At 53.5% G+C, this 56,294-nt stretch carries 55 protein-coding genes (2 of these 55 only partly in view); 27 read left to right on the top strand and 28 right to left on the bottom strand.

Annotated elements, in window-relative coordinates:
- Positions 1 to 262: the end of an alpha-xylosidase gene (yicI, locus tag FHC49_RS20280; RefSeq protein ID WP_220440723.1), read on the top strand. It extends 2,057 nt beyond the left edge of the window; only the last 262 of its 2,319 coding nucleotides appear in the window; its start codon lies off the left edge, out of view; its stop codon occupies positions 260 to 262.
- 213 nt (positions 263 to 475) lie between these two features.
- Here the strand turns inward: yicI and FHC49_RS20275 are convergent, their stop codons facing one another.
- Together FHC49_RS20275 and FHC49_RS20270 are read right to left on the bottom strand one after the other, a co-directional pair.
- Positions 476 to 2,152, bottom strand: a complete 1,677-nt coding sequence (locus FHC49_RS20275; protein ID WP_220440722.1) for an AsmA family protein — start codon at positions 2,150 to 2,152, stop codon at positions 476 to 478.
- Positions 2,153 to 2,271: 119 nt separating this feature from the next.
- Complete coding sequence (locus tag FHC49_RS20270) at positions 2,272 to 3,663, bottom strand: NCS2 family protein (protein WP_185667508.1); 1,392 nt, start codon at positions 3,661 to 3,663, stop codon at positions 2,272 to 2,274.
- 284 nt (positions 3,664 to 3,947) lie between these two features.
- Here FHC49_RS20270 and gltS point away from each other — a divergent pair, with 284 nt between their 5' ends.
- Positions 3,948 to 5,150: a sodium/glutamate symporter gene (gene gltS, locus FHC49_RS20265; protein WP_185667507.1), complete on the top strand. Its 1,203-nt coding sequence runs from the start codon at positions 3,948 to 3,950 to the stop codon at positions 5,148 to 5,150.
- Positions 5,151 to 5,225: 75 nt separating this feature from the next.
- On the opposite strand, the gene glpK is transcribed toward gltS, so the two are convergent.
- A complete protein-coding gene (gene glpK / locus FHC49_RS20260) occupies positions 5,226 to 6,734 on the bottom strand; it encodes a glycerol kinase GlpK (RefSeq protein ID WP_185667506.1) in 1,509 nt (502 codons plus the stop codon).
- Positions 6,735 to 6,755: 21 nt separating this feature from the next.
- The gene (locus FHC49_RS20255) at positions 6,756 to 7,604 is read right to left on the bottom strand and encodes an MIP/aquaporin family protein (protein ID WP_220440721.1); all 849 of its coding nucleotides are present in this window, start codon (positions 7,602 to 7,604) and stop codon (positions 6,756 to 6,758) included.
- A 421-nt stretch (positions 7,605 to 8,025) separates the two neighbouring features.
- Here FHC49_RS20255 and zapB point away from each other — a divergent pair, with 421 nt between their 5' ends.
- The 4 genes from zapB to FHC49_RS20235 all read left to right on the top strand — a co-directional run bounded on the left by zapB (position 8,026) and on the right by FHC49_RS20235 (position 11,696).
- Positions 8,026 to 8,271: a septal ring assembly protein ZapB gene (gene zapB / locus FHC49_RS20250; RefSeq protein ID WP_115073675.1), complete on the top strand. Its 246-nt coding sequence runs from the start codon at positions 8,026 to 8,028 to the stop codon at positions 8,269 to 8,271.
- A gap of 208 nt (positions 8,272 to 8,479) precedes the next feature.
- Positions 8,480 to 9,469, top strand: coding sequence for a sulfate/thiosulfate ABC transporter substrate-binding protein Sbp (gene sbp / locus FHC49_RS20245; RefSeq protein WP_220440720.1), 990 nt, complete (start codon positions 8,480 to 8,482; stop codon positions 9,467 to 9,469).
- Positions 9,470 to 9,562: 93 nt separating this feature from the next.
- On the top strand, positions 9,563 to 10,318 hold the full coding sequence (locus FHC49_RS20240; protein ID WP_185667503.1) for a CDP-diacylglycerol diphosphatase: 756 nt from the start codon (positions 9,563 to 9,565) through the stop codon (positions 10,316 to 10,318).
- Positions 10,319 to 10,391: 73 nt separating this feature from the next.
- On the top strand, positions 10,392 to 11,696 hold the full coding sequence (locus FHC49_RS20235) for an SLC13 family permease (RefSeq protein WP_220440719.1): 1,305 nt from the start codon (positions 10,392 to 10,394) through the stop codon (positions 11,694 to 11,696).
- A gap of 77 nt (positions 11,697 to 11,773) precedes the next feature.
- On the opposite strand, the gene tpiA is transcribed toward FHC49_RS20235, so the two are convergent.
- Together tpiA and FHC49_RS20225 are read right to left on the bottom strand one after the other, a co-directional pair.
- Positions 11,774 to 12,541: a triose-phosphate isomerase gene (tpiA, locus tag FHC49_RS20230; RefSeq protein ID WP_220440718.1), complete on the bottom strand. Its 768-nt coding sequence runs from the start codon at positions 12,539 to 12,541 to the stop codon at positions 11,774 to 11,776.
- A gap of 108 nt (positions 12,542 to 12,649) precedes the next feature.
- A complete protein-coding gene (locus FHC49_RS20225) occupies positions 12,650 to 13,246 on the bottom strand; it encodes a DUF1454 family protein (protein WP_220440717.1) in 597 nt (198 codons plus the stop codon).
- 111 nt (positions 13,247 to 13,357) lie between these two features.
- Between FHC49_RS20225 and FHC49_RS20220 the strand changes: the two genes are divergently transcribed.
- Positions 13,358 to 13,789, top strand: coding sequence for a DUF805 domain-containing protein (locus FHC49_RS20220; RefSeq protein ID WP_220440716.1), 432 nt, complete (start codon positions 13,358 to 13,360; stop codon positions 13,787 to 13,789).
- Here FHC49_RS20220 and fpr read toward each other — a convergent pair.
- From fpr to gmk, 7 genes are all read right to left on the bottom strand, one after another.
- The gene (gene fpr, locus FHC49_RS20215) at positions 13,780 to 14,526 is read right to left on the bottom strand and encodes a ferredoxin--NADP(+) reductase (RefSeq protein WP_220440715.1); all 747 of its coding nucleotides are present in this window, start codon (positions 14,524 to 14,526) and stop codon (positions 13,780 to 13,782) included. The two genes, FHC49_RS20220 and fpr, sit on opposite strands and share 10 nt — an antisense overlap.
- A 96-nt stretch (positions 14,527 to 14,622) precedes the next feature.
- A complete protein-coding gene (gene glpX / locus FHC49_RS20210; RefSeq protein WP_185667498.1) occupies positions 14,623 to 15,633 on the bottom strand; it encodes a class II fructose-bisphosphatase in 1,011 nt (336 codons plus the stop codon).
- Between the two features lie 68 nt (positions 15,634 to 15,701).
- The gene (gene recG, locus FHC49_RS20205; protein WP_220440714.1) at positions 15,702 to 17,783 is read right to left on the bottom strand and encodes an ATP-dependent DNA helicase RecG; all 2,082 of its coding nucleotides are present in this window, start codon (positions 17,781 to 17,783) and stop codon (positions 15,702 to 15,704) included.
- Positions 17,784 to 17,788: 5 nt separating this feature from the next.
- A complete protein-coding gene (gene trmH / locus FHC49_RS20200; protein ID WP_220440713.1) occupies positions 17,789 to 18,475 on the bottom strand; it encodes a tRNA (guanosine(18)-2'-O)-methyltransferase TrmH in 687 nt (228 codons plus the stop codon).
- 4 nt (positions 18,476 to 18,479) lie between these two features.
- Positions 18,480 to 20,594: a bifunctional GTP diphosphokinase/guanosine-3',5'-bis pyrophosphate 3'-pyrophosphohydrolase gene (spoT, locus tag FHC49_RS20195; protein WP_185667495.1), complete on the bottom strand. Its 2,115-nt coding sequence runs from the start codon at positions 20,592 to 20,594 to the stop codon at positions 18,480 to 18,482.
- An 18-nt stretch (positions 20,595 to 20,612) separates the two neighbouring features.
- Entirely contained in the window at positions 20,613 to 20,888 is a 276-nt protein-coding gene (gene rpoZ, locus FHC49_RS20190; protein ID WP_000135058.1) for a DNA-directed RNA polymerase subunit omega, read from the bottom strand.
- Between the two features lie 52 nt (positions 20,889 to 20,940).
- A complete protein-coding gene (gene gmk / locus FHC49_RS20185; protein WP_035895845.1) occupies positions 20,941 to 21,564 on the bottom strand; it encodes a guanylate kinase in 624 nt (207 codons plus the stop codon).
- A gap of 256 nt (positions 21,565 to 21,820) precedes the next feature.
- On the opposite strand from gmk, the gene ligB reads away from it, so the two are divergent.
- A complete protein-coding gene (gene ligB / locus FHC49_RS20180; RefSeq protein WP_255581423.1) occupies positions 21,821 to 23,497 on the top strand; it encodes an NAD-dependent DNA ligase LigB in 1,677 nt (558 codons plus the stop codon).
- On the opposite strand, the gene FHC49_RS20175 is transcribed toward ligB, so the two are convergent.
- The 3 genes from FHC49_RS20175 to FHC49_RS20165 all read right to left on the bottom strand — a co-directional run bounded on the left by FHC49_RS20175 (position 23,494) and on the right by FHC49_RS20165 (position 27,237).
- Entirely contained in the window at positions 23,494 to 24,111 is a 618-nt protein-coding gene (locus tag FHC49_RS20175; RefSeq protein WP_185667494.1) for a trimeric intracellular cation channel family protein, read from the bottom strand. The genes ligB and FHC49_RS20175 overlap by 4 nt on opposite strands.
- Before the next feature lie 246 nt (positions 24,112 to 24,357).
- Positions 24,358 to 26,091 (bottom strand): phosphoethanolamine transferase CptA, encoded by a 1,734-nt coding sequence (locus FHC49_RS20170; protein WP_220440712.1) that lies wholly within the window; start codon positions 26,089 to 26,091, stop codon positions 24,358 to 24,360.
- Positions 26,092 to 26,373: 282 nt separating this feature from the next.
- Complete coding sequence (locus tag FHC49_RS20165) at positions 26,374 to 27,237, bottom strand: YicC/YloC family endoribonuclease (protein WP_185667492.1); 864 nt, start codon at positions 27,235 to 27,237, stop codon at positions 26,374 to 26,376.
- A 214-nt stretch (positions 27,238 to 27,451) separates the two neighbouring features.
- Here FHC49_RS20165 and rph point away from each other — a divergent pair, with 214 nt between their 5' ends.
- Together rph and pyrE are read left to right on the top strand one after the other, a co-directional pair.
- Positions 27,452 to 28,168 carry a ribonuclease PH gene (gene rph, locus FHC49_RS20160; RefSeq protein WP_123651034.1) on the top strand — a complete coding sequence of 239 codons (717 nt, stop codon included), beginning with the start codon at positions 27,452 to 27,454 and terminating at the stop codon, positions 28,166 to 28,168.
- 63 nt (positions 28,169 to 28,231) lie between these two features.
- The gene (pyrE, locus tag FHC49_RS20155; RefSeq protein ID WP_185667491.1) at positions 28,232 to 28,873 is read left to right on the top strand and encodes an orotate phosphoribosyltransferase; all 642 of its coding nucleotides are present in this window, start codon (positions 28,232 to 28,234) and stop codon (positions 28,871 to 28,873) included.
- A 37-nt stretch (positions 28,874 to 28,910) separates the two neighbouring features.
- Here the strand turns inward: pyrE and slmA are convergent, their stop codons facing one another.
- From slmA to coaBC, 3 genes are all read right to left on the bottom strand, one after another.
- A complete protein-coding gene (slmA, locus tag FHC49_RS20150) occupies positions 28,911 to 29,507 on the bottom strand; it encodes a nucleoid occlusion factor SlmA (RefSeq protein WP_064540962.1) in 597 nt (198 codons plus the stop codon).
- 151 nt (positions 29,508 to 29,658) lie between these two features.
- A complete protein-coding gene (dut, locus tag FHC49_RS20145) occupies positions 29,659 to 30,117 on the bottom strand; it encodes a dUTP diphosphatase (protein ID WP_185667490.1) in 459 nt (152 codons plus the stop codon).
- Positions 30,095 to 31,315 carry a bifunctional phosphopantothenoylcysteine decarboxylase/phosphopantothenate--cysteine ligase CoaBC gene (gene coaBC / locus FHC49_RS20140; RefSeq protein WP_185667538.1) on the bottom strand — a complete coding sequence of 407 codons (1,221 nt, stop codon included), beginning with the start codon at positions 31,313 to 31,315 and terminating at the stop codon, positions 30,095 to 30,097. The genes dut and coaBC overlap by 23 nt, the downstream gene beginning before the upstream one ends.
- A 176-nt stretch (positions 31,316 to 31,491) precedes the next feature.
- Between coaBC and radC the strand changes: the two genes are divergently transcribed.
- The 4 genes from radC to mutM all read left to right on the top strand — a co-directional run bounded on the left by radC (position 31,492) and on the right by mutM (position 33,711).
- Positions 31,492 to 32,157 carry a DNA repair protein RadC gene (gene radC, locus FHC49_RS20135; protein WP_185667489.1) on the top strand — a complete coding sequence of 222 codons (666 nt, stop codon included), beginning with the start codon at positions 31,492 to 31,494 and terminating at the stop codon, positions 32,155 to 32,157.
- Between the two features lie 219 nt (positions 32,158 to 32,376).
- Positions 32,377 to 32,613: a 50S ribosomal protein L28 gene (gene rpmB / locus FHC49_RS20130; protein ID WP_002436699.1), complete on the top strand. Its 237-nt coding sequence runs from the start codon at positions 32,377 to 32,379 to the stop codon at positions 32,611 to 32,613.
- Positions 32,614 to 32,635: 22 nt separating this feature from the next.
- A complete protein-coding gene (rpmG, locus tag FHC49_RS20125; RefSeq protein ID WP_003024094.1) occupies positions 32,636 to 32,803 on the top strand; it encodes a 50S ribosomal protein L33 in 168 nt (55 codons plus the stop codon).
- Positions 32,804 to 32,901: 98 nt separating this feature from the next.
- Positions 32,902 to 33,711: a bifunctional DNA-formamidopyrimidine glycosylase/DNA-(apurinic or apyrimidinic site) lyase gene (gene mutM, locus FHC49_RS20120; RefSeq protein WP_220440711.1), complete on the top strand. Its 810-nt coding sequence runs from the start codon at positions 32,902 to 32,904 to the stop codon at positions 33,709 to 33,711.
- Between the two features lie 56 nt (positions 33,712 to 33,767).
- On the opposite strand, the gene coaD is transcribed toward mutM, so the two are convergent.
- The 3 genes from coaD to FHC49_RS20105 all read right to left on the bottom strand — a co-directional run bounded on the left by coaD (position 33,768) and on the right by FHC49_RS20105 (position 36,766).
- On the bottom strand, positions 33,768 to 34,247 hold the full coding sequence (gene coaD, locus FHC49_RS20115; RefSeq protein ID WP_185667487.1) for a pantetheine-phosphate adenylyltransferase: 480 nt from the start codon (positions 34,245 to 34,247) through the stop codon (positions 33,768 to 33,770).
- Positions 34,248 to 34,255: 8 nt separating this feature from the next.
- Positions 34,256 to 35,533, bottom strand: coding sequence for a lipid IV(A) 3-deoxy-D-manno-octulosonic acid transferase (waaA, locus tag FHC49_RS20110; RefSeq protein ID WP_185667486.1), 1,278 nt, complete (start codon positions 35,531 to 35,533; stop codon positions 34,256 to 34,258).
- A 243-nt stretch (positions 35,534 to 35,776) separates the two neighbouring features.
- Positions 35,777 to 36,766: a glycosyltransferase gene (locus tag FHC49_RS20105; protein WP_185667485.1), complete on the bottom strand. Its 990-nt coding sequence runs from the start codon at positions 36,764 to 36,766 to the stop codon at positions 35,777 to 35,779.
- 306 nt (positions 36,767 to 37,072) lie between these two features.
- Between FHC49_RS20105 and FHC49_RS20100 the strand changes: the two genes are divergently transcribed.
- From FHC49_RS20100 to FHC49_RS20080, 5 genes are all read left to right on the top strand, one after another.
- Positions 37,073 to 38,323, top strand: a complete 1,251-nt coding sequence (locus tag FHC49_RS20100) for an O-antigen ligase (protein ID WP_220440710.1) — start codon at positions 37,073 to 37,075, stop codon at positions 38,321 to 38,323.
- Between the two features lie 254 nt (positions 38,324 to 38,577).
- The gene (gene rfaQ / locus FHC49_RS20095) at positions 38,578 to 39,606 is read left to right on the top strand and encodes a lipopolysaccharide core heptosyltransferase RfaQ (protein ID WP_220440709.1); all 1,029 of its coding nucleotides are present in this window, start codon (positions 38,578 to 38,580) and stop codon (positions 39,604 to 39,606) included.
- Positions 39,607 to 39,627: 21 nt separating this feature from the next.
- Complete coding sequence (locus tag FHC49_RS20090; protein WP_220440708.1) at positions 39,628 to 40,752, top strand: glycosyltransferase family 4 protein; 1,125 nt, start codon at positions 39,628 to 39,630, stop codon at positions 40,750 to 40,752.
- The gene (rfaP, locus tag FHC49_RS20085; protein ID WP_185667481.1) at positions 40,745 to 41,542 is read left to right on the top strand and encodes a lipopolysaccharide core heptose(I) kinase RfaP; all 798 of its coding nucleotides are present in this window, start codon (positions 40,745 to 40,747) and stop codon (positions 41,540 to 41,542) included. Before FHC49_RS20090 ends, rfaP begins: the two co-directional genes overlap by 8 nt.
- 128 nt (positions 41,543 to 41,670) lie before the next feature.
- Positions 41,671 to 42,441 (top strand): glycosyltransferase family 25 protein, encoded by a 771-nt coding sequence (locus tag FHC49_RS20080; protein WP_220440707.1) that lies wholly within the window; start codon positions 41,671 to 41,673, stop codon positions 42,439 to 42,441.
- A 134-nt stretch (positions 42,442 to 42,575) separates the two neighbouring features.
- Here FHC49_RS20080 and rfaC read toward each other — a convergent pair whose 3' ends face one another.
- Genes rfaC through rfaD form a run of 3 tightly spaced genes read right to left on the bottom strand, consistent with a single transcriptional unit; the run spans position 42,576 to position 45,533 of the window.
- Positions 42,576 to 43,541, bottom strand: a complete 966-nt coding sequence (rfaC, locus tag FHC49_RS20075) for a lipopolysaccharide heptosyltransferase RfaC (RefSeq protein ID WP_220440706.1) — start codon at positions 43,539 to 43,541, stop codon at positions 42,576 to 42,578.
- A gap of 3 nt (positions 43,542 to 43,544) precedes the next feature.
- The gene (gene rfaF / locus FHC49_RS20070; RefSeq protein WP_220440705.1) at positions 43,545 to 44,591 is read right to left on the bottom strand and encodes an ADP-heptose--LPS heptosyltransferase RfaF; all 1,047 of its coding nucleotides are present in this window, start codon (positions 44,589 to 44,591) and stop codon (positions 43,545 to 43,547) included.
- 9 nt (positions 44,592 to 44,600) lie between these two features.
- On the bottom strand, positions 44,601 to 45,533 hold the full coding sequence (gene rfaD / locus FHC49_RS20065) for an ADP-glyceromanno-heptose 6-epimerase (protein ID WP_220440704.1): 933 nt from the start codon (positions 45,531 to 45,533) through the stop codon (positions 44,601 to 44,603).
- A 298-nt stretch (positions 45,534 to 45,831) separates the two neighbouring features.
- Here rfaD and FHC49_RS20060 point away from each other — a divergent pair, with 298 nt between their 5' ends.
- The 4 genes from FHC49_RS20060 to FHC49_RS20045 all read left to right on the top strand — a co-directional run bounded on the left by FHC49_RS20060 (position 45,832) and on the right by FHC49_RS20045 (position 50,564).
- Positions 45,832 to 46,983, top strand: a complete 1,152-nt coding sequence (locus FHC49_RS20060; RefSeq protein ID WP_220440703.1) for a glycosyltransferase — start codon at positions 45,832 to 45,834, stop codon at positions 46,981 to 46,983.
- Positions 46,984 to 47,137: 154 nt separating this feature from the next.
- Positions 47,138 to 48,334 carry a glycine C-acetyltransferase gene (kbl, locus tag FHC49_RS20055; RefSeq protein ID WP_220440702.1) on the top strand — a complete coding sequence of 399 codons (1,197 nt, stop codon included), beginning with the start codon at positions 47,138 to 47,140 and terminating at the stop codon, positions 48,332 to 48,334.
- 9 nt (positions 48,335 to 48,343) lie between these two features.
- Positions 48,344 to 49,369, top strand: a complete 1,026-nt coding sequence (gene tdh / locus FHC49_RS20050; RefSeq protein WP_185667475.1) for an L-threonine 3-dehydrogenase — start codon at positions 48,344 to 48,346, stop codon at positions 49,367 to 49,369.
- 157 nt (positions 49,370 to 49,526) lie between these two features.
- Entirely contained in the window at positions 49,527 to 50,564 is a 1,038-nt protein-coding gene (locus FHC49_RS20045) for a glycosyltransferase (protein ID WP_220440701.1), read from the top strand.
- Here FHC49_RS20045 and FHC49_RS20040 read toward each other — a convergent pair.
- The 3 genes from FHC49_RS20040 to gpmM are packed head-to-tail and all read right to left on the bottom strand — an operon-like array spanning position 50,561 to position 54,328.
- Positions 50,561 to 51,496, bottom strand: a complete 936-nt coding sequence (locus FHC49_RS20040; protein ID WP_220440700.1) for a divergent polysaccharide deacetylase family protein — start codon at positions 51,494 to 51,496, stop codon at positions 50,561 to 50,563. The genes FHC49_RS20045 and FHC49_RS20040 overlap by 4 nt on opposite strands.
- Before the next feature lie 3 nt (positions 51,497 to 51,499).
- Positions 51,500 to 52,771, bottom strand: a complete 1,272-nt coding sequence (gene envC / locus FHC49_RS20035) for a murein hydrolase activator EnvC (RefSeq protein ID WP_220440699.1) — start codon at positions 52,769 to 52,771, stop codon at positions 51,500 to 51,502.
- A 9-nt stretch (positions 52,772 to 52,780) separates the two neighbouring features.
- Positions 52,781 to 54,328 (bottom strand): 2,3-bisphosphoglycerate-independent phosphoglycerate mutase, encoded by a 1,548-nt coding sequence (gene gpmM / locus FHC49_RS20030; protein WP_220440698.1) that lies wholly within the window; start codon positions 54,326 to 54,328, stop codon positions 52,781 to 52,783.
- A gap of 248 nt (positions 54,329 to 54,576) precedes the next feature.
- Here gpmM and FHC49_RS20025 point away from each other — a divergent pair, with 248 nt between their 5' ends.
- The 4 genes from FHC49_RS20025 to gpsA form a co-directional block, all read left to right on the top strand.
- Positions 54,577 to 55,008, top strand: coding sequence for a rhodanese-like domain-containing protein (locus FHC49_RS20025; RefSeq protein ID WP_220440697.1), 432 nt, complete (start codon positions 54,577 to 54,579; stop codon positions 55,006 to 55,008).
- A gap of 38 nt (positions 55,009 to 55,046) precedes the next feature.
- Positions 55,047 to 55,298, top strand: coding sequence for a glutaredoxin 3 (gene grxC, locus FHC49_RS20020; protein WP_185667469.1), 252 nt, complete (start codon positions 55,047 to 55,049; stop codon positions 55,296 to 55,298).
- A gap of 84 nt (positions 55,299 to 55,382) precedes the next feature.
- Entirely contained in the window at positions 55,383 to 55,850 is a 468-nt protein-coding gene (gene secB / locus FHC49_RS20015) for a protein-export chaperone SecB (RefSeq protein ID WP_064541041.1), read from the top strand.
- Positions 55,850 to 56,294, top strand: partial view of an NAD(P)H-dependent glycerol-3-phosphate dehydrogenase gene (gpsA, locus tag FHC49_RS20010; RefSeq protein ID WP_185667468.1) — the 5' end (the start) only. 575 nt of this gene lie beyond the right edge of the window; the window shows 445 of its 1,020 coding nt (coding positions 1-445); its start codon is at positions 55,850 to 55,852; its stop codon lies off the right edge, out of view. Before secB ends, gpsA begins: the two co-directional genes overlap by 1 nt.

The raw sequence follows: 56,294 nt of genomic DNA, 5'->3' as shown, positions 1-56,294 counted from the left end.
CGCGTTCCAGCTGTTCCATCTGGAAGACGGCCGTCAGGCGGTCTGCGAAGTGCCAGCGCAGGACGGTTCGGTTATCTACACGCTGACCGTGAAGCGTCAGGGTAACGTGATTACCGTGACGGGCAACGGCAAGGCGAGCGGCTGGACGCTGTGTCTGCGCAACATCCAGCAGGTGGCTGGTGTGCAGGGCGGCGTTCAGGCGGGCAGCGAGCTCGGCGTGGTGGTGACGGCGCAGGGTAATGAGCTGGTGATTACGCTTTAGTCTTGAGGGTGCCCCCTCACCCTAACCCTCTCCCCACGGGGGAGAGGGGACCGATAGTGCGGCTAGCATGTTTGGTTTTCTCCCTCGCCCCTTTGGGGAGAGGGCCGGGGTGAGGGGAACACTCGCACAATCTCTCTTGTAGCCCGGCCAAGCGCAGCGCCGCCGGGGCGGCTCCGAGCCAACCCCGGGGTCGGCGTGAACGCCTCGCCCGGGCTACTTTATCATTCCACCCTGCATCTGCTGGGTGACTTCCTGTTTATCCATATTTACCGCATGCAGCTCCCCGTTTACCGTTGGCTTCAGCGGCGCATCGGCCTGTACATTCCCGCTCGCCGTCAGCTGAATGTTCCCGTCGCCGGAAATCGGCAGCGCAGGCCATCCCCATTGCTGGAGCACGTTCAGCGGCACGCCGCGGCCGTTCAGCGTTACGCGGGTCTGGCGTTGTGGCTGCTGGGCCACGGTGGCAGTGGCTTCCAGAATGCCTTTTTCGGTAAAGGCGCTCAGTTCGGTGATATTCACGTTTGAAGCATCGGCGTTCAGCGTCATGGATGGGCGGCGTACGTCAACTCGGTTAAAGGTTGCCGCCGCGCCGTTCAGCGTCGCGCTGCCGCCCCAGATGCCCCACTGGCGATTTTTCGCTAGCTGCAGGTTGGCCCCGTAGCCGTCCAGCGCGGTGACCTGCCACGGGAAGTCCGGGGTGATATCAATCACCAGGTTACGGCTGGCACCGAATTTCTTCAGGGTCACGCTTTGCAGCCACGGCGGCAACTGCGCCATCCACAGCGTTTTCCAGTTCTCCGGCAGCGTATATTCCAGCCCGGCGAAGACCGCGTCGTCCAGCACCAGCGCATTCCCGGCGCGCAGCCAGTTGCCGGAACTGCGCACCATGCCGCCTTCCCAGCGTGAGGTGAACTGGCGCAGCGCAATGCCCTGTGGCGAGAATTCGGCGTTGAGGATCGGATCGAGCAGATGCAGCGAGCCGTAGATAAACTCGCTGGCGTTCATCGAAATTTTGCCATCATCGCTCTGCCAGCCGCCCTGGCTGAGGGTCAGGTTGCGCAAGTTGAGGTCGAGGTCGGTGACCGCCCAGTCCGGCCCCTGCAGGTGCGCGTCGGTAATGTCCAGCCGACCAATCTGCAACGACGGTACGGTAGTCAGCGGGGCGAGGAAATCGAGCAGCGACTTGTCGCTTTGCATGCGAATATCGTTAAGACGCAGATTATCCACCACCCAGCTGCCGTCGCTGTTGCGCCGCGCATTGCCGGTGAGCGAACCGCGCGCCATATCCGCGCCAACGGTAGTTAAGGTGACCTCGCCGTTATTGAGCGATCCTTCAATCAATGCGTTGGTGGCCGGTACGCCGTTAAGCGACAGCGACCCTGCGCTCATCTGTATCTGAGCCTTGGTGCCGAGCACGTTGCCCGCCACCGGTGCCCACGGCATCACGCCGCCGGAGACGCGCTGTGCGCTCAGTTCCCAGCCGGTTTCCGGGCTGTTTAGCGCCATGTTGCTTAGCTGTAGACGGTCTGCGGCAAACGGCAGCGGCGCGGTGGAAGGGGACAGATTCAGCGTGCCATCCTGCAACAGAATAGTGTCGACGTGCAGCGGGTCGGTTATCTGGCGCGAACTCAGGCCGATATCCACCGCTTTGGCGACCAGCGTTGCGGGTTTGCCGTCGCGGCCAAAGGTGACATTTTTCAGCAGGATATGTGAAGGTGAAGAGAAGCGATGATCCATCGCGTCAAACGTAATGTGATAGGCGGTGTTATCGCTCAGCCACTGGCTAACGTGGCGGGCGCCCCAGCGCGTTTGCAGCAATAAATAGAAGGCTAATATCACCACGAACAGGGCGATCAGCAGCCAGATAATGAGCTTTCCAAGAAATTTCATGATCTTCCATCCTGTGAATGGCACATAAACCTGTTATGCATGATTTATATGCAATGCTCAAGCTGGGAATCGTATTATTCGATGTCAGCGGCAGTGGCGGAACCACTGCCGCAAAGGGATTACGCTTTTTCCGGTGGGAAGACCAGATTGAGGATAATCGCGGTGATACCCCCGGCAGCGATACCGGAAGAGAGCAGGTTTTTCAGCCAGTCCGGCGCAAACTGCAGGATTTGCGGCTGCTGGGAAACGCCCAGGCCGACGGCCAGCGACAGCGCGATAATCAGAATCGCACGGCGGTTCAGCGGTTCGCGGGAGACGATGCGCACGCCGGATGCGGCGATGGTACCGAACATCACCAGCGTTGCGCCGCCGAGCACGGGCTCAGGAATGTGCTGCACAAAGCCGCTTACCGCCGGGAACAGGCCAAGCACGATCAGCATCAGCGCCACCACAAAGCCCACGTAACGGCTGGCAACGCCGGTCAGCTGAATCACGCCGTTGTTCTGCCCGAAGCAGGAGTTCGGGAAGGTGTTGAAGATGGCCGATACGCAAGAGTTCAGGCCGTTCGCCAGCACGCCGCCTTTCAGGCGCTTCATATAGACCGGGCCGGAAACCGGCTGTTCGGACACGTCAGAGGTGGCGGTGATATCACCGATGGTCTCGAGCGAGGTAATCATAAACACCAGCATCAGCGGCAGCAGCAGGCTCCAGTCGATGCCCAGGCCGTAATACAGCGGCGTTGGAATGGTAATCAGGCTGCTGTTCGTTGGTGCGGTGTTTTCCGGCAGCATGCCGAGGAACCACGCCATCAGGTAGCCTGCCGCCATGGCAATCACCAGAGAGGCGATGCGCAGGTACGGGTTACGCTGGCGGTTAAGCAGAATAATGATCGCCAGCACGATCCCTGCCAACAGCAGGTTTTTCGGCGCACCGAAGGTGTGGTCTGCCATCGCCGCGTAGCCGCCGCCAATGGAGGTCAGGCCAACCTGAATCAGCGACAGGCCGATAATCATCACCACCACGCCGGAAACCAGCGGCGTAATCACGCGGCGCGCCAGGTGCAGCACGCGGGAGATAACCATCTCGGTGCAGCTCGCCAGCATCAGGGTGCCGAACAGCGCCGCCATCATCGTTGGCACGTCTGCACCACCGGTTTTCAGCGCCGTGCCGCCCATGATCAACGGCGCAACGAAGTTGAAGCTGGTGCCCTGAATCGACAGCAGGCCAGAACCCACCGGACCCCAGGCTTTAATCTGGATGATGGACGCCACGCCGGAGGCGAATAATGACATGCTGATAATGTGCTGAGTGTCTTCCGCCGGCAGGCCGAGCGCCTGACAGATGAGCAGCGCCGGTGTGATCACCGCGACAAACATCGCCAGCAGGTGCTGGAACGCCGCGAACAGGGTCTGCGGCAGCGGTGGGCGATCTTCCAGACGATAGATTAATTCGCTGTTCTGCGAATGCGCAATCGGTTGCGCATTGGCTTGATCGAGTGTGTTAGAAGACATCTCAGAGGTAATCCCGTGGTGGAAAAGTGGCGATTTTAGCGGACTGGTTGGTAAAAGCAATCGGTTGCTTTCACGGATGGCAAATTATTGCGTAAAATAGCCGTGCAAAATAAAGGGATTTGGCGGGGTAAGTTAACGAAAATGATGACAAATAATACGTTTTTCTACCCTGATCGCCTTTTTCTTGCTTACACTTTTGCCCAACGCCTCATGAGGAGGCGTGGACGACATGGGAAATTGGTCGCGTGTGAATGAATCATACGTTTTAGTCAGGAGCTGTAATTATGTTTCATCTCGATACTTTATCGACGCTCGTTGCCGCAACGCTGGTGTTGCTGCTAGGACGAAAACTGGTTCAGAGCGTTCCCTTCCTCAAGAAATACACTATCCCCGAGCCCGTTGCGGGCGGCCTGCTGGTGGCGTTGGCGCTGCTGGTGCTGAAAAAGAGCATGGGCTGGGAAATCGACTTCGATATGAGCCTGAAGGACCCGCTGATGCTGGCGTTCTTCGCCACGATCGGCCTTAACGCCAATATCGCCAGCCTGCGTGCGGGCGGCAAGGTGGTGGGGACGTTCCTGATTGTGGTGGTAGGGCTGCTGTTGCTGCAAAACGCATTGGGCATTGGTATGGCGAAGCTCTTAGGGCTCGACCCGCTGATGGGGCTGCTGGCGGGTTCGATTACGCTCTCCGGCGGTCACGGCACCGGGGCGGCGTGGAGCAAGCTGTTTATCGAACGTTATGGCTTTGAAAATGCAACAGAAGTAGCCATGGCCTGCGCCACCTTTGGGCTGGTGCTCGGCGGCCTGATTGGTGGTCCGGTGGCGCGCTATCTGGTGAAACACTCGTCGTCACCGAACGGCACGCCGGACGATCTGGAAGTGCCAACGGCGTTTGAAAAGCCGGACGTGGGGCGCAGCATTACCTCGCTGGTGCTGATTGAGACCATCGCGCTTATCGCCATCTGTTTGACGCTGGGTAAAGTGATTGCGCAACTGCTCGCCGGTACGGCGCTGGAGTTGCCAACGTTCGTCTGCGTGCTGTTTGTTGGGGTGATCCTCAGTAATGGCCTGGCGCTGATGGGCTTTTATCGCGTGTTCGAACGGGCGGTGTCGGTGCTGGGTAACGTCAGTTTGTCGCTGTTCCTGGCAATGGCGCTGATGAGCCTCAAGCTGTGGGAGTTAGCGGATCTGGCGCTGCCGATGATTGTGATTCTGGCGGTGCAGACCGTGGCGATGGGGCTATATGCGATTTTCGTCACCTACCGTCTGATGGGCAAAAACTACGACGCGGCGGTGCTGGCGGCAGGTCACTGTGGCTTTGGCCTTGGCGCCACGCCGACGGCGATTGCCAATATGCAGGCCATTACCGAGCGTTTCGGGCCGTCACATATGGCGTTTCTGGTGGTGCCGATGGTGGGGGCGTTCTTTATTGATATCGTCAACGCGCTGGTGATTAAGCTGTATTTGATGTTGCCGATGTTTGGCTGATGGTTGATGCCGTCCCCGGCGTCGCTGCGCTCGGCCGGGCTACATTAGATTGGTAGCCCGGCCGAGGCTCAGTGCTTACCCTTCGTGATCTTCCCACGCTAACGCGCGTTTCACCGCTTTCTGCCAGCCGCTGTAGCGGAAGTTACGCTCAGTGGTTTCAATCCCCGGACGGAACTCGCGCTCAATCACCGCTTTCTCCTGCAGCTCATCCAGGTTCTGCCAGAAGCCGACCGCCAGACCGGCCAGGTAGGCCGCGCCGAGCGCCGTCACTTCACGCACTTCCGGGCGCTCCACGCGGGTGCCAAGAATGTCGGACTGGAACTGCATCAGGAAGTTGTTGGCCACCGCGCCGCCGTCCACGCGCAGGGCGTGCAGACGAATGCCGGAGTCTGCCTGCATCGCTTCCAGCACGTCGCGGGTCTGGTAGGCGATGGATTCCAGCGTGGCGCGAATAATATGGTTCGAGTTCACGCCGCGAGTCAGGCCGAAGATGGCGCCGCGCGCATACGGGTCCCAGTACGGTGCGCCGAGGCCGGTAAAGGCTGGCACCACGTACACGCCGTTGGTGTCCTTCACTTTGGTAGCGAAGTATTCGGAGTCGAACGCGTCGCTAATCAGCTTCATTTCGTCGCGCAGCCACTGAATGGAGGCGCCCGCCATAAACACCGCACCTTCCAGCGCATAGTTCACTTCGCCGCGTGGGCCGCAGGCGATGGTGGTCAGCAGGCCGTGGCTGGAGGCCACCGCTTTCTCACCGGTGTTCATCAGCATAAAGCAGCCGGTACCGTAGGTGTTTTTCGCCATCCCTTCTTTCACGCACAGCTGGCCGAACAGCGCCGCCTGCTGGTCACCGGCAATCCCGGCGATAGGAATACGCGTGCCGCCTTTACCGCCGATGTTGGTCTGACCGTACACTTCGGAAGACTTGCGCACTTCCGGCAGCATGGCGCGCGGGATATCCAGTGCGTCCAGCATCTTGTCATCCCACTCCAGCGTGTTGATGTTGAACAGCATGGTACGCGAGGCGTTGGTGTAGTCGGTGACGTGTACGCGGCCCTGGGTCATTTTCCAGATAAGCCAGGTATCAACGGTACCAAACAGCAGTTCGCCGCGTTTCGCACGCTCGCGGGAGCCTTCAACATGGTCGAGGATCCACTTCACTTTGGTGCCGGAGAAATACGGGTCAACGACCAGACCGGTGGCTTTACGTACGTACTCTTCCATACCGTCGCGCTTGAGCTGCTCACAGATATCTGCGGTGCGGCGGCACTGCCAGACGATGGCATTGTAAATTGGCTTACCGGTTTCGCGCTCCCACACCACGGTGGTTTCACGCTGGTTGGTGATACCGATAGCGGCAATCTGGTCGGAGCTAATATCGGCTTTTGCCAGCACTTCGACGAGGGTGGAGCTTTGGGTGGCCCAGATTTCCATTGGGTCGTGCTCAACCCAGCCTGGCTTAGGGTAAATTTGTTCGAATTCGCGCTGTGACACGCTGACGATGTTGGCGTCATGATCCATAACGACGGCGCGGGAGCTGGTGGTGCCCTGGTCGAGCGCAACGATATATTTTTTGTCAGTCATAATGAACGTTCCGTAGTCAGTTTACAGCGAAGCATTTTGTTGGTTCTGGCTGGAGGCCGCCTTCGGCTCTTCAACCTCGCAGGTGTCGCACGGCAGGTGACGGCCAATCAGCTTGCGATAGCTGAACGCACCCAGCGCAGCACCTACTATTGGCGCACACAGCGGCACCAGGAAGTAAGGAATATCTTTGCCGCCGGTGAAGGCGACGTCGCCCCAGCCTGCCAGCCAGGCGAACGTTTTCGGTCCAAGGTCACGCGCAGGGTTCATCGCAAACCCGGTCAGTGGGCCCATGGACGCACCGATAACCGCAATCAGCAGGCCAATCAGCAGCGGTGCCAGCGGGCCACGTGGAACGCCGTTACCGTCGTCGGTAAGCGCCAGAATCACGCCCATCAGGATAGCGGTAATCACCATTTCTACCGCGAAAGCCTGCACAAAATTGATATGTGGGTTCGGGTAAGTCGAGAAAATACCGGCCAGTTCAAGACTTTCGACGCTGCCGCGCACCATATTGTGCGTGTGTTCGAAGTCGAGGAAAAGGTTGTAATAAAGCCCGTAGACCAGCGCGGCGGCGCAGAACGCACCGGCAAACTGAGCCACGATGAACGGCACGACTTTACGCCCGTCGAAGCAGGCGAACAGCCAAAGTGCAATGGTCACGGCTGGGTTAAGATGCGCACCGGAAACCCCCGCAGTCAGGTAAATGGCCATCGCCACGCCCAGACCCCAGATGATACTGATTTCCCACTGCCCGAAGGTCGCCCCGGCGACTTTCAACGCTGCGACACATCCCACGCCGAAGAAAATCAACAACCCGGTACCAAGAAACTCGGCAATGCACTGGCCTTTTAAGGTTGATGTCTGGCTCATAATCGGAATCCTAAAGACTAATTGATGATTATTGTGTTCATGAGCGGTCATAACACTCATGTTGCCTTGTAGGCATAGTGTTAATTTATCGTTAACGAGCGTAAACGAGAAATATCGAAATCAAAATGTGTGTACCACGTCAAGAAATGAGCGTTTTCGCGCCAATAAATGAACATTATCGGAACGAAAACTGTGAGGAGCGAAACATTCTCGTGGCTAAACATTTAACAATTTAATGGGAAAGTGCGCTAACGCTCCAGGACCAGGCCGAAAATTGCGGACAACCGCAATCTACAGGCTCTGGCGCTGGACAGTCGCGACGGCGCTCCATACAATCGACTGCAAGCCGTGCGCTTATTTACGTTAAGGCGTCGCCGGGGTTCCGGGACGATATCAACGCCTTGCAAGATCAGGAGAGGTTATGACGATGTCATTAGAAGTGTTTGAGAAACTGGAAGCGAAAGTTCAGCAGGCGATTGATACCATCACGCTGTTGCAGATGGAAATCGAAGAGCTGAAAGAAAAAAACAACACCCTGGCGCAGGATGTACAGTCTGCACACCAGAGCCGTGAAGAGCTGGAGCGTGAAAACAACCAGCTGAAAGAACAGCAGAGCGGCTGGCAGGATCGTCTGCAGGCGCTGCTCGGCCGCATGGAAGAAGTCTAATTCCACTCCTCCCCGGGCGGTTTTTTAACGGCCTGGGGATGCTTCACCCCCGCGAATTTTCCCCGCTGAGTGATTTCGAACATACGCGCATTTCGCGTGCCCGCTTATATTTCAAAACTGCATAATCAATCTTTTTTTATTCTTTAATCATTGGTTCGATTTCTGGCAGGCTAGCCTCATTACAACACAACAGATAAGAGAGCGGGCGATGAATAAGTGGGGCGTAGGGTTAACTCTTTTGCTGGCTACTACCAGCGTACTGGCTAAGGACATCCAATTACTCAACGTGTCGTACGATCCGACGCGTGAACTGTACGAACAATATAACAAGGCGTTCAGCGCGCACTGGAAAAAAGAGACCGGTGATAACGTGGTGATTCGCCAGTCGCACGGCGGCTCCGGCAAGCAGGCGACTTCCGTGATTAACGGCATTGATGCCGACGTGGTAACGCTGGCGCTGGCCTATGACGTTGACGCCATTGCTGAACGTGGCCGCATCGACAAAAACTGGATCAAACGTCTGCCGGATAACTCCGCGCCGTACACCTCCACCATCGTGTTCCTGGTGCGTAAAGGCAACCCGAAACAGATTCATGACTGGAACGACCTGATTAAACCGGGCGTTTCCGTTATCACCCCGAACCCGAAAAGCTCCGGCGGCGCTCGCTGGAACTACCTGGCCGCCTGGGGCTACGCCCTGCATCACAACAACAACGATCAGGCCAAAGCGCAAGACTTCGTGAAGGCGCTGTATAAGAACGTGGAAGTGCTGGACTCCGGTGCTCGCGGTTCGACTAACACCTTCGTAGAACGCGGCATCGGCGACGTGCTGATTGCCTGGGAAAACGAAGCGCTGCTGGCGACGAATGAACTGGGCAAAGACAAGTTTGAAATCGTTACCCCAAGCGAATCTATCCTCGCCGAGCCGACCGTTTCCGTGGTCGACAAAGTCGCTGAGAAAAAAGGCACGACGGCGGTGGCAGAAGCTTACCTGAAGTACCTCTACTCGCCGGAAGGCCAGGAGATCGCGGCGAAGAACTACTATCGTCCACGTGACCCGGCGGTGGCGAAGAAGTATGAAAGCGAGTTCCCGAAACTGAAGCTCTTCACCATTGATGATGAGTTCGGCGGCTGGACCAAAGCGCAGAAAGACCACTTCTCTAACGGTGGTACCTTCGACCAGATTAGTAAGCGTTAATCTCCCTCTAACACCCGGTGATTTTACCGGGTGTTTTCTTTTGGTCATCAAACTACGTTACTCTTCCCCTCTGGTTTGATTTGGGGAGATAAAATGACACGGATAAAATACCTGCTGGCAGCGCTGCTGGTGTTGGTGATTGCTGCGGGGGCGGGCGGCTGGTATTGGCTGCATTCCGGCAACCCGGACGCGCTGCGCCATATTGTGCTAGACCAGTGTGTACCTAATCAGCTCAATCATCGCACCCCGGCACCCTGTGCCGATGTGAACCCTAAGGGCGGCTATGTGCTCTTTAAAGACCGCAACGGCCCGCTGCAGTATCTGCTGATGCCAACCTACCGGATTAACGGCACCGAAAGCCCACTGCTGCTCAACCCGCAAACGCCAAACTTCTTCTGGCAGGCGTGGCAGCGTCGTATGATCATGAGCGACAAACGGGGTTCGGAAGTACCGGATAGCGCGATCTCCTTGACCATCAACTCCCGTACCGGGCGGACGCAAAACCATTTCCACATCCATATTTCCTGCCTGCGCAAAGACGTTCGCGAGCAACTGGACGGCGATATCGCCGCCATTAGCAGCCGCTGGCTACCGCTGCCGGGCGGGCTGATGGGGCATGAATATCTGGCGCGTCGCGTCACCGAAAACGAGCTGGCGCAGCGCAGTCCGTTCCTGATGCTGGCGGAAGAGGTCCCGGAAGCGCGCGATCATATGGGGCGCTTTGCGCTGGCGCTGGTGAAGCAAAGTGATGACTCGCTGTTGCTGTTGGCGACCGAGCGTAATCTGCTGACCCTGAACCGCGCTTCTGCCGAGGAAATTCAGGATCATCGCTGCGCAATCCTGCAATAACCCCACCTAATCTGGCGTTTACCTGTCTACCCTGTCGTCGTATGCTTGCTGAAAAAAACGACAGGAGACAGGTATGTCGCTCTGGTTGTCCCACCCTCTGTTCCTTCCCTCTATCATCGTTGGCGTGACTATCCTGCTGTGGGCGACCTCGCTGCTGCCGGAGTTTATTACTGCGCTGCTGTTTTTCGCCGCGGCGATGACCGCGAAAATCGCGCCGCCGGACGTTATCTTCGGTGGCTTTGCCTCGTCGGCCTTCTGGCTGGTGTTTAGCGGATTTGTGCTCGGCATTGCCATTCGCAAAACCGGGCTGGCCGATCGCGCCGCGCGGGCGCTCTCCTCAAGGCTCACCGACTCCTGGCTGCTGATGGTCGGCAGCGTGGTGCTGTTGAGCTACGCGCTGGCGTTTGTGATGCCGTCGAATATGGGGCGTATTGCGCTGCTGATGCCGATTGTGGCGGCAATGGCCAAGCGTGCCGGTATCGAAGACGGCACTCGTGCGTGGTACGGGCTGGCGCTGGCCGTGGGCTTTGGTACCTTCCAGCTTTCTGCGACCATTCTGCCCGCCAACGTGCCCAATCTGGTGATGAGCGGGGCGGCGGAAGGGGCCTACGGTATCCACCTCAACTACGTGCCGTATCTGCTGCTGCACACGCCGGTGCTGGGCTGGCTCAAGGGGGCCGCGCTGGTGGGACTTATCTGCTGGCTGTTTCCTGGAAAACCGCACCCGCCGCGCGACCTGGAGCCGCTGCCGCCAATGAGCGGGGATGAAAAGCGCCTGGCGTGGCTATTAGCGGTGGTCTTAACGCTATGGATAAGCGAGAGCTGGCACGGCATTGGGCCTGCCTGGACGGGGCTGGTGGCTGCGGTCATCACGCTGCTGCCGCGCGTGGGATTTATCAACGGTGATGAATTTGCCAGCGGGGTGAACATTCGCGCCTGCGTTTACGTGGCGGGGATTCTGGGGCTGGCAATCACCGTGACCCAAACCGGGATTGGCGCGGTGGTGGGTAATGCGCTGCTGCATGTTATGCCGCTCAGTGAGGACGCGCCGTTTACCAGCTTCCTGGCCCTAACCGGTATTACCAGCGCGCTGAACTTCATTATGACCGCCAACGGTGTGCCAGCGCTGTATACGACTTTTGCTCAGAGCTTCTCCGATGCCACCGGTTTCCCGCTGCTCAGCGTGATTATGATTCAGGTTCTGGGTTACTCCACGCCGCTGCTGCCGTATCAGGCCTCGCCGATCGTGGTGGCGATGGCGTTAGGGAAGGTGCCGGCGCGGGCGGGGATGCTGCTGTGTCTGGCGCTGGCGGCGGTGAGCTATTTGCTGCTGTTGCCGCTGGATTATGCGTGGTATCAGGTGCTGGGGAAATTATAAAAAAACCGGCCAAATGGCCGGTTCTTCCCGGCGGCGCTACGCTTGGCCGGGCTACGGGGTCGTTCCGCGTAAATGTCTTACGCTTTTTTCGCCGCTTCTGCCGCTTTAACGATCACCGCGAAAGCGTCAGCTTTCAGGGATGCACCGCCAACCAGCGCGCCGTCGATGTCAGGCTGAGTGAACAGCTCTGCTGCGTTGCCTGCGTTTACGGAACCGCCGTACTGGATGATAACCTGTTCAGCGATTTTCGCGTCAGCTTTAGCAATGTGGTCACGGATGAATTTGTGAACAGCCTGAGCCTGCGCTGGGGTTGCAGATTTGCCGGTACCGATCGCCCATACTGGCTCGTAAGCGATAACCGCGTCTTCGAAGGCTGCTGCGCCCTGAGTTTTCAGAACGGCGTCGATCTGACGTGCACAAACTTCTTCAGTTTTGCCCGCTTCGTTTTCTGCTTCGGTTTCACCGATGCACAGAACGGGGATCAGGCCCTGTTCTTTCAGAATCGCGAATTTCTTAGCGATCAGCTCGTCAGATTCTTTGTGGTAAGTACGACGCTCGGAGTGGCCGATGATGATGTAGGTTGCGCCAACATCTTTCAGCATTTCAGCGGAAGTTTCGCCGGTGAATGCGCCGGACAGGTTCAGGTCTACGTTCTGCGCGCCCAGGTGGATGTGGCTGCCCGCAGCGGCGTGTTTAGCCAGATCGATGTACATTTCTGGTGGCGCGATAGCAACGCCACAACCAGCAACGCCAGCCAGTTCGGTACGCAGATTAGCAATCAGCTCGTTTACCATGTGGCGGCTGCCGTTCAGTTTCCAGTTACCCATCACTAAAGGATGTCGCATTTCGATTCTCCACGCTTATCAGCGAATTAAGGAATATGGCCGCCCGTCAGGGCAGCATGGTCTGTGAAACAGTATAGAGATTGAATGTCATGAAGGCTTTGCTTTTTATCATTTATTCTCCCCTTCAAGATTCTCAGATAACGCCAGCTTAATCGGTTCAACGGCGAAGGTCAGCCCTTTTTCACCGTTATCTGCGACAACATAGCGCACGGCGCCTTCGGTGCTGGCGAAGTAGTGTTTGCCTTTACCCAGCGCCAACAATTTTTGCAGCTTTTGCAGGCTTTGCGGTTTGGTGAGCGTCGGGATCACGGCGCGCATCAGGGCGCTCATATATTCCTGCGCTTTATTTTTCGCAGCCTTCTGTTCTGGCCCCTGAATCGGCAGCCAGGTTATTTGGATAGATTTAATTTTCAGCGTACCGCGCTCCAGCGCCGTCGAGGCGTAGAGGTTTTCGTTAATCTTGCTGGCGGCTCGGGTAATATTGAGCTGATCGCGGCTGGACGCGATGGCGCGGAACTCATCGAGCGGCAGCGTCGGGTTATCGGTATTGAATTTTTCCCGGAACTGGCTGATGGAGAGGTCAAAGACCGGCGCGCCAGACAGCAGATACGGCGCAACGGCCTCAGGCGATTGCGCCGACAGCACGGACTGACCGGCGCCCAGGGCCACAAGCCCTATTAGACACAGCGTTATCCACTTTCTCATGCTTATCGTCCTCCTCTTTTCAGATGACGATTAAAACGGGAACCGCCTCGCTTGTCAAAATGTGGCCGCTTCAGGGTAAACTACGCGGCACAACGACAAAGGAAAGGGTACATGACTCTACAGCAATGGTTATTTTCCGGTAAAGGCCGTATTGGCCGCCGTGACTTCTGGATCTGGATCGCCATCTGGGCGGTGACGATGGTGGCGCTGTTCAGCCTTGCGGGCGGCGGGCTGGTTGACCTGCAAACGGCGGCATTTATGCTGGTCTGTCTGCTGTGGCCAACGGCGGCGGTGACGATTAAACGCTTACATGACCGGGGCAAGTCCGGTATCTGGGCGCTGCTGATGATACTGGCGTGGATGCTGCTGGCAGGCAACTGGTCAATGCTGCCCGGCATGTGGCAGTGGGGCGTAGGACGCTTTATCCCGACGCTGATCATTGTGATGATGCTTATCGACCTGGTCGCGTTTGTTGGCACCCAGGGCGAAAATAAATACGGCAAAGAGACGCAGGACGTGAAGTACCGCGCCGATCACCAGTAGTGTTCAGCGGTCATGTGGCCCGGCCGACGACGCAGGTGTTTGGTCATCTGTCGGGTCTCTTTCAGCAACTGTTGGGTATCGCGCACCATCTGTGGGTTACCGCATAACATGACGTGGCTGGTTTCGGCGTTTATCGGCAGGCCGACCGCCGCTTCCAGCGCGCCGCTTTCAATAAGCGCCGGTACGCGCCCTGTTAGCATGCCCGGTGCGGTTTCCCGGCTGACCACCGTCTGAATACGCAGCTTACCAGCGTAACGCGCTTCCAGCGCCCGCATTTGCGGCAGATAGCTTAAATCGGCGGCGTAGCGCGCGGCGTGCACCAGCACCATATTTTTAAAGCGATCCAGATCTTTGCCTTCTTCCAGAATCGACAGGTACGGGCCAATGGCGGTGCCGGTTGCCAGCATCCACAGGGTTTCGCAGTCGGGAATTTCGTCGAGCACAAAGAAGCCAGCCGCTTCGCTGACGACCAGCACTTCATCGCCGGGCTTCAGCGCCGCTAAGCGGGGGCTTAGTTTGCCGTCAGGAACGGTCACCAGATAGAACTCGAGATCGGGGTTGTGCGGGGCGTTAACGTACGAGTAGGCGCGCTGAACACGCTCGCCGTCGATATCCAGCCCAAGCTTGGCAAACTGCCCGGCGGTGAACGGTTGAACCGGTGCGTGGACGGTGAGGCTAAACAGCGCATTCGTCCAGTTCTGCACGTTAACAACTTTGCCTGTAACCCAGTCAGCCATGGCTTTTCTCCCCTCAATATCGTTAGTTTTATCATCACCGCGACGAGAGCAGATTTCCAGCCCGAAAGGGCCGGAAAGCTCTATTGATCAAATGATTTAGAGAATGTGACGCTGAATTTCAGTGTCTTTGCGATCGAGGTAGTGAATCGACTGAATGCGGCGAATAGTCCGTGATTTCCCGCGGATCAGCAGCGTCTCGGTGGTGGCGATATTCCCTTTGCGAGTAATGCCGTCCAGCAGGTCGCCTTTGGTGATGCCGGTGGCGGAGAAGATAACGTTGTCGCTGCGCGCCATGTCGTCAAGCGTCAGTACGACACCTGCTTCAATGCCCATCGCCTTACAGCGCTCCAGCTCGTTTTCACCGATGCGGCGGTTCTCTTCGCTGTCGCCTTTGACGTGGTGACGCGCCAGCAGGCGGCCGTGCATATCGCCATCCAGTGCGCGAATGACGGCGGCAGAGACCACGCCTTCCGGTGCGCCGCCGATGCCGTACATGACGTCGACTTCGCTATCCGGCATACAGGTCAGGATGGACGCCGCGACGTCGCCATCAGGAATGGCAAAGACGCGTACGCCCAGTTTTTGCAACTCAACGATAACGTCGTCGTGGCGCGGCTTGGCAAGAATGGTAACGGTAAGTTCTGAGAGCGGTTTATCCAGCGCGCGGGCGACGTTGCGCAGGTTCTCTTCCAGCGGTTTGTTGAGATCGATAGTGCCTTTTGCGCCTGGGCCGACAATCAGTTTTTCCATGTACATATCAGGCGCGTTGAGGAAGCAGCCTTTATCGCCCACCGCCAGCACCGCCAGCGCGTTTGCCTGGCCCATCGCCGTCATGCGGGTGCCTTCGATGGGGTCAACGGCGATATCCACCGCATCACCATTCCCGGTACCAACGGACTCGCCAATGTAGAGCATTGGCGCTTCATCGATTTCGCCTTCGCCAATGACGATGGTGCCGTCAATGTTGACCTTGTTGAGCATAATACGCATGGCGTTGACCGCTGCGCCGTCGGCGGTGTTCTTATCGCCACGACCCAGCCATTTGTAGCCTGCCAGCGCCGCCGCTTCGGTGACGCGCGAAAATTCGATAGCCAGTTCTCGTCTCATTACAAACTCGTCCAGGAAAGTAAAATTGTGCGAAGTTTAGCACAGCCCCTGCGGGGCTGCGGGTATCGCTACGCGTTGGAATAACGTTCGGTTTCCGGCATCCAGCGTTCAATCAGGGCATTAGCCTGCTGTGGGTAACGGTCGTGAATATGGCGTGCCAGGCGCTGAACTTCGGGGATCATTGCCTGATCGCGCATTAAGTCGGCGACTTTAAATTCGGCGTTGCCGGTCTGGCGGGTACCCAGCAGTTCACCGGGGCCACGGATCTCGAGGTCTTTCTGGGCAATCACGAAGCCGTCATTGCTGTCGCGCAGCACCTGCAGGCGCATTTGTGCGGTTTTCGACAGCGGCGATTTGTAGAGCAGCACGCAGTGCGATGCCACCGCGCCACGGCCCACGCGGCCTCTTAGCTGGTGCAGCTGTGCCAGCCCCAGACGCTCCGGGTTTTCAATAATCATCAGGCTGGCGTTTGGAACGTCGACGCCCACTTCAATGACCGTGGTGGCAATCAGCAGATGTAGCTCGCCCTGTTTGAACGCTTGCATAACGGCCTGCTTCTCGGCGGGCTTCATGCGCCCGTGGACGAGGCCGATATTCAGCTCCGGCAGCGCCAGCTTCAGCTCTTCGCAGGTGGCTTCCGCCGCCTGAGCCTCCAGCAGGTCAGACTCTTCAATCAGCGTACAGACCCAATAAGCCTGGCGGCCCTCGGTGGTGCAGGCGTTGCGCACGCGGTCGATAATGTCGTGACGTCGGGTATCAGGTATCGCTACCGTGGTCACCGGGGTGCGGCCCGGCGGCAGTTCGTCAATCACCGAGGTATCCAGATCGGCATAGGCGGTCATCGCCAGGGTGCGCGGAATCGGGGTGGCGGTCATGATCAACTGATGTGGGTGGAAGCCCTGCTGCTGGCCTTTCTCCCACAGCGCCAGGCGTTGATGGACGCCAAAACGGTGCTGTTCGTCGATGATGACCAGCGCCAGCCCGTTAAACTGCACCTGCTCCTGGAAGATGGCGTGGGTGCCGACAATCATCTGCACCTGACCGCTGGCAATAGCCTCCTGCTGCGCCTGACGGGCTTTGCCTTTTTGCTTGCCCGCTAACCAGCCGACTTCAATGCCGAGCGGTTCAAACCAGCTGCGGAAGTTGTTGGCGTGCTGTTCGGCGAGCAGTTCGGTCGGCGCCATTAGCGCCACCTGTTTACCGTGCGCGATAGCGCGTAGTGCTGCTAGCGCGGCAACCAGCGTTTTACCGGAACCAACGTCGCCCTGCACCAGACGCATCATCGGTATATCCAACGCCAGATCATGTTCGATTTCGGCCGTCACCCGCGCCTGTGCGCCGGTAGGCTTAAACGGCAAATTGGCCAGAAACTTCTCTTTCAGCTCACGGTTCTCGCTGAGAGGCTGAGCGTGAAAACGCTGCGCGCCCGCACGCAGCGCCAGCATGCTGAGGTTATGCGCCAGCAGCTCTTCGAGAATTAAACGCTGTTGTGCGGGGTGTTTACCGGTCTCTAAATCGGCGAGCTGTAGCGTCGGCGGTGGGCGATGCAGCGTGCGCAGCGCTTCCGGCAGGCTCATCATCCCCTGTGCCAGTTCCGGTGGCAGCAGCTCGCTGATGGCGCAGGTGTCGAGTAGATCCAGCGCCTGGTCGGTGAGTTTGCGCAGCGTCGCCTGCTTGATGCCTTCGGTAGTGGGATAGACCGGCGTTAAGGTCTCCTGCAAATCCGGCGTACTGAGGTCGCCCTGCACGCGGTATTCCGGGTGGATCATCTCCGCGCCGTACTTGCCGCGCTTTGCTTCACCATAGGCCAACACGCGTCGCCCGGTGGCGAGGCTATTTTTCATCGCCGCGTTGAAGTTGAAAAAGCGCATGGTCAGGATGCCAGTGCCATCGCTAATCTGGCAGGTCATCATCCGGCGGCCGCCGAAGGTGATATTACAGTTCAGAACTTCGCCTTCTACGGTCACGTAGATGCCGGGAAGCAGTTCACCGATAGGATAAAGTTGGGTGCGGTCTTCGTAGCGTAACGGCAGGTGCAGGAGCAAATCCTGCACCGTGTGCAGACCAATTTTCGCCAGCCGATTGCTCTGCGCGGCGCCTACGCCGGTCAATGTGTTGAGCGGAACGGCATCCAGCAGACGGCTTTGCATGGCGGTTACTCCGTAGCCTGCATAGTGGACCACCACGTGGCATCGGCTTCAATTTCGCCCTGCTCATTGACGTGGGGATAAGGAAGGCCTTTGCGTTTGGCGACGTGTGCCAGCACCGGGTAGCCGCCTTCAAACAGCAGACGCTGCTGCTCTTCGACCGGCAGCATGCTGTTTTCGCGTTGGTACATACCGGCGTTTTGACGCTGACGCTGGGCTTCGTAGAGAATCAACGCAGAGGCGACGGAAACGTTGAGCGACTGCACCATGCCGATCATCGGGATGATGATGTCCTGGTCTGCGAGGGCTAACGCTTCCTGGGTGATGCCGGTTTTTTCCTGCCCCATCAGAATACAGGTTGGGCGGGTGTAGTCGATTTCACGGAAATCGACGGATGTGTCTGACAGGTTAGTGGCCAGGATTTGCATGCCCTGGCCCTTTAAATGGCCGACCGCATCGCCAATGGTGGGATGGGTTATTACCTGAACCCAGCTGTTACTGCCCGCCGCGGATGCCATAGGGCGCATTCGGGTGCTGGGCCAGACCGCATGAACTTCGTGTACGCCTACCGCGTCGGCGGTGCGAACGATCGCCGAGACATTATGAGGTTTGTGGACCTCTTCCATGCAGACCGTCAGGTCAGGCTGACGCCTGGCGAGCATCTCACGAATACGCGCATAACGCTGTGAATTCATAACGCTAGTTTCGGTTACGGGTGACTTTAATGACGTCCGGCATCACGCGGATTTTGCGCATGATATTCGCCAGGTGCACACGGTCGCGAGCGGTCAGGCGGATAAAGGCGCTATAAACGCGGCCGTCTTTTTCTTCCGTATTCAGGCTTTGAATATTGGACGCCGCGGTATTGATGGCTGCCGTCAGGTTGGCCAGTGCCCCCTGATGGTTGAACATATCGACCTTAATCTCGGTGATAAATTCCTGCGCCGTCTCTTTGTCCCACTCAACCGCCATGAATTTCTCAGGTTCTTTCTGATAGCCACGAATGTTGCGGCAGGATTCATGGTGAATAACCAGCCCTTTACCCGGGCTGACGTGGGCGATGATCGGGTCGCCAGGGATCGGTCGACAGCATTTCGCGAAGGTGATCAGCACGCCGTCGGCGCCTTTAATCGGCAGATGGGTATGCCCGGAGGCACCCGGTGCAGACGGGATAGCTTCACCCTGCTGGAGGTTTTTCGCCACTACCACGCTCATGGCGTTGCCCAGGCCAATTTCGGCCAGCAGGTCGTCAAGGGTGGCAAGACGCATACGGTCAAGTTCGCGCTGAACATGGTCCGCAGGAATTTCCGCAAGTTTGCGGCTGCCGCCCAGCGCGTGGTTCAGCAGACGGCGGCCCAGGCTGACGGAGTCGTCGCGCTTGAGGTTTTTCAGCATCTGACGGATTTTGGCGCGCGCTTTTGAGCTGACGACAAAATTGAGCCATGCGGCGTTCGGGCGTGCGCCCGGCGCGGTAATGATCTCTACCGTCTGACCGCTTGAGAGCGGTTGCGACAGTGGGTAAGGCTGGCGGTCGACGCGCGCGCCCACGCAGGCATGACCGATGTCGGTATGCACGGCGTAGGCGAAGTCCACCGGCGTAGCGCCAGCGGGCAGTTCGACAATGCGGCCTTCCGGGGTGAAAACGTAAATCTCATCCGGGAAGAGATCGGATTTAACGCTCTCGATAAATTCAAACGAGCTACCGGCGCTCTGCTGCAGTTCCAGCAGGCTTTGCATCCAGCGCTGGGCGCGGATTTGTGCGGTAGTACTGCTTTCGCCACCGTGCTCTTTGTATGCCCAGTGCGCGGCAACACCCATCTCTGCCATTTGATCCATGTCTTCAGTACGGATCTGGACTTCGACCGGGACACCGTGTGGCCCAATCATTGAGGTGTGCAGGGACTGATATCCGTTGGCCTTTGGAATCGCGATGTAATCTTTTACGCGACCCGGACGCGGTTTGTACAGGCTGTGCATCTGGCCCAGTACGCGGTAGCAGGTATCCAGATCGTGGACGATAACGCGGAAGGCGTAGATGTCCATGATCGAGTGAAAACGCTGCTCTTTCAGCACCATTTTGCAGTAGATAGAGTAAAGATGTTTCTCGCGACCGCTAACGCGACACGGAATTCCCGCTTCCTGCAAACGCCCTTCGATTTCAGAAAGGATCTTCTGAATCATCTCTTTACGGTTACCGCGCGCGGCTTTCACCACTTCTTTAATCACGCGATAACGGTTTGGATACAGCGCTTCAAAGCCCAGCTCTTCGAGCTCGGTCTTGATGTGGTGGATACCTAAACGGTGGGCCAGCGGGCTGTAAATTTCGAGGGTTTCACGGGCGATGCGGCGACGCTTGTCCGGGCGTAATGAGCCCAGCGTACGCATATTGTGGGTGCGGTCGGCAAGCTTGATGAGGATGACGCGGATATCCTGCACCATCGCCATAATCATTTTGCGAAAGTTTTCAGCCTGGGCTTCTTTCTTATCGCGGAACTTGAGCTTATCAAGTTTAGAGACCCCCTCTACCAGTTCAGCAACGCTTTTACCAAAGAGTTGCTCCATGTCCTGGTAGGTGGCAGGGGTATCTTCAATCACGTCATGCAGCAGAGCAGCCATCAACGTTTCATAGTCGAGTTTCATCTCGGCCAGAATACAGGCCACCGCTACCGGGTGCGTGATATAGGGTTCACCGCTTGAACGTGTTTGCCCCTCGTGAGCGTCACGTGCAACGAGATAGGCCTGCCGAAGACGCTTAATCTGGTCTTCCGGCAGGTAATTTTGAATCAGCTGATTCAGGCTCTCAAACAGATACAAGGGCGACCCGCTATGTAATTAACGACGACCTTCAGCAATAGCGGTAACAGCTTGTAATTCAGCGGCTTCCTGCTCTTGCTGTTCCTGGCGCTCACGCACGTCGAGGATCTGGTTGTTGATCAGACCTTCTTCGATTTCGCGCAGTGCGATAACGGTGGTTTTATCGTTTTCTTCTGGAACCAGCGGATCCTTTCCGCCTACCTGCATCTGACGAGCGCGACGCGCGGCGACCAGTACCAGGTCAAAACGGTTACCAATTTTCTCTACAGCGTCCTGAACAGTTACGCGTGCCATACTTTAATGCTCCACAGATAGTGATGGACTGGGCATGATACTGAAAGTGGGTTCAGTCTGCCAATAATTTGCTGATTAAAGCGTCATGTCGCTGCTTTTGGCGGCTCATACGCAGACGTTCTGCCCGGAGGATGGTTTTAAAATCACCCAGCGCGGTATCAAAATCATCATTGACGATAAGGTAATCATATTCCGCGTAATGACTCATTTCTGCAACTGCCTGAGCCATACGTTTTGCGATCACCTCTTCGCTGTCCTGTCCGCGGCCGCGCAGGCGACGATCCAGTTCAATTTTGGATGGCGGCAGAATAAAGATGCTGCGCGCACCCGGCATGCTTTTACGGATTTGCTGAGCGCCCTGCCAGTCGATATCGAGGAAGACATCAACGCCGGTCGCCAGTACCTGCTCAATTGCCTGACGCGAGGTGCCGTAATAGTTGCCAAAGACTTCCGCGTGTTCCAGGAATGCCCCTTCGCCAATCATCGTTCTGAAATCGTCGTGATTCACAAAGAAATAGTGTTCGCCGTGCACTTCACCCGGACGCGGCGCGCGCGTGGTATGTGAAACAGATACCTGGGAGTCGTACAACGGTTGGGTTTTCAATAAAGCCTGAATCAGGCTGGATTTACCCGCGCCGCTAGGGGCGGAAACAATATAGAGCGTGCCTTGAGCCATGAGTGTCTTTTGTATGTGATTATCGAAAGAGAACTTACATACGAGCCTATTATACACGGCGCTGCCACGCGACGTAGCCTTTGTCACACTTTTTGCGCCAGTTTCTTTCATTTTGCGTACCGTTTTCCTGATTTCTCCTTGTGTTGCTGCAACAAACACGTTTTCCCGGAATCCGGCTCGATAAATGCAGAATCCCTTATCGCAGGGTGAAAAGCGCTGCGCTACAAAGGGGCTATTCGTTGGCGAGGGGAAGAACATGAAAGCATGGATGATTGGCGTGGGCTTGCTGTTCACGTTGCAGGTAGAGGCGGCCTGTCCTGCCTGGTCACCCACCAGAGCGGAGCAGGAGATAGCGCAGCTCGAAGCCCAGATTAGTGGGTGGAATAAAGTTTACTGGCAGCAGGGGGAGAGTGAGGTTAGCGACGGCGTATATGACCAACTCTCTGCGCGTCTTACCCAGTGGCAGCGCTGCTTTGGCATGACCACCGTGGCGCAAACCAGCCTGTCGCCGCTCGGCAAGACGGTGAAGCATCCGGTGGCACATACGGGCGTGCGTAAGTTGGCGGATGCCAGGTCGATGGATGAATGGATGAAGGGCCGGGAAGGGATGTGGGTGCAGCCGAAAGTGGATGGCGTTGCGGTTACCCTGGTCTATCAGAATGGACATCTAAAGCAAGCTATCAGCCGGGGGGATGGGCTAAGTGGAGAAGACTGGACGGAAAAAGCCCGGCACATTCCCGCTATCCCAAAAAATGTCAGCGGAGCGCTGGCAAACAGCGTTCTGCAAGGCGAGATATTTTTACGTGCGGAAGGACATGTACAGAAAAAAATGGGGGGAATGAACGCGCGCTCAAAGGTGGCGGGAATGCTGATGCGTCAGAGTAATAGCCAGTCGCTTTCCGCGCTGTCGTTGTTTATCTGGGCATGGCCCGATGGCCCGGCCTCAATGCGTGAGCGGCTGAACCTTCTTGCCGCGTCCGGATTCGAACTCGCCGCGCGCTATAGCCATTCAGTAACGAGTGCCCGGGAGGTAGCAGAATGGCGCTCGCGATGGTTTAACGCGCCGCTACCCTTTGCAACGGATGGTGTGGTGGTTCGAATGGGAAAAGAACCTGAAGGAAGCCGATGGTTGCCAACGCAGGGAGATTGGGTTGTCGCCTGGAAGTATCAGCCGGTGTCGCAGGTGGCAGAGGTCAGCGGTATTCACTTTGCGATAGGCCGTACCGGAAAGATTGCAGTGGTGGCCGAATTGCAGCCCATCATGCTCGACGATAAGCGGGTACAGCGGGTCAATATAGGTTCGGTGGCGCGCTGGCAGAGCCTGGATATTACCGCAGGCGATCAGCTGCTGATTAGTCTTGCCGGGCAAGGCATTCCGCGACTGGAAAGCGTGGTCTGGCGTGCTCTCGAACGAACAAAACCCGAGCCACCTGCGGCTGACTTTAACTCACTCACCTGTTTTTATCGTACGGTTGCGTGCCGGGAGCAGTTCTTAGCGCGCCTTGCCTGGCTCGGATCGCCCGCGGTGCTCGATATTGAAGGCGTTGGAGAGGTTGGGTGGCAGCGGCTTGCGACGGCGCATTCGTTTGAGCACATCTTCTCCTGGCTTGGGCTCACGCTAACTCAGCTTCAGTCCACACCTGGCATGACGGCAGAGCGAGCGCAGCAGGTATGGCACCGTTTTGATATGACGCGTCGGCAGCCCTTTCGCCGCTGGATCAAAGCAATAGGTGTGCCGCTGCCGAACGCGGCCTTAAAGGCGCTTGACGATAGTACCTGGCGACAGCTACTTGCTCGCAATGAGCAACGCTGGCAAACGTTGCCGGGCATCGGCCCGGAGAAAGCGCGTAGCCTGGTAACGTTTCTTCATGACCCCGTGGTGAGTTCGCTTGTCGAAAAGCTGAGAAAGCTTGGGGTTGCGGGGTTTAACTAGTGCGTTTCGTGCCGGTAGTGGAATACCGGAAGGCCAAGCTTGAGCCTGAGCGCCAGCATCCTTGCGGTAAAGCCGAAGAGCAGCGTGGAGATCACCACCACGTCATGATTGCTGACGTACTGTGAAAGCGCCACGTACAGCACGGCGGCCGCAAACGAGATACCGGCATAAAGCTCTTTCTGGAAGACGAGCGGAATGCGCTTACAGAACATATCGCGTAGTACCCCGCCAAATACGCCGGTGATGACGGCGGCGATGACGGCGATAATGGGTCCTTCTCCCATATCCAGCGCGATTTGCGCGCCAATGATTGAAAAGACAATCAGACCCACGGCATCGAGAACCAAAAACAGGCGGCGCAAATGCGGCATGACCGGAGCCACAATGGTGGTCAGTACTGCGGCAATGGCTACGGTGATGATGTATTCAGGGTGTTGCACCCAGCCTAAGGGATAGTGGCCAAGCAGCATGTCACGGACGGAACCCCCGCCCAGTGCGGTGGCGGTGGCAATGATGATGACCCCAAAGGTATCCATGCGGCGGCGCCCGGCGGCCAGGGCTCCGGTCATCGCCTCTGCGGTGATGCCGATAAGGTAAAGGATGTGCAGTAACATGTTCGCTCCCAACAAGAATGACAGGAGGGTAGCGATTTGTGCGCCATGTCACGATTGAGTTTTTCTAAGGTGAGCTCATTTGAATAAGAAAAACTAATTCATAAATTACGTATTAATGCTGTATTGGTGAGTTTTATAGAATTTGTTAATGGATTTTATGATTAGAAAATGTAAGTCATTATGTGAAAAAATGATGCGCGGGGTAAAGCGTAAAAAGCCGCTCCATACGGAGCGGCTTACGGAGCGTTATTGATTACCTTTCTGCTCGCCGTACGGCAGTTTGTCGTAATCGGTCAACGACTTCTTATCGTATGGGTTGCCAATCCAGCGTGTGGTTTCAACAAACTGCGGGCTGGTTAACGCGCGGGTTGGCTCGAAACCGTCATAGCTTAATCCTGCCAGATCGGACCAGGTATGGATAAGCTCGGAGCTGCTGTATTTACGGTTAACATCCTGAGAGAAATCGCGAGGGTGTTCCTGATGCCATTTTTCTGACGTCCACAGCAGGAATGGAATGGTGTACATATGACGCGTTGGCGCAAGCTCATTGCGGCCCTGCGTTTGGTGCGGCGGCGTGTCATAAACCTCTTCCCCGTGGTCAGAGAAGTACAGCAGGAAGCCATTTGGGTCCGTTGCTTTGTAGTCCTTAATCAGGGTGGAAACGACGTAGTCGTTGTAAAGGTTGGCATTATCGTAGCTGTTGTACGTGCTTTGCTCATCCTTACTTAACCCAGCTGGCATCGTGTCGGTTTTGCCCGAGAATTTATTCCAGTTTTCCGGGTAACGGTAATCGTAGTTAATATGCGTACCCAACAGGTGCACGATAATAAACTTCTTCGGTGCCGGGTCTGACAGAACCTGTTTAAACGGTGCCAGAACGTTAGAATCGTATTCACGGGCGCTCTGAGTGCGCTGCTGGTTCATATAGAACTGCTGGTCGGTCTGTTTTGAGAACACGGTCAGCATGGTGTTACGTGAGGTCATCGTCTGCTGGTTGGTGATCCAGAAGGTTTTATAGCCCGCCTGTTTCATCAGGTTCATCAGCGATGGTTTAGTCAGATACAGGTCTGGGTTCTGCTCGTTGGCAAAGGTTAGCGCCTGCTGCAGGATCTCAATGGTGTAAGGGCGCGAGGTCACTACATCATTGAAAACGGTGAAGTTAGGATCTGACTTGTGCAGTGCATCCAGCTCAGGCGTGGTTTCGCGCGGGTAGCCATAAAGGCTCATGCGCCCACGCTGCGTGGATTCACCAATGACCAGCACCAGCGTACGAGGAGCATTCCCTGAACTGTCTTTCAGGTTGGCTAGCGGCGGCAGCGCGTGGTTATCATTGAGCAGTCTGGTCAGGCTGTCTAACTGATGGTGATACTGGTAGTAGCCAGTAATAAACTGCCAGGGAGCTGCAGGTGCAAGGCGGGTCGATATGCCATCCAGCACGTCCGCAACGGGCTTGCCTTTCATCAACACGCCGGTCACCAGCGGGTTCAGAATCAGCCCATAGAGCAGGGCAAAGGAGACGAGCCAGCGCCAGGGATTTGGGATATACACTGGACGCAGGCGCGTCCAGAGCAGCACGGCAACAATGGAGTAGACCACCGCAATCAGGACAATCTTAAGGCTAAAATACTGGCTTAAGAACTCACCTGCTTCGTTGGTGTTGGTCTCAAACATCACAAATAAAACGCTTTGCGAAAACTCCTGACCATAAATCACGTAATAGCTAATAGCAGCTAGCGACGCCGCCCAGAGCACAACGCCAATAATGGCGCCAATGATGCGAGTCTTCTTCGGGAACAGGAATACCGGCACCAGCCATAATAAGCTAAAGAGGATGGAATCCCTTAAACCGGTAGAGCCACTGTAGCCTGTGGCGTAGATTACAAGCTGTAATGCCGTTGAAAAGAAACAAAAATACAATACGGCCCAGCCAAGGGCTTTCCAGCTAAAGGCTGGTGTACTCTGAGTAGTCGTGAATTGCATAGGTTTAACTTTATTTGTGATGGAGGCGGCCAGTCTAGCCACCAATGCTTAAGATATAATTAGTTCGATATCTGAACGCATAAGCAGATAGCCCTGGCATCTGAAAGGATATAGATGAAGGTGGAAAATATCTGGTTAAAAACGTCCTGTGTATCGACTCATTCCATAATCACCCTTTATATAAGGGTGAGTAATGATGCAATTTACTTAGGAAAAAAGAAACTACCTGAATTAAAAATGCCCGCACAATGGCGGGCATCAATTTAAAGTCACTGATTCTAATTATTCGATGTTTTGAATCTGCTCGCGCATTTGTTCGATCAGTACTTTCAATTCGATAGCAGAATTGGTCACGTCCGCATTGATCGACTTTGACGCCAGGGTGTTCGACTCTCGGTTGAACTCTTGCATCATGAAGTCCAGACGGCGGCCAACCGCCTCTTTTTTCTTCAGGATGTTATAGGTCTCTTTCACGTGCGCTTCGAGGCGATCCAGCTCTTCGGCAACGTCGATACGCTGGGCCATCAGCACCAGTTCCTGCTCCAGGCGGTTATTTTCAAGCTGAACTTCCGCGTCTTCCAGTTTGGCAACCAGACGGTCGCGCTGCCACTGCAGGATTTCCGGCATATGGGCGCGGACTTTGGTCACTTCGCCGCTGACGCCTTCCAGACGCTGCTCAATCAGGGCTTTCAGCGCCTGACCTTCGGTTTCACGAGCAACGATGAAGTCGTCCAGCGTACCGTCCAGCGCATTGAGGATCTCGGCGGCAATAGCGTCCAGATCCTGCTCCTGTGCGGCCATTACGCCAGGCCAGCGCAGAATGTCGACAGGGTTAACTTCCCCTTCATCGCTCTGCATTTTTACCCAGTTTGCGGCGCTAACCAGTTGTTTTGCCAGTTTTTCATTGAGGATTAGTTCGCCTTGCGCGCTGGCATCTGGCTCAAAACGCAGGGTGCACTCAACTTTACCTCGCGTTAAGCGGGTACGCAGACGTTCACGGACAACGGGTTCAAGACTGCGGAACTGCTCTGGCAGACGGAAATAGGTTTCGAGATAACGCTGGTTAACAGAGCGCAGTTCCCAAGCGGCGCTGCCCCAACTGCCCTTGATTTCACGGCGGGCATAGGCGGTCATGCTGCGGATCATAGACGTTCCTGTTTTTAAAGGAGAGATGGGGGGATTATAGCCTCCGGTAGCTTATGAGGATAGAAATAAGCGCCGTTAATCCGTATACGCTTCGTCCTTCAGGCAGTCTCTGTTGAGTACGCTCCTGAGGTGAGCGCCCTTGCCGCCTTGATACAGCTTGAATGATTTTGTGTATAATGCGCGCCACATTCGTTTCAAGCCGGAGATATCTATCATGCGTCCAGCAGGCCGTAGTGCTAACCAGGTGCGTCCCGTCACCCTGACCCGTAATTATACAAAACACGCTGAAGGCTCCGTGCTGGTCGAATTTGGTGATACCAAAGTGCTGTGTACTGCTTCTATCGATGAAGGCGTACCACGTTTCCTGAAAGGTCAGGGCCAGGGTTGGATCACCGCCGAGTACGGCATGCTGCCACGTGCGACCCACACGCGTAATGCGCGTGAAGCGGCTAAGGGCAAGCAGGGCGGTCGTACCATGGAAATTCAGCGTCTGATTGCTCGTGCGCTGCGCGCGGCGGTAGATCTGAAGGCGCTGGGTGAATTCACCATCACGCTGGACTGCGACGTTATCCAGGCCGATGGCGGCACGCGTACAGCCTCCATTACCGGCGCCTGCGTGGCGCTGGCCGATGCGCTGGGGAAACTGGTTGCCGCGGGTAAGCTGAAAACCAACCCAATGAAAGGGATGGTAGCGGCGGTTTCCGTAGGTATCGTGAATGGTGAAGCACTGTGCGACCTGGAATACGTTGAAGATTCAGCGGCAGAAACCGATATGAACGTGGTGATGACCGAAGATGGACGCATCATTGAAGTTCAGGGGACCGCCGAGGGCGAGCCGTTCAGCCACGAAGAGTTACTCACCCTGCTGGCGTTAGCCCGAGGGGGAATCGAATCTATTATCACGACGCAGAAAGCGGCGTTAGAAAATTGATGTTAAGGGCGACGTGGTCGCCCTTTTTTTTGTCCGTAATAAAGTGAGATGAGGAGCGAATCCATGAAACCGTATCAGCGCCAGTTTATTGAGTTTGCGCTTAACAAGCAGGTACTTAAGTTTGGCGAATTTACGCTGAAATCCGGGCGCAAGAGCCCCTATTTCTTCAACGCCGGGCTGTTTAATACCGGGCGCGATCTGGCACTGTTAGGCCGTTTTTATGCCGAAGCGCTGGTGGATTCCGGTATTGAGTTCGATCTGTTGTTTGGCCCTGCCTACAAAGGTATCCCGATTGCCACAACTACGGCAGTTGCGCTGGCGGAGCATCACGACCGTGATTATCCGTACTGCTTTAACCGCAAAGAAGCGAAAGACCACGGAGAAGGCGGCAATCTGGTGGGGAGCGCGCTGACCGGACGCGTGATGCTGGTAGACGATGTGATCACTGCGGGTACCGCGATCCGTGAATCGATGGAGATTATCCAGGCCAACGGTGCGAAGCTTGCCGGCGTGCTGATCTCTTTAGATCGTCAGGAGCGTGGACGCGGTGAAATTTCCGCGATCCAGGAAGTTGAACGTGACTATGGCTGTGAGGTTATCTCGATCATCACGCTGAAAGACTTGATTGCTTATCTGGAAGAAAAACCAGAGATGGCTGAACATCTGGCTTCGGTACGTGCTTATCGCGAGGCGTACGGCGTTTAAAAAAATAGCCCGGCGGATGCCGGGTTATTTGAACGTATTACTGCAGTTGCGCAACGATCAGCGGCCAACGGGCATCAAAATCGTCCGTTGGTCGGTATTTGAATTCGCTGCGTACAAAGCGTGACAACATGCCCTCACAGAAGGCGAGCAGTTGACTTGCCAGCAGCGTTTCATCCGTTTCGTAGCCTTCACCTTCCCGCATTTTCCGCTCGCGCAGCACCTGGCGCAACTGAGCTTCAATACGTTCAAACAGCTGGTTGATACGTCCCTGTAGGCGATCTTGCTCAAACATGAGCGCATGGCCGGTCAGGATACGGGTCAGCCCTGGGTTGCGTTCGCCAAAACCAAGAATAAGCAGCACAATCAGGCGTAAACGCGCGGTGGTGTCCTTCTCGTCTTTGAGGATCAGGTTGATACGGGTAATCAGGCTATCTTCGATAAACTCGATGAGGCTATCGAACATGCGGGTCTTACTAGGAAAATGCCGGTACAGCGCTGCTTCGGAAACACCAACGGAGGCGGCCAGTTTGGCCGTGGTGATACGCTGGCTACCGTCGCTGGATTCAAGCATCAACGCCAGGGATTGAAGTATTTCCTCGCGACGATTCCTTTTCGCAGTTTGCTTTTCTGCCATGTTCTAAAATACCCCTGAAAATAAAACAATTGTCAGGCGAGCATCCACACGGCGACCGCAATCATAATTTGCAGTGATGTATTCGCATTATGACACCGTGAGATACGTAAAAACGGGCGCACCGCGCTGGACGGGTGCGCCTTAGGGCGCGCTATTTACGCCCGGAGTGGCCAAAACCACCTTCGCCACGATCGGTGGCTTCAAACGATTCGACCAGATTAAACTCGGCCTGTACGACAGGAACAAACACCATTTGCGCAACGCGTTCGCCAGGCTCAATGGTGAAGGTCGTTTGCCCACGGTTCCAGATGGAAACCATCAGCTGACCCTGATAGTCGGAGTCAATCAGCCCGACCAGGTTGCCCAGCACGATACCGTGCTTGTGACCCAGGCCAGAACGCGGCAGCATCACAGCGGCCAGGGAAGGGTCGGCAATGTGAATCGCCAGACCGGTTGGCAGTAAAGTGGTTTCGCCCGGCGCCAGCTCTACGGCGTCATCAAGACAGGCGCGCAGGTCAAGGCCTGCTGAGCCAGCAGTGGCATAGGTCGGCAGCGGGAACTGCTGACCAATACGCGAGTCCAGAATCTTAACGTCGATTTTTTTCATCATAACGGGTAACGATCTCGTCCAATAATAGTTGGCCCAGGAGTGACTTACTGGCGAGTGGTAAGCGCTTCTCGCCGTCCTGCCAGAAAAGATGTAATGCATTGTTGTCGCTATTAAAGCCTTGATTTGATTGAGAAACGTCGTTGGCACAAATCAGATCAAGGTTCTTGCGGCTACGCTTTTGCCGCGCATATTCTTCCACATTATTCGTTTCGGCGGCAAATCCTACGACGTAAGGTCGCTCGGTTTTTCGTGCTGCAACGCCGGCAACGATGTCAGGGTTTTTCACCATTTTTATTGTGAATTCATCACCCTGAGTATCCTGCTTCTTAATTTTTTCGTCGGCAATCACGGCAGCGCGATAGTCCGCGACGGCGGCACAACCGATGAAAATATGCTGCCCGGCAACGCCAGCTTGAACGGCCGCATTCATCTCCTCAGCGGTCGTCACATCAACGCGCTGCACGAAGGCTGGCGTTGGCAGCGATACCGGGCCGCTAACCAGCGTAACGTTGGCGCCGCGCTGTGCGGCCGCTTCGGCAATCGCAAAGCCCATTTTCCCGGAGCTATGGTTGGTGATGTAGCGTACGGGATCCAGCGGCTCACGAGTGGGGCCAGCGGTAATCATGATGTTCAGATGTTGCAAATCTTTGACGGGCGAAAAGTGCGCAGCCGCCATATCAACGATGGTCAGCGGGTCGAGCATGCGCCCCGGGCCGACATCACCGCAGGCCTGACTGCCGCTGTCAGGGCCCCAGATGAGCATATTCCGCGAGGCTAATACCTCAAGATTGTGCTGAGTGGCGGCAGCGCGGTACATCTGCTGATTCATGGCTGGCACTACGGCAACGGGAGACGGCGTGGCGAGACAGATAGTCGAGACCAGGTCGTTTGCCATCCCCGCGGTCACGCGGGCAATCAGGTCCGCCGTCGCGGGTGCCAGAATAACGAGGTCAGCCCATTTCCCCAGCTCGATGTGCCCCATTGCGGCTTCAGCGGCGGTATCAAGCAGACTATCAGAGACCGGATAGCCGGAAACGGCTTGCAGACTCAGCGGGGTGATAAAAGCTTTTGCGGCTTCCGTCATGGCAACGCGTACGTCTGCGCCGCGGTCGCGCAGGCGACGTACGAGTTCCGGCGTTTTGTAGGCAGCAATGCCGCCGCTGACGCCAAGAACAATTTTTTTACCGGCCAGGCTCATCATGATTCTTTCCTGTTAGGGGGACACCAGAATCCGCGTATTTTATCACAATCCTTTCGGGGTCGTGCGCTTGTGACATCGACACTTTGCGAGGCGCTACGCAAGCGCAAGATCTCAGTCGTGCGGCGCGATACGCGTTGTGACAGCATGGCGGCAGCTATCGGAAGGAGGCCGTTATGGAGAGTGCAGAAGCGATGATGCCGCGGGAAAAAATGCAGCGGTATGGCATTGAGACGCTGTCAGATACCGAATTGCTGGCGCTGTTTTTACGCACGGGGACGCGTGAAAAAAGCGTGATGCGCTATTCTCACGACCTGCTTCGGCATTTTGGGTCGCTCTACCGGCTACTCTCTGCTAGCGAGGAGGAGATGACTCAGATTGATGGGATGGGGATTGCCAAATATGCTCAGCTCAAAGGTATTGCTGAACTGGCACGTCGCTACTTCAGCGTGCGGGTGCTGGAAGAAGATTCCCTGTTGAGTCCGGAGCTGGCGCGAGAATTTTTACAAAGCCAGTTGGCCGATGAAGAAAGAGAAATCTTTGTGGTCATCTTCCTCGATAACCGGCACAAGGTCCTGAAACATAGTCGACTTTTTTCCGGAACGTTGAATCATGTGGAGGTTCACCCGCGTGAAATTGTACGAGAAGCCATCAAAGTGAATGCCGCGGCGGTGATCCTCGCGCATAATCATCCATCAGGAAATGCCGAACCGAGTAAATCAGACAGACTTATCACCGAAAGAGTGGTAAAGTGTTGCCAATTCATGGATGTACGTGTACTAGACCATTTGGTTATTGGCCGCGGTGAGTATGTTTCTTTTGCCGAACGAGGCTGGATTTAGCGGATAATTACGCGATCCACCGGGATCTTTGTCTGTTCGGGACTTGAGCATATCCTCGTGTCAGCGTATACTACGCCACCTTTGAGAATCTCGGGTTTGGCATTTGGGCCTGGCGATCGAGAGTTCACTTAGAACTACGCGATGACCGGGCTGTAAAGCCTGACGAGGCGCCGATACCCCATACGAAGCTCGAGCTAATTTGATTTTTGGAGAATAGACATGTCCCGAGTCTGCCAAGTTACTGGCAAGCGTCCGGTGACCGGTAACAACCGTTCCCACGCACTGAACGCGACTAAACGCCGTTTCCTGCCGAACCTGCACTCTCACCGTTTCTGGGTTGAGAGCGAGAAGCGTTTTGTCACCCTGCGTGTATCTGCTAAAGGTATGCGTGTTATTGATAAGAAAGGCATCGATACAGTTCTGTCCGAACTGCGTGCCCGTGGCGAAAAGTACTAAGTACTTAAAGAGGAAATAAATCATGGCTAAAGGTATTCGCGAGAAAATCAAGCTGGTTTCTTCTGCTGGTACTGGTCACTTCTATACCACCACGAAGAACAAACGTACTAAACCGGAAAAACTGGAACTGAAAAAGTTCGATCCAGTTGTCCGTCAGCACGTTCTGTACAAAGAAGCTAAAATCAAATAATTTTAGTTTTGATGTCACGAAAAACCTCGCCTCGGCGGGGTTTTTTGTTTTCTGCGCGTCCCCATAATAGAGAGATCTGTATTTGAGTCGGAGACGCTATGCCTGAATTACCTGAAGTTGAAACCAGCCGCCGGGGTATTGAACCACACCTGGTCGGTGCCACCATCCAGCACGCTGTGATTCGCAACGGTCGCCTGCGCTGGCCTGTCTCTGATGAAATCTACCGCTTGAGCGATAAGCCCGTCCTGAGCGTTCAGAGGCGTGCAAAGTACCTTCTGCTTGAACTGCCCGATGGTTGGATAATCATTCATTTGGGGATGTCTGGCAGCCTGCGTATCCTGTCTGAAGAACTCCCCGCAGAAAAACATGACCACGTCGACCTGGTGATGAGTAACGGCAAAGTGCTGCGCTATACCGACCCACGTCGCTTTGGTGCCTGGCTATGGACCACGGAGCTGGAAGGGCACAGCGTGCTCGCGCATCTTGGCCCAGAGCCGCTCAGCGCGGAATTTAACGCCGATTATCTGTTGGTGAAGTGTGCGAAGAAGAAAACGGCGATCAAACCCTGGCTGATGGATAACAAGCTGGTCGTGGGTGTGGGGAATATCTACGCCAGCGAATCACTATTCGCCGCGCGGATCCACCCGGATCGGCTGGCGTCCTCGCTCTCAAGAGAAGAGGGTGAACGGCTGGTTGACGCGATCAAAGCGGTGCTGGCACGATCGATTGAGCAAGGCGGGACGACGCTAAAAGACTTCCTGCAAAGCGACGGTAAGCCGGGCTATTTTGCTCAGGAATTGCAGGTATATGGACGTAAAGGGGAAGCGTGTCGGATATGTGGGGCGCCGATTGTGGCGAGCAAGCATGCGCAGCGGGCGACGTTTTACTGCAAACAGTGCCAGAAATAACACCTACACGTACGTAGCCCGGCCAAGCGAAGCGCCGCCGGGAACGACACCAAAGCCTACTTCAGCTTCTCCATCAACGCCTGATGCACGTTCACCGGCAGGAAGTGGGTCACATCACCATGATGACGTGCCACCTCTTTCACCAGCGAAGATGAGATAAACGACCACTCTTTGGAGGGCATCAGGAAGACGCTTTCCAGCTCCGGCATCAGGTGGCGATTCATATGCGCCAGCTGCATTTCATACTCGAAGTCAGCCACGGCGCGCAGGCCGCGAATCAGAATATTGGCCTGCTGCGTCCGCGCAAAGTTAGCCATCAGGTCGCTAAAACCCATTACCTCAACGTTATCAAGGTGCGCCGTTGCCTGCTGGGCCAACGCCACGCGCTCGCTCAGATCGAACAACGGTTTTTTACTGGGACTGGCTGCAATAGCGAGGATAACATGGTCAAACATGCAGGCTGCACGGGTCACGATATCAAGGTGACCGTTGGTAATAGGATCGAAGGTGCCTGGATAAATCGCCCGTTTTTGCATAGCCATCCTCAATGCGTTTTCGGTGGTAGGTAAGGCTCCAGAAGTTGTAGCAGACGCTGCAGTGCGCCCTGATTCTGGTAAAGAACCTCAACGGCATGACGGCCATAGAAACTACGGTAGTCTTCATCGGCTAACAGCGAAGCCACTTCTTTCTCAAGGCTGGCGGCATCGGTGACCGTGATAAGGCCGCTGGCCTGCTCCAGACGAGCACAGATATCTTTGAAGTTGAAAGTATGCGGCCCCATCAGCACCGGAATGGCGTGGGCAGCAGCTTCCAGCGGGTTGTGCCCGCCACGTTCAACCAGTGAACCGCCGACAAACGCCAGGTCGGCAATGCCGTAGAGCAGCATCAGTTCACCCATCGTGTCACCAATCACTACCTGGGTGGTGGCAGAAGGGACTTCACCGGAAGAGCGAGTAGTATAGCTCAGGCCTGCCTGACGAGTGAGGTTGATGGCATCCGGGAAACGCTCAGGATGGCGGGGCACCAGAATTAACAGAAGATCGGGATAGTGCTGCAGCAGCGCTTTATGCGCGGCAATGATGATGCTCTCTTCGCCATCATGAGTGCTGGTGGCAATCCATACCGGACGATGCGGGGCCCATTGGCGGCGCAGCGTGATGGCTCTGGCCGCCAGTTGAGGCGTAACCGAGATATCAAACTTCAGGCTGCCAGTGATAGTCACCTGACTATTTTTGGCACCGAGCGCGACAAAGCGCTTACCGTCTTCTTCATTCTGCGCCGCAATTAGCGTAATACGTTGCAGCAGCGTGCGCACGAACGACCCAAGCTTAGCGTAACCAGCGGCAGAACGCTCGGAAAGGCGGGCATTGGCGATAACCAGCGGAATATGACGGCGATGCAGTGCGGCAATCAGGTTCGGCCACAGTTCGGTTTCCATGATAAGCACCAGCTTAGGGTCAATCTTATCGAGGAAGCGGTTCAGAGCATCCGGTAAATCATAAGGTAGATAGACATGCTGAACGTCTTTGCCAAAGGCCGACTGAACGCGTTCAGACCCGGTTGGGGTCATGGTGGTCACCGTAATCGGCAAATCAGGATAACGATGACGCAGCGCGCGAACCAGTGGGATGGCTGCCAGCGTTTCACCAACGGAAACGGAGTGCAGCATAATGCCACCGGGTTTAAGCGGCTGGCGATAGAAACCATAACGTTCACCCCAGCGTTTGCGATAGGCTGGAGCCTTACGTCCGCGCACCCAAAGCCGTACCCAGATGAGAGGCTGGATAAGGTAGAGGAGGGCGGTGTAAAGCAATTCGAGCATATATGGTAGCTGGCTTATGGATGTGCTGGGGATTCTATGTATTTAACTATGGCTTTACCATCATTTTTGCTGATTTTTTGAGGAAACTGTACGGATCATGAGAAGGGGGCCGGAGTCGTGTTGCCCCACTTTGTCATCTCAGCAGCAAAAGGCTAGAAAAGGAATGGTTATGGGCTTAAAAACCGATCGCCTTATCAAATATGACGGAAATATCACCATTTATGCAAGCAGAGCATCGATTTATTAGCGACTTTTCTTCGCTTGGTACTTTCTCACTAAATATTTTATATAGAAAATAAAGGCACTGAGCACGTGACCATTGTGCTTTAAATGCGTACTTTTTCTCGATAGCTGTTTATATGTAGTGGGGGCTAACAATGGAATATCTTTCCACGGTGAGTTTTCTCTGGCGACGTTGAAGTATTCTACTTCAGCATAAAATTGTGCCCAGTCATGCCAGGGTTTAGTGACGCCAACATAGTGTATGAATACTGTTTGTGGTGTGATTTTAAAGGCATCACCACCTTTTTTTGCTAACGTGTCGATGTTAAAGAATGAATTGAACTTATGATCCAAAATTTTTACGCGATCGTTGAAGAGGACATTCAGTGCATCCTGATCGGGGTGTGAAAAACGATTTTCATTGACCTTTGTAATGACCTGTAAAGTCAAATTAATATCTTTTAATGCTGGAAGGTTAAAGTACATGAATCCTGAGTTGAAATATAGACCCGGATTAATACCGGCAACAGCCGAGGTATCGACAAACCTGTCATGAACAGCCATTAATACATTGTCATTGAATTCTTCTTTGAGTAAGGGAGCAAGACTCTCTTTACATATGATATCAGAATCAAGGTATATAATATTGGTTAATTTATCTGCAAAGTAATCAATCGCAATAAGTCTAAAATAGATTGAATAATTCCATGCTTTAGATGCAGTAGGTAGATTTTTTAGTTCATTGTCATCTAATACATAAAATGTGATGCGGGTATTATATTGTTTTGTCAGGGTAGAAAAAAGATGAAGTTGATGTTCATCAAGGTAATTAGTAAAAATATGAAAGTGAAAATTAATATCGCGGTTATTTAAAAGGACAGATGTAATCGAAACACCGGTTCCATAGAGAAAAGGTCTATCAGCACCATAGGTAATGTTGACACATGGATTTGTTGTATCATCATTTTCAATATGTGCATTCTTAATATATTTTATTATATTTTCTTTCACATTTATTCCTTTTATTTTTCAGAGCGCACTGATGTTTATCTGAGATAAAGTCGCTCTTCTGTTGGCATAGGATAGAACAATCTGCAAAGGAAGGAAAGAGGTAGATGCATGATAAATTTTATATATTAATCATTGTGTTATGTTGGTTTTTCTTGCAAGGAAAGCGAAGGTGCGCGGTGAGAGGAAGAGACAAAATTAATAGGGGATTTTTACGTTTTTTTATAATAAAATATGTCTTATAAACCGTATGTTTGAGCGCTTGTTATTGATTAGCAAGGAAATTTTTATGGGTGAGATTCCAATTTTATGAATCAAGTAAGATATGGTAAAAATGATAACGTCTTGATTTTAAGCAAAATAGTTTTGTTGCTAATGATCTTTGGGTTATTTACAATTGATAATCAAGGGGTGCTCAATATAACCTCTGTCATCGCTGTGCTTTTATCTTTTTATTATATAAAAGTCAGCGGTGTTGAAATTAAAGATAATATTTTAGATCTCATGCAGAAGAGAAAAACATTGCTTCTCTTCACGTTATGGTGTGTTTTTTGTATTGCATTTTTCACTTATGAAAATAAATTCCTCCACGCCTATAGCATATTGATAAAAGACTGGCGTTACCCGTTGGTGATGATGTTGTTCTTTGGTGCATTCAGCAAACACAAGGCCTCGCTGAGACAGGTTTTTGTGATTGGGGCGATGCTAACGCTTTCCTATATTGTCTTAGTGGTACCAATTTTAAGAATTATAAAAAATAACCAGCAGGAATTGTATCTACAGCTTCGCTATGGTTTCGCATTCTATGTCGTCATGCTATTTCCTTTTGTATTGACCGGGGCTGTTTTATTAAAGAATACTTTTCTTAAAGTAGCCTTGTATATCATTTCCGCGCTTGCATTTGTCTTTTTGTTATATACCGGGAGTCGGGGTGGAATCTTAGCGATTGTTGTAGAGATTTTCATGATCTCATTCCTTGTGAGTAAAACGCTTAAGAGATTTATGGTAGCTACCTGCAGTCTGCTGATTATAATGTCTGCTTTACTGGTCGGTACCTACAATACAGTGGATCAGGTAAAGCGGAAAGTTGATCAAACGCTACAGATGAAAAACGTTACTTCCAGTCGCGATGAACTCATCACTGACCGTTTTCCTCTGGTAATGAAGAATATCAATAATGTCGTCTTTGGTATTGGGTATGGCAATGCTACATATAACCAATATTTAGAGGACCACAATGCGCCGAAAAATCCAGGCGTATATTCTGAGCGAAACAAAGGCTATAATATAGACGAGCCATTCTTTATAATAGTTCTTTATAATTTAGGGGTGATTGGGCTGCTTTTATTTGTGTCGGCCTTTTACATTACATTTAAAGATATATATGGCCGTGCTAGAACCCAAAAAGACATTTTCAGTATTTCATTACTTTGCTCTCTGGTTGGTTACATTTTGGTGTATTGCTTATTTGAGCAAATGTTCATAAACGTATTCTTTTTATATAGTATAGCTATTGTGATGCTGTATGAGAAAAATGAACCAGTCAGAGTGACGAATTAATATCAAATGAGCCTATGTGATATATTTAAGAATATAGGCTCAATATTCATCATGTAATCTATGGCTTTATATATTGAAGCCATTTATTTGTTCTCTATTTAGCATAGAACTTTTCATAGATATCGAATTGTCAAGTGAATAGTGGTATAATATAACCGATAAAATGCGATGGTGTGATCTGCAGTACACAGGTAGCTGTTGAGCCTGGGGCGGTAGCGTGATTTAAAATTAACAATAACCTGAAAGGGTATAGTGTGAAAAAGATCCTGGTAATAAAAATGCGCTTTCACGGTGATATGTTACTAACCACACCGGTCATCAGTACGCTTAAAAAAAATTATCCTGATGCAGATATTGATGTTCTGCTCTACGAAGATACTATTCCAATTTTATCTGAAAACCCTGACATTCATGCATTGTATGGGATAAAAAATAAGAAGAGTTCTGCTTTTGAGAAAGCAAAAAACTTCTTAATGCTGATCAGAGTATTGCGCGGCAATCATTATGATTTAGTGGTTAACCTTACCGATCAGTGGATAGTCGCTTTACTGTGTCGCTTCCTGGATTGCCCAATAAAATTAACTCATGATTTTTCTCATAGAAATAAGAAATTCTGGCGTGATAGCTTTACCCATCACGTTCCGCTAAGTGGCGAACATTGGGTTGAACGTAATTTGTCTGTTCTGATGCCATTAAACCTAAAGGAATCAGTCCCGGTACTGAAAATGGTTTATGGGGAGTCAGTATGGCAATCCGTTCGGAAAAAACTCCCTCAGGTTGATACCAGAAAGTATGTTGTTATACAGCCAACGGCGAGACAAGAATTCAAATCGTGGGAGAATGAGAGATTCTCCCAGGTGATCGATGCGATACATCGTTTGGGGTATCTGGTCGTACTGACTTCTGGACCAGGTGCAAGCGATCTTGCCTGTGTCGATGAGATTGCCAGGGGATGTGAAACTAAGCCCTTAACGGAAATCGCCGGTAAAACAACATTCCCTGAGCTTGCTGCATTAATTAATCATGCTGTACTTTTCATTGGCGTAGACTCTGCCCCGATGCATATCTCTGCAGCGGTTAAAACCCCCATCATTTGTCTATTCGGTGCGACCGATCATATCGCCTGGCGGCCATGGTCTGATGATGTGATGCAATTTTGGGCTGGTGATTACCAACCCATGCCTGCGCGTGAAAACCTTGATCGAAGTAAGAAATATTTATCTGCTATACCTGCGGAAGACGTGATTGAAGCGATACAGTCACGGTTACCTAAAATCGATTAATAAAGCATCCGGATATATAAAATGGATATTGCCTTCTGTTTGTATAAATATTTCCCTTTTGGTGGGTTGCAGCGTGATTTTTTACGCATCGCGTCGACAGTTGCAGCGCGCGGACACCATGTGCGGGTTTACACGCAATCATGGCAAGGAGATATTCCAGATAGTCTGGAGATAATAATTGTTCCTGTGAAATCGTGCTCCAATAACGGGAAAAATGCAGAGTATCATCGCTGGGTAAGTAAACATCTTGAGAGTAATCCAGCAGGACGTGTTGTTGGCTTTAATAAAATGCCAGGGTTAGATGTGTATTATGCTGCCGATGTTTGTTACGCAGAAAAAGTCGCGCAAGAAAAAGGTTTTCTCTATCGTCTGACGCCACGATACCGGCATTATGCAGCCTTTGAGAAAGCAACATTTGCTGCGGGGACATCAACACAACTGTTGATGCTTACGGATAAGCAAATTGCCGATTTTCAGAAACATTATCATACTGAAATAACACGTTTCCATATTCTCCCTCCGGGAATTTACCCGGACAGAAAATACAGCGCTCAGGCGCCAAACTGTAGAGCTAATTTCCGCAAAGAAAATGATATCAGTGATTCCCAGTATCTGATGATACAAATCGGATCCGATTTTACCCGTAAGGGTGTCGACAGAACTATCAAGGCGATAGCTTCTTTACCGGAACTTGTCCGCAAACAAACGATTCTGTTTGTTGTTGGTCAGGATAAGCCCGAGCGCTATATGAAATTGGCAACAGAATGTGGCGTTGCTGACAATATCAAATTCTTCCCCGGCCGTAATGATGTCTCTGAGTTAATGGCGGCAGCCGATCTATTGATTCATCCGGCATATCAGGAAGCCGCAGGGATCGTGTTGGTTGAAGCAATTGCCGCAGGTTTGCCTGTCATAACAACTGCCGTTTGTGGTTACGCCCATTATATTAAAGATGCTAATTGCGGTATTGTTATTGATGAACCATTTGAACAAAAATTATTGAATGAAGCTGTTTGTTTTTCTTTAACTGACTCAGGGCGAAGAGTTGCATGGCAAGAAAATGCACAACACTTTGCTGATACTCAAGACCTTTATAGTCTACCTGAGAAAGCAGCTGATATTATTATAGGCGGTGCCCATGGTTGAGTTAAAAGAACCATTTTTATCCTTGTGGAAAGGGAAAAATGTTTTTTCTGAAGTGCAGAAGTTGCAGGGAGAAACATTTAGACAGCTCGAAACGCGTAGAACGATAAGGTTTGAGATTGCAGGAAAAAGCTATTTTCTGAAATGGCACCAGGGAACTAAACTGAAAGAAGTGATCAAGAACTTATTCTCTTTACGCTTGCCTGTATTAGGAGCTGATAGAGAATGGAATGCGATCCACCGTCTGCAGGAATTGGGTGTCGACACAATGCACGGTGTGGGTTTCGGGCAGCAAGGGCTAAATCCACTTAATCGTATCTCATTTATTATCACTGAGGATCTGAGCCCGGCGGTTAGCCTGGAAGACTATTGCGCAGATTGGCTGGCGAATCCACCTTCGCGAAAAATTAAAATGGCATTAATTGAACGTCTTGCCGTTATGGTCAGAAAAATGCATCAGGGAGGTGTTAATCACCGTGATTGCTATCTCTGCCACTTCTTATTGCATCAACCGGCCAATTTTGAAGGTAATGCGTTTAAACTCTCGGTTATTGATTTACACCGGGCTCAGATAAGAAATTCGGTGCCTATTCGTTGGCGAAATAAGGATCTGATTGGCTTGTACTTCTCCTCGTTAAACATTGGTTTAACGCAAAGAGACTATTTCAGATTCTTGAAGATATACTTCGAAAAAGACATGAATACAATTATCCGTGATGAGTCAGGCCTCTTTGCAACCTATGCAAGAAAGACTGATAAAATTATCAACCATACATCAAAAAATAAACTATAAATATGAAGTGATAGATTTTATATAACTACATAGAATAGTTAATTTAATTTATTCAGCTGGCCAGTAACTGTCAATGTATCTTTCATGGTGACGGTGCTGGCTTAATTTATATTAGAGGGTTTGAACTCATGCACGTGCTGGTCATTTCGCTTCCTTTTGACGATACCCGACGGAAACGCGTATCAGACATAATGAATGAATTAAATGTTGAGTATTCATTTGTTGATGCTCTTTATGGCAAGACTTTGTCTGCCGAAGAAAAGTCTAAGATACCGCTAACTGACTTTCAGCACAGAGTAAATCATAACCCGACGGATGGCGAACTTGGTTGCTCATTAAGCCATATGAAGGCATTTAAGCAGTTTTTGCAGAGTGGGCAAGATTGGGTCTGCATCCTTGAGGATGACGCAATAATCGATAAAGACTTTAAGGAGTTTATATCGACTGTCGATGAACGTGTTCTCAATAAAGATGCATTATATCTACTTGGCGGACAGGATGGCTTAAGATATAAGAATAAAGTTGTCTTAAATCTAATTAAACTTAAGCGAATTGGTGGGCAGACTTTCGGTAAGGTCATATTTGGTCATGGGTATGTTTTGCGAGCCTGTGGTTATTTAATGAATGCTGAAATGGCTCAAAAACTCCTATCCCGTTTTGAACGTAACTTTTTCATCATAGACGAATGGGCATATCTGATGCGCCAGGGCTATTTTTCTGATATATACATGGCAAACTTTGTCCATCATCCGGAGGAATTATCCGGGAGCTGGTTAGAGAAAGAGCGTCAAGAGATAAAAAATCGCAAGAAAAAGAAGAAATCGTTTATTAGACTTATGATTTCATCTTCATACTGGCATTCCCGACGAATTCTGCTCGGATTATGTTGGTGGAAGTGAATGGCTGCGACCCCATTTAACCGTGGGCGAAATACGCTACAGTAAAATAGTTTTATTAATCCGCAGATAGGTTAAATCAGCAAGCGATGATATCAATGCACGTTTAACATATCTGCGATGATGAGTACCAAAAATTACAGCAATGCTATGTGGGAATAAACCTGAGTGGGTTCAAGCATAGCCAGCCTCCCTTCCGGGGCACGACATGTGACCTGATTCTTTCCGTAACCCCCAATCAAACCCGGGTCTGTAGGGCCATATAGCGTAACATTCGGCCGATCCAGTGCGGCGGTCAAATGGCTTAATCCGGTATCAACGGATATAACAAACCTAGCGCCTGCTAAGATCCTGGCGACATCTCCAAGACTCATTCGCGGTAAAACGTCAACGTAATCAAATCCCTCTGCTAGTCGTCTGGCGCGGGCCTCCTCATGTGGCGCCCCCCAGGGGAGCTTAATACGTATTCCTGCGTGATCTAATAACCCAATAAGTTCCCGCCACTTCGCTTCCGGCCAATGCTTGTCATCACGAGTGGTGGCGTGCAGGAAGACGGCATACTGCCCAGCATCAGCATCAGCATTGCCTTCATTCAGGAAATGCTGGGCAATGGCGTAATCGCCCTGAGCTTCCGGTTTGACATATCCCAGGCTTTTGGCAAACAGTTCGCGCGTCCGTTCTACCGCATGTTGCGCTTTAGTGATGTGGTGTTTGCGGTTGTAGAACAAGCTTGCCAGCGGTTCACGCGCGGTACGCCAGTCCATGCCATTTTTGACGCCATGGGCGAGGCGAGTGACCAGCGCAGCGCTTTTTACCAGGCCTTGAGCATCAATGACCGCGTCGTAGGTAACGGCCTGAATCGCTGCTTTAAACGCTTTACGCTCAGCTTTGATAGGCGCAGAGAACCACGCTTTACGCCAGCGGCGAATCGCCACTGGAATGACGCGATCGACGGCTTCGTGCCAGGACGGGATCTGTGCGAAGCCTTCTTCAACAACCCAATCAAAGCGAATGCCGGGAAGGGCGCGCATGGCATCGGTTAACGCGGGCAGCGTGTGCAGCACGTCGCCCATGGAGGATGTTTTGACAATCAGAACCCGCATGCGTCAGGCTTCCTCGCTTGCTAGCAGTGCATTAAGCTCTTCCAGCACGCGGGCCGGGGTAATATCGATAAGGCTCTGATGATAACCCTGAGCGGCATCACCTTTACGCACCTTGTGATAGCCGGTGATAAGACGAATCACGCGCGCCTTATTAGAGAGCGGCGGCGTAAAGTCAGGACTGCTTGGCCCGTAGAGCGCGACCAGCGGGCGGTTAAGCGCGGCGGCAACGTGCATCAGGCCAGAGTCATTGGTGACGATAGCCTTGCAGGCGGCAATCAGGATGACCGCCTGTTCCAGCTGGGTTTCGCCGGCCAGATTGCGGCACCAGCCCTTTTGTTCGTCGCTCAGCGAAGCGATGATCTCATTGCCGGCTTCGTGATCTTTTGCCGAACCGAAGAGGACAATCTGGTTACCCTCATCAATGAGCTGTTTTGCCAGCGTCGCGTAGTGATAGTGTGGCCAACGCTTGGCTGGGCCAAACTCAGCGCCAGGGCAAAAGCCAATCATCGGACGTTCACTGGAGAGCGAGAACGCATTGCAAGCGAGGGATTTCTCCCCTTCGTTAACCAGCAACTGGGGCCACAGCAGCGGCTGCGGCAGATCTTTAGCGCAGCGCATCACGCCTTTGTCATAAGCCAGCGCGACGTAGCGCTCGACCATCAGCGGCCAGGCTTCTTTATCCAGCACGCGCGCATCGTTTAGCAGGCCGTAGCGCATTTCTCCGCGCCAGCCGGTGCGCAGTGGAATACCCGCAAAGAACGGTACCAGCGCCGATTTAAACGAGTTAGGCAGTACATATGCGCGATCGTAGCGCCGTTCGCGCAGGCTATGACCGAGCTTGCGCCGTTCGCCAATTTCCAGCGCGCCGTGCCCTAAAGGCATAGCGATCGCTTCATTGACTTCCGGCATCCGCGATAACAGTGGACGGCACCACGCAGGTGCCATCACGTCGATTATCGCCTGGGGATAGCGCGCCTTGAGCGTGCGATAGAGACTTTGCGACATCATCATGTCGCCCACCCATGACGGGCCGACCACCAGTATTTTCATGCTTACTTCTTACGCGTCGCGGTTTAGCCAGGCCATATATTCCGCTACGCCTTCGGCGACGGTCTTGAATGGCTTATCGTAACCTGCAGCGCGCAGGTTGGTCAGATCGGCCTGAGTGAATGCCTGATAGCGGCCTTTCAGTTTGTCCGGGAACGGAATGTATTCGATACTGCCTTTTTTGTGGTACGCCAGGGTTGCATCTGCGACGGCCTGGAAGGATTCTGCACGACCGGTACCGAGGTTAAAGATGCCGGATTTACCGTTTTCCCAGAACCACAGGTTTACTGCCGCAACGTCGCCAACGTAGACGAAGTCACGCTTGAAGCCGTCACTACCTTCGAACAGTTTCGGGCTCTCGCCATTGTTCAACTGGGTGTTCAGGTGGAACGCGACGCTTGCCATGCTGCCTTTGTGACCTTCACGCGGGCCGTAAACGTTGAAGTAGCGGAAGCCGACGATTGGCGAGTCTACTTCCGGCATGATGCGACGTACGTATTCGTCGAACAGGAATTTGGAGTAGCCGTACACGTTCAACGGTTTTTCGAACTCGCGGGATTCGATGAAGTCGCTGGTGCGGCCGCCGTAGGTGGCTGCAGAAGAGGCGTACAGGAACGGAATTTCACGTTCCAGGCAGTAGTGCAGCAGCTCTTTGGAGTACTGATAGTTGTTATCCATCACGTACTTACCATCCCACTCGGTGGTAGAGGAGCAGGCACCTTCGTGGAAGACCGCTTCGATTTCACCGAACTCTTCACCGGCCATCACCTGGATCAGAAAGTCTTCTTTATCCATGTAGTCGGCGATGTCCAGGTCGACCAGGTTCACAAACTTGGTGCCATCTTTAAGGTTATCCACCACCAGAATGTCAGTGATGCCTTTTTCATTTAGTGACTTAACGATGTTGCTGCCGATAAAGCCCGCGCCGCCGGTAACGATGATCATAAATGTAACCTTCGAATTATGGAGTCAGAGACAATCTCAGACACGAATGTCTCTAATCATATCACTACATGGCGTCGGCTTCAGCAGTACGTCGCGTCATGTGGTGTAGTGGCATTTGTGCTGGCTATCGTTTCACTCATTCTTAGTTGAAATGGTTTAGGGCTAGTAGTGTATGATTCACGGCGTCAATGAGTGTTCAGGGACGCAGTGCCGGCCTTTTCGGGGCCACCAACGAATGAATAAGTAAGGAAGGGCACTGTGTTGGGGCTGACAATAGCCGTTTGGAATAAAATCATATATGCAACTGATGAAAATAATTATCACAGGTTATGAAACCAGTGGTCTCGGTGGTATGGAGACGGTATGTATTAATCTGGTGAAGCTGCTGCGGATGCAAAATCCTGATATTGATGTCTCTTTTGTTTTCTTCAAGAAAAATAATAACAATTCTGTTAACGATAACTGGCTTGTGGGGCAGCGTTATTGCCGTCTTTCTTCAAACATAAAGATAACAAAACTAAGAAGATTGAGTTTTGCTTATGGCTTGCGAAAAATCATCCTTCAGGAAAAGCCGGATGTAATCATATCTCTGGACACACTTTCATGTTACATCAGCCACGTTGCAAGAATGTATACGGACAAGCAGGTTAAAATATTCTCCTGGTTCCATTTTTCAATTTTTGATTTCTATAAGAATAACTACAAGAAAAAAATAAAATACATTAATAAAGCCGACTATCACCTTTCAATTAGCTCGGGGATAACTCGGCAGCTCATTGAGATGGGAATAGATAAAAGCACTATAGCAACGATTTACAACCCCGTTGCGCGATGTGATATCCGCATCCCTACCCCTGAGAAGCCTGCCCGGTTTGTGTATGTTGGTAGGGTTGTTGCCGACGGACAGAAAAACGTACGGGGTCTTTTCAACGGGTTGGCTGAGGTTAAGGGGGCGTGGTCCTTAGATATTATCGGCACCGGCCCGGATGTTGATACCTTAAAGGCGTTAGCTGAAACGCTGGGGATTAGTGAAAATATTCACTGGCATGGTTGGCAGAAATCACCGTGGGAATATATTCAAAATACGCTGAAAAATATCACCTGCCTGCTGCTAACCTCTCATTTTGAAGGTTTTGTTATGGTTCTGGTTGAAGCCAGCGCTCACGGTGTTTATGCCATTAGCTCTAATTGTGAAACGGGACCAGCGGACATTATCACTGAAGGGATAAACGGTAATTTATATCCTACTGATGAGCCGGAAAAATTGGTTGCCTTGCTGCAGGAAATCGTTGATGGAAAAGCGTTGCCTGCCGGTGAGCAGATTCAGCAGGCGATTGAGGAATTCTACGAAGACAACTATATCATTAAGGTTAGTGAGGCTTTTGCCATGGCGGGATTTACCCTGGCACCACCATCAACGTCTCAGGTCATTGATGACGCGTCCACGTAAAGCCGGTTGGTGATGCCGGCCCTGTCATTCCTTAAAGGTTATGTGGGTATGCGTGATTTATGCTGCATTTTAGACAAGTCATGATGAGTCATCTCGAACAAACCAATAGCATTGGGTAATATGTGCTGAAATTTGCCCAGTCTGGAGAATTGCAATGCGTGGGAATTTTTATAAGCAGTTAACGAACGATCTGGCAACCGCACGTGCGGAAGGGTTGTTTAAAGAAGAGCGCATTATTACGTCTGCCCAGCAGGCGGATATCACCGTGGGCGACGGCAGCCACGTTATCAACTTTTGCGCCAACAACTACCTTGGCCTGGCGAACCATCCTGAACTGATCAATGCTGCGAAAGCGGGTATGGACAGCCATGGTTTTGGTATGGCCTCCGTTCGTTTTATCTGCGGCACCCAGGACAGCCACAAGGTGCTCGAGCAGAAGCTGGCCAGCTTCCTCGGTATGGAAGATGCGATTCTGTACTCCTCCTGTTTCGACGCGAACGGTGGCCTGTTTGAGACGCTGCTGGGCGCTGAAGATGCCATTATCTCCGATGCGCTGAACCATGCCTCTATCATCGACGGCGTGCGTCTGTGCAAAGCGAAGCGTTTCCGCTACGCCAACAACGACATGCAGGAACTGGAAGAACGTCTGAAAGAAGCCCGTGAAGCCGGTGCGCGGCACGTGCTGATTGCCACCGACGGCGTGTTCTCCATGGACGGCGTGATTGCCAACCTGAAAGGGGTGTGCGATCTGGCAGACAAATACGATGCGCTGGTGATGGTCGATGACTCCCACGCCGTCGGTTTTGTTGGCGAGGGCGGCCGTGGCTCCCACGAATACTGCGACGTGATGGGCCGTGTAGACATCATCACCGGTACGCTGGGTAAAGCGCTCGGTGGCGCGTCAGGCGGCTATACCGCTGCCCGTAAAGAGGTGGTGGAGTGGTTGCGTCAGCGTTCCCGCCCGTATCTGTTCTCTAACTCTCTGGCGCCAGCCATTGTCGCCGCCTCTATCAAAGTGCTGGAGATGGTGGAGTCTGGCGCTGAACTGCGCGATCGCCTGTGGGCAAACGCGCGTCTGTTCCGCGAAAAAATGTCCGCAGCAGGTTTCACGCTGGCAGGGGCCGATCACGCGATTATCCCGGTGATGCTGGGCGATGCCGTGATTGCACAGAACTTTGCCCGCGAACTGCAGAAAGAAGGGATCTACGTGACCGGCTTCTTCTTCCCGGTCGTACCGAAAGGCCAGGCGCGTATTCGCACCCAGATGTCGGCGGCGCATACGACGGAACAAATTGAACGTGCGGTGGAAGCCTTTACCCGCATCGGGAAACAACTGGGCGTGATTGCCTAAGGGTGTGAGATGAAAGCGTTATCCAAACTGAAAGCGGAAGAAGGGATCTGGATGACCGATGTTCCTGAACCGGAACTCGGCCATAACGACCTGCTGATTAAGATTCGCAAAACCGCCATTTGTGGCACCGACGTGCATATCTACAACTGGGATGAATGGTCGCAGAAGACAATTCCAGTGCCGATGGTGGTGGGCCACGAGTATGTTGGTGAGGTCGTGGGTATTGGTCAGGAAGTGCGTGGCTTTAAGGTCGGCGACCGCGTCTCTGGTGAAGGCCATATCACCTGCGGTCACTGCCGTAACTGCCGCGCCGGTCGTACGCACCTGTGCCGCAACACCATTGGCGTGGGCGTGAACCGCCCAGGCTGTTTTGCAGAATATCTGGTGATCCCGGCGTTTAACGCCTTCAAAATCCCGGACAATATCTCTGACGATCTGGCGTCTATTTTCGACCCGTTCGGCAACGCGGTACACACGGCGCTCTCATTCGACCTGGTGGGCGAAGATGTGCTGGTTTCTGGCGCGGGCCCGATTGGCGTGATGGCGGCGGCAGTGGCTAAGCACGTGGGCGCGCGTAACGTGGTGATCACCGACGTTAACGAATACCGCCTGGATCTGGCGCGCAAAATGGGCGTCACCCGTGCGGTCAACGTCTCCAAAGAAAACCTCACCGACGTGATGGCTGAACTGGGCATGACCGAAGGCTTCGATGTCGGTCTGGAGATGTCCGGCGCGCCGCCGGCGTTCCGCTCTATGCTCGACACCATGAACCACGGCGGACGTATCGCGATGCTGGGTATTCCACCATCAGATATGTCCATCGACTGGACCAAGGTTATCTTTAAGGGGCTGTTTATTAAAGGTATCTACGGTCGAGAAATGTTTGAAACCTGGTACAAAATGGCGGCGTTGCTCCAGTCTGGTCTGGACCTGTCTCCGATCATTACCCACCGTTTCGGCATTGACGATTTCCAGAAAGGCTTCGACGCTATGCGTTCAGGCCAGTCGGGTAAAGTGATTCTGAGCTGGGATTAATCGCTTTCACGAAAGTTGTCCCCGGGTATTGATTCGCGTTGAATACCCGGGGATTTTTTTTGCCCTGACACAGCATAGAGTGCAACACTTTCTCTGACTTTTTGCCGTCTAATATGTTAAATATTGCCGTTAATTACACTGTCTGGCAGGATTTTATATGACCTACACCCCCGGTCTCCTGAGCGTCATAATGCCGCTTTACAATACCGGCGAGCCGTTTATCGCTTGTATGGATTCGCTGATCGCGCAAACCTGGAAGAATATCGAGATAATCATCGTTAACGATGGTTCGACGGATAACTCGGCAGAACTCGCCCAATCCTATGCGGATCGCTATCCGCACGTTCACCTGCTGCATCAGCGTAACGGTGGCGTTTCTGCGGCGCGAAATACCGGGATGAAAGTCGCAAAGGGTGAGTACATTGCCTACGTTGACGGTGATGACATTGCCTACCCGGAAATGTACGAAACGCTGATGAATATGGCGCTCAAGGACAATCTGGACGTGGCGCAGTGCAACGCTGACTGGTGTATTGCCGAAACGGGCAAAACCTGGGCATCGATTCCTACCGATCGCATTCGCTCGACCGGGGTCATGACCGGGCCGGATTGGCTGCGTAAAGGGCTCGCGAGCCGTCGCTGGCGCCATGTGGTGTGGATGGGTGTTTACCGCCACCAAACCATCAGAGATGCAGGCCTCTCGTTTATTCCGGGTCTACACCACCAGGATATAATCTGGACGACCGAATTCATGTTTAACGCCAAACGCGCGCGTTACACGGAAGTGCCGCTGTACAAATATTTTCTCCACGACGCTTCCATCAGTCGTCTGCCGCGTACCGGTCTGAAGAACCTGGACTACCAGCGTCATTACATCAAAATTACCCGCCTGCTCGATAAGATGAACCACGATTACGCCGGGCGCATTCCAATATACCCGGAGTTTAAACAGCAGGTTATCTACGAAGCGCTGCGTGTCTGCCACTGCATTCGCAAAGAGCCGGACCAGAAAATTCGCGAGCGAATGATTGCCGAGGTGGATGTTTCGGGGATGTTTAAACGGATGGTGAGCAACATTTGCAGCGTGAAGCTGGCATATCAGGTGATGCTATGGGCCATCCGCTTTGGTCAGTGGCGCGATAAGTCACTCACGCCTCGTCGTCTGGCCCATTTAACCTTGGGTCTGAAAGGCTAACTGCTCTGCCGCCACCCCTGCCACTGCTGCTGCATATATTTCACCAGCGTGCTGTGGGTGATGCTCTCGCTCAATACGTTGAAGAAACGGCTGGCGTATACAGGCTCCAGCGGTTTCTTCGGCTTGCAGAGCGTTACGCCGCGGAACGGATTGCGCGGTGCGGTGGGTTGGCTTTGAGGCGGCAGGCTGTTGTTAGGCTTAGACGTATCCACCTGCGGCTCGTTGAGCAGGCTGCTCGGACGTACCAGGGTGATATCCGCTGGCAGGTTGTAGACCATCTGCTGCAGTACGCGGACGGTGGTCGGGTGCGGGTGGCCAATGGCGATAGCCGAACCGTTGCGGCGTGCTAAATCGATAGCCCGATTAAACTGTACGCGGATATCCGCTTCGTTCTGCGTATCATCCAGGAAGACCCGACGCTTAATCACCTTCACGCCGGTACCGTTGGCGGCGCGCATGGCCTGGCTGTTGCCGATGGTCATGCTATCAAGGAAATAGAGGTTGTAGCGGCTAAGCGCCTGCATCACCTTCTGCATCCCGAACAGGCTGGAGGTCATCGCACTACCCATATGGTTATTTAGTCCGACGGCGTACGGTACTTTATCTACGGCTTCGCGAATAATCCGCTCGATCTCATCGCTGCTCATATCCGGGCGAAGCGTGTCTTTCTCCAGCGGCTGCTTGCTGAGCGGCGCCATCGGCAGGTGAATCAGCACCTCGTGCCCGCTGTTATGGGCTTTGGTGGCCATTTCACGCGCGTGGGGAGCGTTGGGTAACACGGCGACGGAAATGGTGGATGGCATCGCCAGTACCTGATTTTCCGTCTGTGGACGATAACCAAAATCATCGATAACGATTGATAATTTACCAGCGTAACTCGGTGCGGCTAATGCCAGCGCACTGAGCAGAACTACCCTGCGAAATTGAAGCAAAACTTATCTTCCCAACCACGGCAGTGGATTGACCGCCTGACCCTGACGGCGAATTTCGAAATAGAGTGACGGTCTGCCTTGACCACCACTGTTGCCCACCAGAGCGATAGGCTGGCCGGCGCGCACCTGGGTGCCTACGCTGACCAGCGCGCTTTGGTTATAACCGTACAGGCTCATATCACCCTTACCGTGCTCGACCACGACCACAAGACCGTAGCCCTGGAGCCAGTCGGCAAGAATGACGCGCCCATCGGCGATGGCTTTCACTTCGGTGCCTTCCGATGCGCTGATAACCATCCCCTTCCAACGTAGCTCACCTTGCAGCTGTTCGCCATAACGATGCAGCGTGGTCCCACGAACCGGCCAGTAGGCCTGACCGCGTGGCGCACCCAGGCCGCCGGTACGGGCCATCAGCGAGCGTTCGCTTTCGGAAGGTTTGTAGGTGGTGCCTTTACGGGTGGCTTCCTGCTGGCGGTCGCGCACGGCCTCGGCTTCGCGCGCTTCGCGTTCGGCGCGGGCTTTGGCGGCGGCTTCCGCGCGGGCAATGCTGCTACGCAGACGGGATTCGTTCGCGCGCATTTCACCGAGCTGCTGTTGACCTGCCTGGATGGAAGATTCGAGCCCGGACAGGGTTTTCTGGCGCTCATTACGCGCCGCTTCGAGTTTGGCCTGCTGGGCCTTCTGCTCGTACAGCAGCGTTTGCTGTTCGCTCTGCTTCTCTTCCAGCTCGGTTTTCTGCGTGGCGACTTCTTCACGCGTCTGCTTAAGCTCGGCGATAGTCTCCTGGCGCGCCTGGTTTAGGTAGCCAAAGTAGGCCTGCAGGCGCTGCCCGCGCTGGCTCTCTTCACCGCTGAGGATAAGCTGAATACCCGTGTGCTCGCCCTGGCGGAACGCCGCATCAAGCTGCGCGGCCAGATTACGCTCCTGCGCAGCACGCTGCTTTTCCAGCTTAGCGATGGAGGCATTCATATTGGCAATTTGCGTGTTGAGCTGAGCCAGCGAATTTTGCGTTTCGCGCAGCTGACGCGCGGCGGCGGCAATGGCCTGTTCCTGCGCTTGCAGTTGGGCGAGAAGCGTAGAGCGCTGTTGCTGCTGTTGGCGAACCGCGCGCTCTTTAGCGGCGATATCGGCCTGAATAGACTGGAGCTGTGAGCGGTCGTCCGCATGGGCGGGCGCGGCGCACAGCAATACGCCAGCGCTGAGTGCGCTGGCGTAGAACGTGGACCGAAGCGTCGCCTCGGCCCATTTAATGGAATAAATCGCCTTTCCCCTCATGGGGAAGGATTATTCCACGATGAACAGCGGCTTACCAGTCATCTGTTGCGGGATTTCCATCCCCATCAGCGTCAGCATGGTTGGCGCGATATCGGAGAGCTTGCCGCCTTCCACCGCTTTCACGGATTTATCACCCACGTAGATCAGCGGAACCGGCAGGCTGGTGTGCGCGGTGTGTGCCTGGCCGGTAGCCGGGTCACGCATCTGCTCAGCGTTGCCGTGGTCAGCGGTAACCAGCAGCTGGCCACCCACTTTCTCGACGGCGCGGGTAACTTCATCCAGGCAGTGATCCAGCGCTTCAACCGCTTTCACCGCGGCTTCCATCACGCCGGTATGACCAACCATATCGCCGTTCGGGTAGTTACAGATGATGGTGTCGTACTTACCGCTTTCGATAGCCGCAACCAGCTTCTCGGTCAGCTCTGCGGAGCTCATTTCCGGCTGCAGGTCGTAGGTCGCCACTTTCGGGGAGTTGATCAGGATGCGATCTTCGCCTTTGAACGGGTCTTCTACGCCGCCGTTGAAGAAGAAGGTGACGTGAGCGTATTTCTCAGTTTCGGAGATACGCAGCTGAGTCTTCTCATGCTTCGCCATCCACTCACCGAAGGTGTTTTCCAGGGAGGCTGGTGGGTAAGCACATGGCGCTTTGATATCTGCTGCGTATTCGGTCAGCATGATGAAGTCGCCCAGCTTCACTTCTTTGTGGCGCGTGAAGCCGTCGAAATCGGCGTTAACGAATGCACGGGTGATTTCGCGCGCACGGTCAGCACGGAAGTTCATGAAGATCAGCGCATCGCCATCTTCCATTGCGGCATCGGCCTGGCCGGCTGCGCGGATAACGGTCGCTTTCACGAATTCGTCGTTTTCATCGCGAGCGTAGGCTGCTTCCAGCGCGGCAACCGCGGTGTCAGCCTGGAATTCGCCTTTGGCTTCAACCAGCAGGTTGTAAGCTTGTTCAACGCGATCCCAACGGTTGTCACGGTCCATTGCATAGTAACGGCCGATGATGGAGGCCACGCGGCCTTTGCCCAGCGCGGCAAATTTCTCTTCAAACTTCTGCAGGGAGCCGTTTGCGCTGCGCGGTGGGGTGTCGCGACCGTCGAGGAAGGCGTGCAGGTAGATTTTTTCTGCGCCACGTTCAGCGGCCAGTTCGACCATCGCCATGATGTGATCTTCATGGCTGTGTACGCCACCGGCGGACAGCAGGCCCATGATGTGTACCGCTTTGCCCGCAGCAACGGCTTTATCTACTGCGCCTGACAGCACCGGGTTAGCGAAGAAAGTGCGCTCTTTGATTTCAACGTCAAGACGGGTCAGGTCCTGATACACGATGCGGCCTGCGCCCAGGTTCACGTGACCGACTTCAGAGTTACCCATCTGACCGTCTGGCAGACCGACTTCCAGGCCAGAAGCGTGGATCAGGGTATGTGGACGTTTTGCCCACAGCGCGTCCATAACCGGAGTTTTAGCGCTGTAAATAGCGTTATCCTGATGCTCTTCGCGGTAGCCGTAGCCATCCAGAATCACCAGTACCATAGGTTTTTTAGTAACCGACATTGCGACAACCTCATGCTCTAAAGACAGAAAATTTGCGTAATTTTACTACAGCTGAATCGATAAAATAACAACGAGAGATCAAAGAAAGCGGGGAGATGCGCGTTGAAAAACGCACAATTCCTCCCTTTTTTTCGTAGCACTCCGCAGAAAACACATTACATCGCGCGCGCTGGCTGTTTTTGCGCCCCGCCGCAGGTATACTCCATCCCTGGTTTTTAAACATTACACGTCGGGAGCTGTTACCCCCCATGCAAGAGATTATGCAATTTGTTGGTCGTCACCCTGTCCTGAGCATCGCGTGGATCGCGCTGCTGGCGGCCGTACTGGTCACCACCTTTAAAGGGCTGATGTCTAAAGTTAAGGTCATCAACCGTGGTGAAGCGACCCGTCTGATTAACAAAGAAGATGCGGTGGTCGTTGATCTGCGTCAGCGTGACGATTTCCGTAAAGGCCACATCGCCGGTTCTGTGAACCTGCTGCCGGCTGAAATTAAAGCCAACAACGTTGGCGAGCTGGACAAACACAAAGACAAGCCGGTTATCGTGACCGACGGTTCCGGTATGCAGGCGACTGAATCTGCTAGCGCGCTGCTGAAAGCCGGCTTTGAAAAAGTCTTCGTACTGAAAGAAGGTATCGCAGGCTGGAGCGGTGAAAACCTGCCTCTGGTTCGCGGCAAATAATTCCGGCTCATTCATCGGGTAAAGTCAGGAGAGCTGTCATGGCTAAGATTGAGATCTATACCAAAGCGACATGTCCTTATTGCCATCGTGCGAAGGCGCTGCTGTCTGAAAAAGGCGTTGCCTTCCAGGAACTGCCAATCGACGGTAACGCCGAAAAGCGCGAAGAGATGATTCAGCGCAGCGGCCGTACAACGGTTCCGCAGATTTTTATTGATGCACAGCACATTGGCGGCTGTGATGACTTGTACGCGCTTGATGCGCGTGGTGGACTCGATCCCCTGCTGCGCTAATGCTTTGCGAAGCGTTCACGCCTGACCTGGGCGGGCGTGAGGCATACCGCTTTTTTTAAGGACAACACGAAAGGGTTTTTACACATGTCAGAACAAAACAACGCAGAAATGGCTTTCCAGATTCAGCGCATCTACACCAAAGATGTTTCTTTCGAAGCACCAAATGCACCACACGTTTTCCAGAAAGATTGGCAGCCAGAGGTTAAACTTGATCTTGATACGGCTTCCAACCAACTGGCTGAAGGCGTGTATGAAGTGGTGCTGCGTGTCACCGTAACGGCGACCCTTGGCGAAGAAACCGCGTTCCTGTGCGAAACTCAGCAGGCGGGTATCTTCTCCATCGAAGGTATTGAAGGGACTCAGATGGCGCATTGCCTGGGTGCATACTGCCCGAACATCCTGTTCCCGTATGCGCGTGAATGCATCACCAGCCTGGTTTCCCGTGGGACTTTCCCACAGCTGAACCTTGCGCCGGTTAACTTTGATGCGCTGTTCATGAACTATCTGCAACAGCAGGCTGGCGAAGGTGCAGAACAACATCAGGATGCCTGATGAACGCACTTAATGCTTCAATGACTGTGATCGGTGCCGGCTCGTACGGCACCGCTCTTGCCATCACCGTGGCAAGAAACGGCCACCAGGTTGTACTCTGGGGCCACGATCCCAAACATGTCGCGACCTTACAGCACGATCGCTGCAATGCGGCATTCCTTCCCGACGTTCCGTTCCCTGATACTCTCCATCTGGAAAGCGACTTAGCGACCGCGCTGGCCGCCAGCCGCGATATTCTGGTGGTGGTGCCAAGCCACGTGTTTGGCGACGTATTGCGCCAGATGAAACCGCTGCTGCGTCCTGACGCGCGCCTGTTATGGGCGACGAAAGGGCTGGAGGCTGAAACCGGCCGCCTGCTGCAGGACGTGGCGCGTGAAGCGCTGGGCGACGAGATTCCACTGGCGGTGATTTCCGGCCCGACCTTTGCCAAAGAACTGGCTGCAG

It is taken from the genome of Kluyvera sp. EC_51, assembly GCF_019584505.1.
In the GTDB taxonomy this organism is placed as follows: domain Bacteria; phylum Pseudomonadota; class Gammaproteobacteria; order Enterobacterales; family Enterobacteriaceae; genus Kluyvera; species Kluyvera sichuanensis.
This window is presented reverse-complemented; position numbering and strand designations above follow the sequence as displayed.

What these genes read in the sequence shown, in the direction of transcription:
- FHC49_RS20275 (WP_220440722.1), bottom strand. Translation starts at nt 2,152, where the DNA reads ATGAAATTTCTTGGAAAGCTCATTATCTGGCTGCTGATCGCCCTGTTC.
- trmH (WP_220440713.1), bottom strand. Translation starts at nt 18,475, where the DNA reads ATGAATTCACAGCGTTATGCGCGTATTCGTGAGATGCTCGCCAGGCGT.
- FHC49_RS20100 (WP_220440710.1), top strand. Translation starts at nt 37,073, where the DNA reads ATGAATCAAGTAAGATATGGTAAAAATGATAACGTCTTGATTTTAAGC.
- kbl (WP_220440702.1), top strand. Translation starts at nt 47,138, where the DNA reads ATGCGTGGGAATTTTTATAAGCAGTTAACGAACGATCTGGCAACCGCA.
- coaD (WP_185667487.1), bottom strand. Translation starts at nt 34,247, where the DNA reads ATGCAAAAACGGGCGATTTATCCAGGCACCTTCGATCCTATTACCAAC.
- tdh (WP_185667475.1), top strand. Translation starts at nt 48,344, where the DNA reads ATGAAAGCGTTATCCAAACTGAAAGCGGAAGAAGGGATCTGGATGACC.
- FHC49_RS20235 (WP_220440719.1), top strand. Translation starts at nt 10,392, where the DNA reads ATGTCGCTCTGGTTGTCCCACCCTCTGTTCCTTCCCTCTATCATCGTT.
- FHC49_RS20080 (WP_220440707.1), top strand. Translation starts at nt 41,671, where the DNA reads ATGCACGTGCTGGTCATTTCGCTTCCTTTTGACGATACCCGACGGAAA.
- rfaC (WP_220440706.1), bottom strand. Translation starts at nt 43,541, where the DNA reads ATGCGGGTTCTGATTGTCAAAACATCCTCCATGGGCGACGTGCTGCAC.
- rpoZ (WP_000135058.1), bottom strand. Translation starts at nt 20,888, where the DNA reads ATGGCACGCGTAACTGTTCAGGACGCTGTAGAGAAAATTGGTAACCGT.
- rpmB (WP_002436699.1), top strand. Translation starts at nt 32,377, where the DNA reads ATGTCCCGAGTCTGCCAAGTTACTGGCAAGCGTCCGGTGACCGGTAAC.
- ligB (WP_255581423.1), top strand. Translation starts at nt 21,821, where the DNA reads ATGAAAGCATGGATGATTGGCGTGGGCTTGCTGTTCACGTTGCAGGTA.
- FHC49_RS20060 (WP_220440703.1), top strand. Translation starts at nt 45,832, where the DNA reads ATGCAACTGATGAAAATAATTATCACAGGTTATGAAACCAGTGGTCTC.
- coaBC (WP_185667538.1), bottom strand. Translation starts at nt 31,315, where the DNA reads ATGAGCCTGGCCGGTAAAAAAATTGTTCTTGGCGTCAGCGGCGGCATT.
- FHC49_RS20090 (WP_220440708.1), top strand. Translation starts at nt 39,628, where the DNA reads ATGGATATTGCCTTCTGTTTGTATAAATATTTCCCTTTTGGTGGGTTG.
- FHC49_RS20175 (WP_185667494.1), bottom strand. Translation starts at nt 24,111, where the DNA reads ATGTTACTGCACATCCTTTACCTTATCGGCATCACCGCAGAGGCGATG.
- pyrE (WP_185667491.1), top strand. Translation starts at nt 28,232, where the DNA reads ATGAAACCGTATCAGCGCCAGTTTATTGAGTTTGCGCTTAACAAGCAG.
- FHC49_RS20270 (WP_185667508.1), bottom strand. Translation starts at nt 3,663, where the DNA reads ATGTCTTCTAACACACTCGATCAAGCCAATGCGCAACCGATTGCGCAT.
- FHC49_RS20240 (WP_185667503.1), top strand. Translation starts at nt 9,563, where the DNA reads ATGACACGGATAAAATACCTGCTGGCAGCGCTGCTGGTGTTGGTGATT.
- rfaD (WP_220440704.1), bottom strand. Translation starts at nt 45,533, where the DNA reads ATGATCATCGTTACCGGCGGCGCGGGCTTTATCGGCAGCAACATCGTT.
- FHC49_RS20025 (WP_220440697.1), top strand. Translation starts at nt 54,577, where the DNA reads ATGCAAGAGATTATGCAATTTGTTGGTCGTCACCCTGTCCTGAGCATC.
- gpmM (WP_220440698.1), bottom strand. Translation starts at nt 54,328, where the DNA reads ATGTCGGTTACTAAAAAACCTATGGTACTGGTGATTCTGGATGGCTAC.
- rph (WP_123651034.1), top strand. Translation starts at nt 27,452, where the DNA reads ATGCGTCCAGCAGGCCGTAGTGCTAACCAGGTGCGTCCCGTCACCCTG.
- fpr (WP_220440715.1), bottom strand. Translation starts at nt 14,526, where the DNA reads ATGGCTGACTGGGTTACAGGCAAAGTTGTTAACGTGCAGAACTGGACG.
- FHC49_RS20045 (WP_220440701.1), top strand. Translation starts at nt 49,527, where the DNA reads ATGACCTACACCCCCGGTCTCCTGAGCGTCATAATGCCGCTTTACAAT.
- dut (WP_185667490.1), bottom strand. Translation starts at nt 30,117, where the DNA reads ATGATGAAAAAAATCGACGTTAAGATTCTGGACTCGCGTATTGGTCAG.
- radC (WP_185667489.1), top strand. Translation starts at nt 31,492, where the DNA reads ATGGAGAGTGCAGAAGCGATGATGCCGCGGGAAAAAATGCAGCGGTAT.
- gmk (WP_035895845.1), bottom strand. Translation starts at nt 21,564, where the DNA reads ATGGCTCAAGGCACGCTCTATATTGTTTCCGCCCCTAGCGGCGCGGGT.
- gltS (WP_185667507.1), top strand. Translation starts at nt 3,948, where the DNA reads ATGTTTCATCTCGATACTTTATCGACGCTCGTTGCCGCAACGCTGGTG.
- glpX (WP_185667498.1), bottom strand. Translation starts at nt 15,633, where the DNA reads ATGAGACGAGAACTGGCTATCGAATTTTCGCGCGTCACCGAAGCGGCG.
- envC (WP_220440699.1), bottom strand. Translation starts at nt 52,771, where the DNA reads ATGAGGGGAAAGGCGATTTATTCCATTAAATGGGCCGAGGCGACGCTT.
- FHC49_RS20170 (WP_220440712.1), bottom strand. Translation starts at nt 26,091, where the DNA reads ATGCAATTCACGACTACTCAGAGTACACCAGCCTTTAGCTGGAAAGCC.
- waaA (WP_185667486.1), bottom strand. Translation starts at nt 35,533, where the DNA reads ATGCTCGAATTGCTTTACACCGCCCTCCTCTACCTTATCCAGCCTCTC.
- secB (WP_064541041.1), top strand. Translation starts at nt 55,383, where the DNA reads ATGTCAGAACAAAACAACGCAGAAATGGCTTTCCAGATTCAGCGCATC.
- sbp (WP_220440720.1), top strand. Translation starts at nt 8,480, where the DNA reads ATGAATAAGTGGGGCGTAGGGTTAACTCTTTTGCTGGCTACTACCAGC.
- rpmG (WP_003024094.1), top strand. Translation starts at nt 32,636, where the DNA reads ATGGCTAAAGGTATTCGCGAGAAAATCAAGCTGGTTTCTTCTGCTGGT.
- FHC49_RS20225 (WP_220440717.1), bottom strand. Translation starts at nt 13,246, where the DNA reads ATGAGAAAGTGGATAACGCTGTGTCTAATAGGGCTTGTGGCCCTGGGC.
- tpiA (WP_220440718.1), bottom strand. Translation starts at nt 12,541, where the DNA reads ATGCGACATCCTTTAGTGATGGGTAACTGGAAACTGAACGGCAGCCGC.
- glpK (WP_185667506.1), bottom strand. Translation starts at nt 6,734, where the DNA reads ATGACTGACAAAAAATATATCGTTGCGCTCGACCAGGGCACCACCAGC.
- rfaP (WP_185667481.1), top strand. Translation starts at nt 40,745, where the DNA reads ATGGTTGAGTTAAAAGAACCATTTTTATCCTTGTGGAAAGGGAAAAAT.
- mutM (WP_220440711.1), top strand. Translation starts at nt 32,902, where the DNA reads ATGCCTGAATTACCTGAAGTTGAAACCAGCCGCCGGGGTATTGAACCA.
- recG (WP_220440714.1), bottom strand. Translation starts at nt 17,783, where the DNA reads ATGCAAAGCCGTCTGCTGGATGCCGTTCCGCTCAACACATTGACCGGC.
- grxC (WP_185667469.1), top strand. Translation starts at nt 55,047, where the DNA reads ATGGCTAAGATTGAGATCTATACCAAAGCGACATGTCCTTATTGCCAT.
- FHC49_RS20220 (WP_220440716.1), top strand. Translation starts at nt 13,358, where the DNA reads ATGACTCTACAGCAATGGTTATTTTCCGGTAAAGGCCGTATTGGCCGC.
- FHC49_RS20255 (WP_220440721.1), bottom strand. Translation starts at nt 7,604, where the DNA reads ATGAGCCAGACATCAACCTTAAAAGGCCAGTGCATTGCCGAGTTTCTT.
- slmA (WP_064540962.1), bottom strand. Translation starts at nt 29,507, where the DNA reads ATGGCAGAAAAGCAAACTGCGAAAAGGAATCGTCGCGAGGAAATACTT.
- rfaF (WP_220440705.1), bottom strand. Translation starts at nt 44,591, where the DNA reads ATGAAAATACTGGTGGTCGGCCCGTCATGGGTGGGCGACATGATGATG.
- FHC49_RS20165 (WP_185667492.1), bottom strand. Translation starts at nt 27,237, where the DNA reads ATGATCCGCAGCATGACCGCCTATGCCCGCCGTGAAATCAAGGGCAGT.
- zapB (WP_115073675.1), top strand. Translation starts at nt 8,026, where the DNA reads ATGACGATGTCATTAGAAGTGTTTGAGAAACTGGAAGCGAAAGTTCAG.